At 48.3% G+C, this 56,858-nt stretch carries 59 protein-coding genes and 1 tRNA gene (2 of these 60 running past the window's edge); 33 read left to right on the top strand and 27 right to left on the bottom strand.

Going from position 1 to position 56,858, the window contains the following annotated elements; translation table 11 throughout:
* The 9 genes in view from A1s21148_RS03420 to A1s21148_RS03455 are tightly spaced (at most 43 nt apart) and all read left to right on the top strand, a layout consistent with a single transcriptional unit that may run on beyond the window.
* Positions 1-97, top strand: partial view of a single-stranded DNA-binding protein gene (locus A1s21148_RS03420; protein WP_095671075.1) — the 3' portion only. 236 nt of this gene lie to the left of the window's left edge; 97 of the gene's 333 nt are visible here — the last part of the coding sequence; its start codon lies beyond the left edge, outside the window; it ends in the stop codon at positions 95-97.
* 43 nt (positions 98-140) lie between these two features.
* Positions 141-488, top strand: a complete 348-nt coding sequence (locus A1s21148_RS03425; RefSeq protein WP_095671076.1) for a hypothetical protein — start codon at positions 141-143, stop codon at positions 486-488.
* The gene (locus tag A1s21148_RS07515) at positions 488-655 is read left to right on the top strand and encodes a hypothetical protein (protein WP_190276913.1); all 168 of its coding nucleotides are present in this window, start codon (positions 488-490) and stop codon (positions 653-655) included. Before A1s21148_RS03425 ends, A1s21148_RS07515 begins: the two co-directional genes overlap by 1 nt.
* A gap of 35 nt (positions 656-690) precedes the next feature.
* Positions 691-1,479, top strand: coding sequence for a TlyA family RNA methyltransferase (locus A1s21148_RS03430; RefSeq protein WP_095671077.1), 789 nt, complete (start codon positions 691-693; stop codon positions 1,477-1,479).
* Complete coding sequence (locus A1s21148_RS03435) at positions 1,479-2,333, top strand: NAD kinase (RefSeq protein WP_095671078.1); 855 nt, start codon at positions 1,479-1,481, stop codon at positions 2,331-2,333. Before A1s21148_RS03430 ends, A1s21148_RS03435 begins: the two co-directional genes overlap by 1 nt.
* The gene (gene recN, locus A1s21148_RS03440; RefSeq protein ID WP_095671079.1) at positions 2,326-4,059 is read left to right on the top strand and encodes a DNA repair protein RecN; all 1,734 of its coding nucleotides are present in this window, start codon (positions 2,326-2,328) and stop codon (positions 4,057-4,059) included. Before A1s21148_RS03435 ends, recN begins: the two co-directional genes overlap by 8 nt.
* 17 nt (positions 4,060-4,076) lie before the next feature.
* Positions 4,077-5,711 (top strand): CTP synthase, encoded by a 1,635-nt coding sequence (locus tag A1s21148_RS03445; RefSeq protein WP_095671080.1) that lies wholly within the window; start codon positions 4,077-4,079, stop codon positions 5,709-5,711.
* A gap of 2 nt (positions 5,712-5,713) precedes the next feature.
* Positions 5,714-6,802, top strand: coding sequence for an alanine dehydrogenase (ald, locus tag A1s21148_RS03450; protein WP_095671081.1), 1,089 nt, complete (start codon positions 5,714-5,716; stop codon positions 6,800-6,802).
* Positions 6,792-7,715, top strand: coding sequence for a site-specific tyrosine recombinase XerD (locus A1s21148_RS03455; protein WP_095671082.1), 924 nt, complete (start codon positions 6,792-6,794; stop codon positions 7,713-7,715). The genes ald and A1s21148_RS03455 overlap by 11 nt, the downstream gene beginning before the upstream one ends.
* On the opposite strand, the gene A1s21148_RS03460 is transcribed toward A1s21148_RS03455, so the two are convergent.
* Together A1s21148_RS03460 and A1s21148_RS03465 are read right to left on the bottom strand one after the other, a co-directional pair.
* Positions 7,712-8,122, bottom strand: coding sequence for a hypothetical protein (locus A1s21148_RS03460; RefSeq protein WP_095671083.1), 411 nt, complete (start codon positions 8,120-8,122; stop codon positions 7,712-7,714). The genes A1s21148_RS03455 and A1s21148_RS03460 overlap by 4 nt on opposite strands.
* Positions 8,119-9,003 (bottom strand): ParA family protein, encoded by an 885-nt coding sequence (locus tag A1s21148_RS03465; RefSeq protein ID WP_095671084.1) that lies wholly within the window; start codon positions 9,001-9,003, stop codon positions 8,119-8,121. Before A1s21148_RS03465 ends, A1s21148_RS03460 begins: the two co-directional genes overlap by 4 nt.
* A 119-nt stretch (positions 9,004-9,122) precedes the next feature.
* Here A1s21148_RS03465 and A1s21148_RS03470 point away from each other — a divergent pair, with 119 nt between their 5' ends.
* From A1s21148_RS03470 to gcvP, 13 genes are all read left to right on the top strand, one after another.
* Positions 9,123-10,031, top strand: coding sequence for a segregation and condensation protein A (locus A1s21148_RS03470; RefSeq protein WP_095671807.1), 909 nt, complete (start codon positions 9,123-9,125; stop codon positions 10,029-10,031).
* Positions 10,024-10,575, top strand: coding sequence for an SMC-Scp complex subunit ScpB (gene scpB, locus A1s21148_RS03475; protein ID WP_095671085.1), 552 nt, complete (start codon positions 10,024-10,026; stop codon positions 10,573-10,575). Before A1s21148_RS03470 ends, scpB begins: the two co-directional genes overlap by 8 nt.
* A gap of 149 nt (positions 10,576-10,724) precedes the next feature.
* Complete coding sequence (locus A1s21148_RS03480) at positions 10,725-11,438, top strand: pseudouridine synthase (RefSeq protein WP_095671808.1); 714 nt, start codon at positions 10,725-10,727, stop codon at positions 11,436-11,438.
* Positions 11,439-11,719: 281 nt separating this feature from the next.
* Positions 11,720-12,085: a chorismate mutase gene (gene aroH, locus A1s21148_RS03485; protein WP_095671086.1), complete on the top strand. Its 366-nt coding sequence runs from the start codon at positions 11,720-11,722 to the stop codon at positions 12,083-12,085.
* A 12-nt stretch (positions 12,086-12,097) separates the two neighbouring features.
* Positions 12,098-13,180: a prephenate dehydrogenase gene (locus tag A1s21148_RS03490; RefSeq protein ID WP_095671087.1), complete on the top strand. Its 1,083-nt coding sequence runs from the start codon at positions 12,098-12,100 to the stop codon at positions 13,178-13,180.
* Between the two features lie 76 nt (positions 13,181-13,256).
* Positions 13,257-15,209 carry a ribosome biogenesis GTPase Der gene (der, locus tag A1s21148_RS03495; RefSeq protein WP_095671088.1) on the top strand — a complete coding sequence of 651 codons (1,953 nt, stop codon included), beginning with the start codon at positions 13,257-13,259 and terminating at the stop codon, positions 15,207-15,209.
* Entirely contained in the window at positions 15,209-15,781 is a 573-nt protein-coding gene (locus tag A1s21148_RS03500; RefSeq protein WP_223299431.1) for a CDP-alcohol phosphatidyltransferase family protein, read from the top strand. Before der ends, A1s21148_RS03500 begins: the two co-directional genes overlap by 1 nt.
* Positions 15,782-15,810: 29 nt before the next feature.
* Positions 15,811-16,185 carry a glycine cleavage system protein GcvH gene (gcvH, locus tag A1s21148_RS03505; protein ID WP_095671089.1) on the top strand — a complete coding sequence of 125 codons (375 nt, stop codon included), beginning with the start codon at positions 15,811-15,813 and terminating at the stop codon, positions 16,183-16,185.
* A gap of 112 nt (positions 16,186-16,297) precedes the next feature.
* Complete coding sequence (locus tag A1s21148_RS03510; RefSeq protein ID WP_095671090.1) at positions 16,298-16,759, top strand: FHA domain-containing protein; 462 nt, start codon at positions 16,298-16,300, stop codon at positions 16,757-16,759.
* Positions 16,760-16,819: 60 nt separating this feature from the next.
* A complete protein-coding gene (ftsR, locus tag A1s21148_RS03515; RefSeq protein ID WP_095671091.1) occupies positions 16,820-17,539 on the top strand; it encodes a transcriptional regulator FtsR in 720 nt (239 codons plus the stop codon).
* Positions 17,540-17,568: 29 nt separating this feature from the next.
* A complete protein-coding gene (locus tag A1s21148_RS03520; RefSeq protein ID WP_095671810.1) occupies positions 17,569-18,099 on the top strand; it encodes a bifunctional nuclease family protein in 531 nt (176 codons plus the stop codon).
* Positions 18,100-18,227: 128 nt separating this feature from the next.
* Positions 18,228-18,749: a MerR family transcriptional regulator gene (locus tag A1s21148_RS03525; protein WP_095671092.1), complete on the top strand. Its 522-nt coding sequence runs from the start codon at positions 18,228-18,230 to the stop codon at positions 18,747-18,749.
* Positions 18,750-18,879: 130 nt separating this feature from the next.
* Positions 18,880-21,687: an aminomethyl-transferring glycine dehydrogenase gene (gene gcvP, locus A1s21148_RS03530; protein WP_420022009.1), complete on the top strand. Its 2,808-nt coding sequence runs from the start codon at positions 18,880-18,882 to the stop codon at positions 21,685-21,687.
* A gap of 38 nt (positions 21,688-21,725) precedes the next feature.
* Here the strand turns inward: gcvP and A1s21148_RS03535 are convergent, their stop codons facing one another.
* The 10 genes from A1s21148_RS03535 to A1s21148_RS03580 are packed head-to-tail and all read right to left on the bottom strand — an operon-like array spanning position 21,726 to position 31,803.
* Positions 21,726-22,481 carry a polyprenol monophosphomannose synthase gene (locus A1s21148_RS03535; protein ID WP_095671094.1) on the bottom strand — a complete coding sequence of 252 codons (756 nt, stop codon included), beginning with the start codon at positions 22,479-22,481 and terminating at the stop codon, positions 21,726-21,728.
* Complete coding sequence (gene lnt, locus A1s21148_RS03540) at positions 22,478-23,863, bottom strand: apolipoprotein N-acyltransferase (RefSeq protein ID WP_095671095.1); 1,386 nt, start codon at positions 23,861-23,863, stop codon at positions 22,478-22,480. Before lnt ends, A1s21148_RS03535 begins: the two co-directional genes overlap by 4 nt.
* The gene (locus A1s21148_RS03545; RefSeq protein ID WP_095671096.1) at positions 23,857-24,759 is read right to left on the bottom strand and encodes a 5'-3' exonuclease; all 903 of its coding nucleotides are present in this window, start codon (positions 24,757-24,759) and stop codon (positions 23,857-23,859) included. The genes lnt and A1s21148_RS03545 overlap by 7 nt, the downstream gene beginning before the upstream one ends.
* Positions 24,756-27,164, bottom strand: coding sequence for a DEAD/DEAH box helicase (locus A1s21148_RS03550; RefSeq protein ID WP_095671097.1), 2,409 nt, complete (start codon positions 27,162-27,164; stop codon positions 24,756-24,758). The genes A1s21148_RS03545 and A1s21148_RS03550 overlap by 4 nt, the downstream gene beginning before the upstream one ends.
* Entirely contained in the window at positions 27,128-28,003 is an 876-nt protein-coding gene (locus A1s21148_RS03555) for a diacylglycerol/lipid kinase family protein (RefSeq protein WP_095671098.1), read from the bottom strand. The genes A1s21148_RS03550 and A1s21148_RS03555 overlap by 37 nt, the downstream gene beginning before the upstream one ends.
* A 3-nt stretch (positions 28,004-28,006) precedes the next feature.
* The gene (tatC, locus tag A1s21148_RS03560) at positions 28,007-28,783 is read right to left on the bottom strand and encodes a twin-arginine translocase subunit TatC (RefSeq protein WP_223299434.1); all 777 of its coding nucleotides are present in this window, start codon (positions 28,781-28,783) and stop codon (positions 28,007-28,009) included.
* Positions 28,784-28,816: 33 nt separating this feature from the next.
* The gene (gene tatA / locus A1s21148_RS03565) at positions 28,817-29,014 is read right to left on the bottom strand and encodes a Sec-independent protein translocase subunit TatA (RefSeq protein ID WP_223299435.1); all 198 of its coding nucleotides are present in this window, start codon (positions 29,012-29,014) and stop codon (positions 28,817-28,819) included.
* Between the two features lie 24 nt (positions 29,015-29,038).
* Positions 29,039-29,992: a helix-turn-helix transcriptional regulator gene (locus A1s21148_RS03570; RefSeq protein ID WP_095671099.1), complete on the bottom strand. Its 954-nt coding sequence runs from the start codon at positions 29,990-29,992 to the stop codon at positions 29,039-29,041.
* A complete protein-coding gene (locus tag A1s21148_RS03575) occupies positions 29,985-30,935 on the bottom strand; it encodes a helix-turn-helix transcriptional regulator (RefSeq protein ID WP_095671100.1) in 951 nt (316 codons plus the stop codon). The genes A1s21148_RS03570 and A1s21148_RS03575 overlap by 8 nt, the downstream gene beginning before the upstream one ends.
* Positions 30,919-31,803 carry a tRNA (adenine-N1)-methyltransferase gene (locus A1s21148_RS03580; RefSeq protein WP_095671101.1) on the bottom strand — a complete coding sequence of 295 codons (885 nt, stop codon included), beginning with the start codon at positions 31,801-31,803 and terminating at the stop codon, positions 30,919-30,921. Before A1s21148_RS03580 ends, A1s21148_RS03575 begins: the two co-directional genes overlap by 17 nt.
* A gap of 49 nt (positions 31,804-31,852) precedes the next feature.
* On the opposite strand from A1s21148_RS03580, the gene A1s21148_RS03585 reads away from it, so the two are divergent.
* Positions 31,853-32,608, top strand: coding sequence for a RecB family exonuclease (locus A1s21148_RS03585; protein ID WP_095671102.1), 756 nt, complete (start codon positions 31,853-31,855; stop codon positions 32,606-32,608).
* On the opposite strand, the gene A1s21148_RS03590 is transcribed toward A1s21148_RS03585, so the two are convergent.
* Both A1s21148_RS03590 and metH read right to left on the bottom strand, forming a co-directional pair.
* A complete protein-coding gene (locus A1s21148_RS03590; protein ID WP_095671103.1) occupies positions 32,583-33,254 on the bottom strand; it encodes an HAD family hydrolase in 672 nt (223 codons plus the stop codon). The genes A1s21148_RS03585 and A1s21148_RS03590 overlap by 26 nt on opposite strands.
* Positions 33,251-36,757, bottom strand: coding sequence for a methionine synthase (metH, locus tag A1s21148_RS03595; protein WP_095671104.1), 3,507 nt, complete (start codon positions 36,755-36,757; stop codon positions 33,251-33,253). The genes A1s21148_RS03590 and metH overlap by 4 nt, the downstream gene beginning before the upstream one ends.
* A gap of 29 nt (positions 36,758-36,786) precedes the next feature.
* Here metH and A1s21148_RS03600 point away from each other — a divergent pair, with 29 nt between their 5' ends.
* Positions 36,787-37,671, top strand: coding sequence for a PAC2 family protein (locus tag A1s21148_RS03600; RefSeq protein ID WP_223299436.1), 885 nt, complete (start codon positions 36,787-36,789; stop codon positions 37,669-37,671).
* Here the strand turns inward: A1s21148_RS03600 and mshC are convergent.
* The 4 genes from mshC to A1s21148_RS03620 are packed head-to-tail and all read right to left on the bottom strand — an operon-like array spanning position 37,668 to position 40,893.
* Complete coding sequence (gene mshC / locus A1s21148_RS03605) at positions 37,668-38,909, bottom strand: cysteine--1-D-myo-inosityl 2-amino-2-deoxy-alpha-D-glucopyranoside ligase (RefSeq protein WP_095671105.1); 1,242 nt, start codon at positions 38,907-38,909, stop codon at positions 37,668-37,670. The two genes, A1s21148_RS03600 and mshC, sit on opposite strands and share 4 nt — an antisense overlap.
* Positions 38,910-38,918: 9 nt before the next feature.
* On the bottom strand, positions 38,919-39,647 hold the full coding sequence (locus A1s21148_RS03610) for an SCO1664 family protein (protein WP_095671106.1): 729 nt from the start codon (positions 39,645-39,647) through the stop codon (positions 38,919-38,921).
* Positions 39,644-40,192 carry a DUF3090 family protein gene (locus A1s21148_RS03615; protein WP_095671107.1) on the bottom strand — a complete coding sequence of 183 codons (549 nt, stop codon included), beginning with the start codon at positions 40,190-40,192 and terminating at the stop codon, positions 39,644-39,646. The genes A1s21148_RS03610 and A1s21148_RS03615 overlap by 4 nt, the downstream gene beginning before the upstream one ends.
* Positions 40,189-40,893 (bottom strand): MSMEG_4193 family putative phosphomutase, encoded by a 705-nt coding sequence (locus tag A1s21148_RS03620; RefSeq protein ID WP_095671108.1) that lies wholly within the window; start codon positions 40,891-40,893, stop codon positions 40,189-40,191. The genes A1s21148_RS03615 and A1s21148_RS03620 overlap by 4 nt, the downstream gene beginning before the upstream one ends.
* A 50-nt stretch (positions 40,894-40,943) precedes the next feature.
* On the opposite strand from A1s21148_RS03620, the gene A1s21148_RS03625 reads away from it, so the two are divergent.
* The gene (locus A1s21148_RS03625) at positions 40,944-41,894 is read left to right on the top strand and encodes an aldo/keto reductase (RefSeq protein WP_095671109.1); all 951 of its coding nucleotides are present in this window, start codon (positions 40,944-40,946) and stop codon (positions 41,892-41,894) included.
* On the opposite strand, the gene A1s21148_RS03630 is transcribed toward A1s21148_RS03625, so the two are convergent.
* Positions 41,880-43,187 (bottom strand): M20/M25/M40 family metallo-hydrolase, encoded by a 1,308-nt coding sequence (locus A1s21148_RS03630; RefSeq protein WP_095671110.1) that lies wholly within the window; start codon positions 43,185-43,187, stop codon positions 41,880-41,882. The genes A1s21148_RS03625 and A1s21148_RS03630 overlap by 15 nt on opposite strands.
* A gap of 84 nt (positions 43,188-43,271) precedes the next feature.
* Between A1s21148_RS03630 and A1s21148_RS03635 the strand changes: the two genes are divergently transcribed.
* From A1s21148_RS03635 to A1s21148_RS03655, 5 genes are all read left to right on the top strand, one after another.
* A tRNA-Leu gene (locus A1s21148_RS03635) sits at positions 43,272-43,355 on the top strand.
* 27 nt (positions 43,356-43,382) lie between these two features.
* Positions 43,383-43,910, top strand: coding sequence for an adenine phosphoribosyltransferase (locus A1s21148_RS03640; protein WP_095671814.1), 528 nt, complete (start codon positions 43,383-43,385; stop codon positions 43,908-43,910).
* Complete coding sequence (locus A1s21148_RS03645) at positions 43,907-45,778, top strand: acyltransferase family protein (protein WP_095671111.1); 1,872 nt, start codon at positions 43,907-43,909, stop codon at positions 45,776-45,778. Before A1s21148_RS03640 ends, A1s21148_RS03645 begins: the two co-directional genes overlap by 4 nt.
* 45 nt (positions 45,779-45,823) lie before the next feature.
* On the top strand, positions 45,824-46,474 hold the full coding sequence (locus tag A1s21148_RS03650) for a thymidine kinase (protein WP_095671112.1): 651 nt from the start codon (positions 45,824-45,826) through the stop codon (positions 46,472-46,474).
* A 36-nt stretch (positions 46,475-46,510) separates the two neighbouring features.
* Positions 46,511-47,551, top strand: coding sequence for an NAD(P)-dependent alcohol dehydrogenase (locus A1s21148_RS03655; RefSeq protein ID WP_095671113.1), 1,041 nt, complete (start codon positions 46,511-46,513; stop codon positions 47,549-47,551).
* Between the two features lie 19 nt (positions 47,552-47,570).
* Here A1s21148_RS03655 and A1s21148_RS03660 read toward each other — a convergent pair whose 3' ends face one another.
* The gene (locus A1s21148_RS03660) at positions 47,571-48,305 is read right to left on the bottom strand and encodes a DUF554 domain-containing protein (protein WP_095671114.1); all 735 of its coding nucleotides are present in this window, start codon (positions 48,303-48,305) and stop codon (positions 47,571-47,573) included.
* A gap of 50 nt (positions 48,306-48,355) precedes the next feature.
* Here A1s21148_RS03660 and yczE point away from each other — a divergent pair, with 50 nt between their 5' ends.
* Positions 48,356-49,027 carry a membrane protein YczE gene (gene yczE, locus A1s21148_RS03665; RefSeq protein ID WP_095671115.1) on the top strand — a complete coding sequence of 224 codons (672 nt, stop codon included), beginning with the start codon at positions 48,356-48,358 and terminating at the stop codon, positions 49,025-49,027.
* Positions 49,028-49,127: 100 nt separating this feature from the next.
* Positions 49,128-50,564, top strand: coding sequence for an NCS2 family permease (locus A1s21148_RS03670; protein ID WP_095671116.1), 1,437 nt, complete (start codon positions 49,128-49,130; stop codon positions 50,562-50,564).
* 56 nt (positions 50,565-50,620) lie between these two features.
* On the opposite strand, the gene A1s21148_RS03675 is transcribed toward A1s21148_RS03670, so the two are convergent.
* On the bottom strand, positions 50,621-51,268 hold the full coding sequence (locus tag A1s21148_RS03675; protein WP_095671117.1) for a uracil-DNA glycosylase: 648 nt from the start codon (positions 51,266-51,268) through the stop codon (positions 50,621-50,623).
* Complete coding sequence (locus A1s21148_RS03680; RefSeq protein WP_095671118.1) at positions 51,265-52,062, bottom strand: ABC transporter ATP-binding protein; 798 nt, start codon at positions 52,060-52,062, stop codon at positions 51,265-51,267. Before A1s21148_RS03680 ends, A1s21148_RS03675 begins: the two co-directional genes overlap by 4 nt.
* Before the next feature lie 83 nt (positions 52,063-52,145).
* Here A1s21148_RS03680 and serB point away from each other — a divergent pair, with 83 nt between their 5' ends.
* Positions 52,146-53,345 carry a phosphoserine phosphatase SerB gene (gene serB, locus A1s21148_RS03685; protein ID WP_095671119.1) on the top strand — a complete coding sequence of 400 codons (1,200 nt, stop codon included), beginning with the start codon at positions 52,146-52,148 and terminating at the stop codon, positions 53,343-53,345.
* Position 53,346: 1 nt separating this feature from the next.
* Here the strand turns inward: serB and hisG are convergent, their stop codons facing one another.
* The 5 genes in view from hisG to fmt are tightly spaced (at most 13 nt apart) and all read right to left on the bottom strand, a layout consistent with a single transcriptional unit that may run on beyond the window.
* Positions 53,347-54,192, bottom strand: coding sequence for an ATP phosphoribosyltransferase (gene hisG / locus A1s21148_RS03690; protein WP_095671120.1), 846 nt, complete (start codon positions 54,190-54,192; stop codon positions 53,347-53,349).
* A gap of 13 nt (positions 54,193-54,205) precedes the next feature.
* On the bottom strand, positions 54,206-54,469 hold the full coding sequence (locus A1s21148_RS03695) for a phosphoribosyl-ATP diphosphatase (RefSeq protein WP_095671121.1): 264 nt from the start codon (positions 54,467-54,469) through the stop codon (positions 54,206-54,208).
* A gap of 12 nt (positions 54,470-54,481) precedes the next feature.
* Entirely contained in the window at positions 54,482-55,144 is a 663-nt protein-coding gene (locus A1s21148_RS03700) for a ribulose-phosphate 3-epimerase (protein ID WP_095671122.1), read from the bottom strand.
* A 9-nt stretch (positions 55,145-55,153) separates the two neighbouring features.
* Positions 55,154-56,524 carry an RsmB/NOP family class I SAM-dependent RNA methyltransferase gene (locus A1s21148_RS03705; RefSeq protein ID WP_095671123.1) on the bottom strand — a complete coding sequence of 457 codons (1,371 nt, stop codon included), beginning with the start codon at positions 56,522-56,524 and terminating at the stop codon, positions 55,154-55,156.
* Positions 56,521-56,858, bottom strand: the end of a protein-coding gene (gene fmt, locus A1s21148_RS03710; RefSeq protein WP_095671124.1) for a methionyl-tRNA formyltransferase. The gene runs 571 nt beyond the window's last position; the window shows 338 of its 909 coding nt (coding positions 572-909); the start codon falls outside the window, past its right edge; the stop codon is at positions 56,521-56,523. The genes A1s21148_RS03705 and fmt overlap by 4 nt, the downstream gene beginning before the upstream one ends.

The raw sequence follows: 56,858 nt of genomic DNA on the forward strand, positions 1-56,858 counted from the left end.
AGAGATTTCTGGCAGCATCCATCGCCGCTTCTGGCAGTCCCCAGGTGGACTGGCTTCACGATGGCAGGTCGAAGCGATCGAGATCTCTCGTCTTTAGGGCGTAAAAGGCCTACTTCTGGCTTATTGGATAGGCTAAGGACATGGCTAAATCCTCGAACGATCTCTTTGCAACTCTTCGTACATACGTCTCCAAGGTAACTGAAGGAGAGAAATCTCCGGCAGAAGTTGCTGCCGCTCTAAATGGTTGGGCGCGCGAGAGCGCAGATGCCCTTAAGTCAAAGATCCATGAAGAAGTCGAAGCTAGCGTTGCCAAGATGGGATTTGTAAAGCGGGAAGAGTTCGATCGCTTAGCGGCTCAGGTTGCTGCAATGAATGGTGGAACTCCGGCTAAGAAGGCTTCTGCAAAGAAGGCTGCGCCCAAGAAGTCGGCGACGAAGAAATCTGCTGTTAAGAAGAGCGCTGCAAAGAAGAAGGCGGTTAAGAAGTAATGTCAAATGAATTTAATAGTTCAGAAGAGTCCGCTCCTTCACTAGTAGAAGAGGTGAAGATCGAGCTCAGCGAGATCGACAACTCCGACCTAACTGAACACGCTGCTCGTTTTGATGCGCTCCATGGCAAGTTGCAAGAAGCGCTTAACTCAATCGATGGCCTCTAAAGGCTAAATCGAATTAGATTTAGAAAGTAAATGAGATGAAGACTCGCTTAGATGCTGAACTAGTTCGTCGCGAACTAGCGCGCTCACGCGAGCATGCGGCCGATCTAATCGAATCTCGCTCTGTCTTAGTCGGCGGGATCCCAGCAACAAAGCCAGCAACACAAGTAGATGCCGAAACTTCGATAACAATTCAAGGCGACCGAGATGATTTTGTTTCTCGTGGCGGACATAAATTAGCGGGGGCTTTAGAAGTTTTTAAGGACGTTGTTGTTGAAGGAAAGAATTGTCTCGATGCGGGTGCATCCACTGGTGGTTTCACCGATGTACTTCTACGCCAAGGCGCAAAGCTGGTCGTTGCAGTAGATGTTGGCTACGGGCAATTGGCTTGGGAGCTTCGCCAAGATCCACGTGTGAAGATCCTGGATCGCACAAATATTCGCCATTTAACGGGAGATATTGTCGGTGAGGAAATCGATCTAGTTGTTGCAGATCTCTCATTTATCTCACTTTCCTTAGTTCTTCCTGCACTAGCTGCAGTTTCGAAACCGAACGCTGATTTCGTTTTAATGGTTAAGCCACAATTTGAAGTTGGCCGGGAAAAGTTAGGTGCGGGCGGCGTTGTACGCGACCCTGAACTTCGTAAGGCTGCCGTGCTAGATGTCGCTGAGTCCGCTTATGACGTTGGCCTTGGCACGATGGGAATTGCCGCTTCGCCACTTCCAGGCCCTGCCGGAAATGTCGAGTACTTCTTATGGCTAAGACGTGGTGCGCCAGCAATCGATGAAGCATCTGTTTCACAAGCGATAGCGATGGGACCTGCCTAATGTCACGTCACGCAATATTTGTCGTCAACGCATCGCGCGCAGAAGCAGTTGCTGCAACAAAAGAGATCTCACAAATCCTTCTTAAAGATGGCTTCACACTTTCAACTCCATCAGAAATTTCGATCCTTGGAATTTCGCAACATCCAGCTGAAGATCTTCCAAAGGCTGAAGTTGTTCTAGTTCTCGGGGGAGATGGCACGATCCTTCGTGGTTCAGAAATCGCGCGCCGCCAAGATATTCCAATTCTTGGCATCAACCTTGGCCATGTTGGATTTATGGCAGAGGTTGAAAAACCTGCGCTCTCTGAGATTGCGGCAAGCGTTATTGCAAAAGATTATGTAACTGAAAACCGTATGGTTTTAAAGTATTCGGTAGAACGAGCCGGAAAAGTTGTAGATACTGGCTGGGCGCTCAACGAAGTGACCGTAGAACGTAATGGAACAACGATGGTTGAACTCTTTGTGCAGATCGATGGACGCCCGCTCTCTCGCTGGGGCTGCGATGGACTCATCTGCTCAACGCCAACTGGTTCAACTGCGTATGCATTTAGCGCAGGCGGTCCGGTTCTCTGGCCCGAAATTGATGCGCTCGTACTTCTACCGATCTCCGCACATGCCTTATTTTCACGTCCCATGGTCGTCTCACCAAAATCTGAAATCATCGTAGATATCGAATCGAGCGATGCTCTTCTATCATCGGATTCACTACGTAAATTTCCGCTCCAATTGTCGGATCGCATCTTGATTACTCGTGATTCATCGGTAATCAAGCTTTCACATATCAAACCAACGCTTTTCACTGATCGATTGGTGGCTAAATTCAAACTTCCCGTTGAAGGTTGGCGCGGTGAGTGATCGTTCTCATCTAGAGGAAATCTCAATTCGTTCGATCGGCGTTATCGATCAATCATCTCTTGAATTAAGCCCCGGTTTAAATGTATTAACGGGCGAAACTGGTGCGGGAAAGACGATGATTCTGACCGCTCTTCAACTTGTTCTAGGTGGCAAGAGCGATAGCTCTTTAGTGCGCCATGGCAGCGAAAGATTGTTGGCGTCGGCACGTTTCTCGGTCAATAAAGCTATCGCCGAAATCGCAATTGAATCCGGCGCTGATGTTGAAGATGGAACCTTGATTTTAACTCGTACCGTAAATGCAGATGGCAAAAGTAAAGCGGTTGCTGGCGGTGCAAACGTTCCCGCAGCAACTTTGGCGTTACTTGCCGATCATCTAGTTGAGATCCATGGACAGGCCGCTAATCATCAGATCGTTAAGCCAGCAAGACAACGCGAACTCCTTGATCGTTTTATTGGTGGTGATTTATCTAAAGCGTTGCAGCAATATCAAGAAAATTTCAATGGCTTTAACGAATTAAAGGCCCGAATCAAAGCGATGCGCGAGAGCGTTAGTAAGCGTGATTCTCAGATCGCTGAGTTGCAAGAGTTTTCATCTGCCTGGATAAAGTTGAAGGCGGTTCGTGGCGAAGTGGCATCTACCAATGATCAGATCTCTCGACTTTCAAGCGTTGAAGATTTGCGAGTTGCGGCAGATGGTGCAACCCAGGCCATTGCTAATGAAGAGGAGGGCTCTCTTACTTCACTGGGCGCTGCGCGGAGATTCCTTGATTTGGCAAAAGGTAAAGATGGAAAGTTAGATGAGATTGCTGGTCGCATTTCGGAAGGTTTCTTCTTAATTGATGATGCAGCGCGTGATCTTGCTTCGTATCTGACATCTCTTGAAGCAGATCCTGGTCAACTCGATACTTTGCAGTCTCGTAAAGCTGAACTTGCAGCCTTCCTAAAGAAGTGGGGCTCTTCAGCCGAACCCGACGAAGATTTAGTGCAATTAGCCGCTAAGGCAAAGAACGCAAAGATAGAGATAGACGATCTAACGGGTGGCGATGAACGTATCGCGGAGTTAGATAAGGAACTTGGCGATATCAAGAAGAAACTTTTATCGGCGGCAGAGAAGTTGACACAAGTTCGCGCTGCGGGGGCTACCAAACTTTCGCTAGCAGTCTCCGAAGAAATTCATCAACTTTCGATGCCACACACTCAATATTCAGTTTCAGTTAACTCACCAGATTACAAAGGCGCACTCAAGGAATCTGATTTCACGCTACTTGGTTGTGACGAAGTATCGATGCAGATTCAAGGCCATAAAGATGGTCCGCTAATTGCACTGGGCAAGGGCGCAAGCGGTGGCGAAATGTCACGCATTATGTTGGCCCTAGAAGTTGTCCTTGCTGCAACGCATCCAGTTGGCACATATATCTTTGATGAAGTCGATGCAGGCGTTGGCGGTAAAGCGGCGATCGAAGTTGGTCGCAGACTTGCAGCACTTGCAAAGCACACCCAAGTTATCGTGGTTACACATCTGCCTCAGGTTGCAGCATGGGCCGATAGCCACTTCGTTGTTAAGAAGAGTAGCGATGGAACTGTTACAGCCTCAGATGTTCAGGCTTTAGATGCCGCATCCCGCGTTGAAGAGATAGCAAGAATGCTCGCAGGTCTTGAAGAGTCGACAAGTGCACGCGAACACGCCGCCGAGCTTCTGGCGATGCGGGGCCAAGCCCGAAAGTAGTGATAAGTTTGTCTTCCATGGGCCAAGCGCATGTGACTAAACATATTTTCGTAACCGGTGGAGTAGCTTCAAGTCTCGGTAAAGGGCTCACCGCCTCAAGTCTTGGCAGGCTATTAGTTGCCCGCGGTATCCGCGTAACGATGCAGAAGCTCGATCCATACCTAAACGTTGATCCCGGCACAATGAATCCATTCCAGCACGGTGAGGTCTTCGTTACCGATGATGGCGCTGAAACAGATCTCGATATTGGCCACTACGAACGTTTTCTAGATCGCAACTTGCAGGGCTCAGCAAATGTAACAACAGGTCAGATCTACTCACGCGTTATTGCGCGTGAGCGACGTGGTGAATACCTAGGTGAGACGGTTCAAGTAATTCCTCATATCACCAATGAGATTAAAGAACGAATGCACGCCATGTCATCTCCTGATGTAGATGTTGTTATCACTGAAATCGGTGGAACAGTAGGAGATATCGAATCCCAGCCATTCTTAGAAGCAGCACGTCAAATGCGTCAAGAAATTGGCCGCGATAACGTCTTCTACTTACATATCTCACTTGTGCCTTATATCGGTCCATCAGGTGAGTTAAAGACGAAACCAACTCAACACTCAGTTGCTGCACTACGCAGTATCGGTATCGCACCCGATGCAGTGGTGCTGCGCTCCGATCGTGAAATTCCAATCAGCATAAAGAAGAAGATCTCGCTGATGTGTGACGTCGATATAGAAGCGGTCGTCGCGGCTGTAGATGCACCATCTATCTATGACATTCCAAAGGTGCTCTTCTCTGAAGGGTTAGATGCCTATGTGGTTCGTCGATTATCACTAGGGGGGCACGATGTTGTTTGGGGCGAATGGGATGACTTGCTTGAAAAAGTTCATCATCCAAAGCATCAAGTAAAAGTTGCTCTCGTTGGAAAATACATCGATCTGCCTGATGCTTATCTCTCTGTTTCCGAAGCGCTGCGCGCTGGTGGTTTTGCCAATAACGCAAAGATTTCAATAATTTGGATACCTAGCGATGACTGTGAAACACCAGAAGGTGCGAAGAACGCCCTTGGCGAAGTAGACGCGATCTGCGTTCCTGGAGGTTTCGGTGTACGTGGAATCGAAGGCAAGTTAGGCGCGCTTAAATTTGCTCGCGAAAACAAGATTCCAACTCTCGGACTCTGCTTAGGTTTGCAGTGCATGGTCATCGAAGCAGCGCGCAATTTAGCTGGAATTAAAGATGCTAACTCTGCAGAATTTTCTCCTGAATCTGGCACACATGTCATTGCAACTATGGATGAGCAGAAAGAGATAGTTTCTGGTCAAGCAGATATGGGTGGCACGATGCGACTTGGTCTCTACACTGCAACGTTAAAGCCAGGTTCGATCGTGGCTAAAACTTATGGCACAGAAGAGATTTCCGAACGCCATCGCCATCGTTATGAAGTAAATAATCAATATCGAGATCAGATTTCTAGTGCTGGCCTTACTTTCTCAGGAATGTATAAGGAACGCGACCTAGTGGAGTTTGTAGAACTTCCTTCTGAGGTACATCCTTACTACGTGGGAACTCAAGCCCACCCTGAGTTGCGCTCTAGACCTACGCGTCCTCATCCGCTATTTATTGGTCTAATTGCGGCAGCGATTAAATCGAGAGGCTAAAGATGTTAGTTGGCGTTCCTAAAGAGATTAAGGTCCACGAATCTAGGGTCGCTCTAACTCCCGAAGGCGTTTTTGAATTCACTCGCGGTGGCCACGAAGTAGTTGTTGAAAAAGGCGCCGGAGTTGGATCTTCAATTAGCGATGCGGATTTCGTTGCAGCGGGTGCGCGCATCGAGGCAGATGTTGAAAAAATCTGGAGCGAATCAGATTTAATTCTGAAGGTAAAAGAGCCGATAGAGGTTGAATATCCAAGACTTCGTTCAGGTCAGATCCTCTTTACCTACCTTCACTTAGCAGCGAGCAAGCCTTGCACCGACGCGTTGTTGAAGAGTGGCACTACCGCTATCGCTTATGAAACTGTGGAAGTTAATGGAACGTTGCCGTTGCTTGCTCCGATGAGCGAAGTTGCTGGACGTCTATCTGTTCAAGTTGGGGCGTATGCCTTGCAGAAACCGAACGGTGGACGTGGCGTTCTATTAGGCGGTGTTCCCGGAGTTGCCCCCGGAAAAGTTGTGGTTATCGGCGGGGGAGTAGCAGGGTTAAATGCTGCAGTTATTGCGATGGGCATGGGAGCAGATGTAACTGTTCTAGATCGCTCGCTGCCACGGCTTGCCTATGTCGATTCGCTCTATAACGGACGAATTAAGACGCTTGCTTCAACTATGCATGCAATCGATCGTGAGATCAAGAACGCTGATCTAGTTGTTGGAGCAGTGCTAGTGCATGGCGCGAAGGCGCCGAAACTAGTGACTAATGCCCAGGTGGCACAGATGAAACCTGGTTCTGTATTAGTTGATATCGCCATAGATCAAGGTGGTTGCTTCGAAGATTCCAAACCAACGACTCATGCTGAACCAACTTTTAACGTTCACGGGTCAGTCTTTTACTGCGTGGCAAATATGCCAGGTGCTGTTCCAGTTGCTTCAACATATGCGCTAACAAATGCGACGCTGCCTTACGCGCTAGCGATTGCAAATAAGGGTTGGGAGCGAGCAATTGAGGAAGATCCAGCACTCGATCGTGGTCTAAATGTTCATGCCGGAAAGATTCGCTATAACGCAGTAGCCCTGGCTCACGGTTATGAAGTTTGATAACGCGCTCCAATCCTTTCTCGATCACTTAACTATTGAACGTGGTTTATCGAGTAACTCAATCTCGGCATACAGAAGAGATCTCGCTAAATTCTCCGATTTTCTTGACAAAGAAAAGTTGGATTTTGAACGCTTGAGTGAAGATGAAATTATCAGTTTCGAAGTTTGGCTTAAGGGTTTAGGAATGGCAGTTACTAGCATCAATCGCAATATCTCGGCGTTGAAGAGTTTCTACAAATATCTAGCGCAAGAGTTTTCAACGAATAATCCTGTTAGCGCAGTGTTAAGTTCAAAAGTTCCGCGCCGCCTACCTAAGGCGCTGACGATCAAGGAGATAACCTCTCTAATTGATTCGACAAAGCGTGAAGGTGATCCAATTTCGCTTCGTGACCACGCAATTATTGAACTCCTCTATGGCACGGGAGCACGTGTAAGTGAGATCGTCGGAATCGATATCAACGATTTTGCACAGAGTGATGTCGAAGGCAATCCAATAACAACTCTAAAGTTGAGAGGTAAAGGATCAAAAGAGCGGATTGTGCCCCTTGGAAGTTTTGCAAAGAACGCTCTTCATGAGTACTTAGTCCGTATTAGACCGAACCTATTAAGCAAAAGTAAATCAGCCAAGGCTGAGACCGCGCTTTTCTTAAATCAACGGGGGAGCCGCCTATCTCGGCAGAGCGCCTGGCAGATGATCTCGGATGCTGCAGATTCAACTGGGCTCTCCGGAAAAGTTTCACCGCACGTCTTTAGACATTCCTACGCCACACACTTGTTAGATGGTGGCGCTGATATTCGCGTGGTGCAAGAGCTACTGGGACATGCATCTGTAACTACAACGCAGATTTATACCCTGATCACGATAGATAAAGTGCGCGAAGCTTATGCAACCGCGCACCCTCGCGCTAATTAAATTCCGCGGAGTCTACGAGCAAGAATTGATTGATCGCCTTTAGCTTCGAGATCAGCAACGATAACTGCGATTGATTCGCGGACAATGCGACCACGATCTACTGCTAAACCAAGGTCTCCGCGCAGTGTAAGGCGCGCTTGATCGAGATCAAAGAGTTCATCTGGAGAAAGATAAACAGTAATTTTCTCATCATGCTTTTCGCGACCAGATGGTGAACGATCAACTGTTGTAACGCGACGACGTGGCGTTGAACGAACGCCCTTCTTTGTCTTCGGATTTGTTGGGGCAACGCCAATAGCCTTGCTGACTTCTTGGGCTTCTTCAACAACTTGGCGTACTGCGCTAAGTGCTGGAGTATTTGCGCGGAAGAGTTCATCTGCTCCAGGCAAGCTTGCTCTACGGGTCATCGTGCGCCTCCTCGGGCAATTAGTTCACGGGCTAATCTGCGATAAGAAGCAGCGCCCCCTGATGATGATGCATAACTAGTAATTGGTTCACCGGCAACAGTTGTTTCAGAGAAGCGAATTGTCTTAGCGATGATTGTTTCAAAGACATCTTCGGGATACTTCTCTAAAATTGCAGTTAAAACTTCGCGGTTGTGAAGCGTCTTCTTCTCGTACATTGTCGCAAGGATTCCGAGGAGATTTAGATCAGGGTTAAGGAAGCTCTTAACCTTCTCGATGTTTCCCTTGAGTTCAATAAATCCGTGTAGTGCGAAGTATTCGCATTGCAGCGGAACGATAACTTCATCTGATGCAACAAGTGCATTGATCGTTAACTGGCCCATCGTAGGTTGGCAGTCGATCAAGATAACGTCGTAACGATCCTTCAAGCGGCCAAGAGCGCGCTTCAAATACTGTTGCCCGCCAATTTCAGCACCAAGCGTTGTTTCAGCAGTACCCAAATCGCGGTTAGCAGGAAGGAAATCTAGATTTGCAACAGATGATTTAAGAACGATCTCATCGATATTCGCATCCGGTGTCATCAACGCGTAATAAACAGTGTTCTCTAGTGGAAGTGCGTGTGCATTTACTCCAAGACCTAGCGATAAACCACCTTGTGGGTCGAAGTCAACGAGAAGAACTCGCCGACCAAGTTCTGCAATGGCTGCACCGAGATTGATAGTTGTAGTTGTCTTACCTACGCCGCCCTTTTGATTAAAGATCGAGATGATCTTGGCTGGCTGGCCCTCAACTGGTGCTGGTGGAACACGGAAATTCTGGGGTTCGCGCCCGAGAAGTGTGGCGGTAGTTGCCACATCATCATCAAATGTCGATTTAGCGTTCAAGCGAGAAACCTCTTTCTGTTGGCGCGACTCTACGCTCCATGCGCAGATTTGAGCAAGTAAAGAAGTAAGGTTCGCAGGTGGATATCGAGATAAGCCCTGCAGATGTAAAAGCAGCGGATATAAGCGGGGGCTCTGACGTATCGATTGAGAGTTCCCCGTTTAATGTCCACCTAGATAACTTCGATGGCCCCTTCGACCTCTTGCTCCAGCTCATCTCGCGCCACAAGATGGATATCACCGAGGTCTCGCTGAGTATCGTTACCGATGAATTTATCTCCTTTATCCGGGCCCTTGAGGCCTCCGGTGAAGGCTGGCGTTTGGACCAGGCCACAGAGTTCCTGGTAATCGCAGCGACCCTGCTTGATCTAAAGGCGGCTCGCCTCTTGCCTAGCGGTGAGATTGAGGATGAAGAAGACCTTGCCTTGCTCGAGGCCCGCGACATCCTCTTCGCCCGCCTGCTCCAATACCGCGCCTTTAAGGAGATCGCAGCGACCTTCGCCGCGCGCATTGAAGCCGCCGATAAGTCATTTGCCCGCGTTGTAGCCCTGGATCCCGCCCTTTCGGCGCTTCTGCCTGAGGTCTTGATCGGGGTAGGCGCACCGCGCTTTGCCGCGATCGCTGAGCGTGTACTCACGCCTAAAACCCCACCAGTGGTTGCCGTAGAACACCTCCACACCAGCCTGGTGAGCGTGGCTGAGGAGTCCAAGTTGGTTGTTGAGGCCCTTCGCAAGTCCCGCACTCTAAGTTTCCGAAACCTCTGCTCAGATGCTGACTCGACCCTAGTCATCGTCGCCAGGTTCCTAGCCCTGCTCGACCTCTATCGTCAGGGAGCGCTCCGTTTTGAGCAGGTTATTGCCCTCGGTGAGCTCCAGATCAGCTGGACGGGCTCAGATGAGGGCGAGGTCGCCGCCTCAGATGAGTTCGATATCCCGGTCTCTCTGCTCGATGACGAAGCCAGCGATCAACCAGAGGACGAAACCCCAGATTTAAGCGTAGTAAATGAGACAGAAGGTGGAGAAAATGTCTAATCCCGAACTCGAGCGTTCCATTGAGGCGATCCTGATGGTCGTAGATGAGCCGGTTACCGAGCTAACTCTGGCTTCAGTTCTAGAACGTACCGTCGACGAAGTAGTCGAGGCGCTCGAACACCTAACTGGTTCATACGAGGGTCGTGGCTTCTCCCTGAAGGCGATCAACGGGGGATGGCGCTTCTATAGCCACCCAGAATGTTCGGCCGTGGTGGAGAAGTTTGTTCTCGATGGCCAGCAGAACCGCCTTACTCAGGCAGCGCTCGAAACCCTTGCTGTCATCGCCTACCGCCAGCCTGTATCTCGCGCCCGCGTCTCAGCCATTCGCGGTGTAAATGTTGAAGCGGTAATGAAGACCTTGGTGACCCGTGGGCTGGTCGAGGAGGCAGGGCTAGAGCCTGAGACTGGGGCGATCTTGTATAAGACCACAAGCTACTTCTTGGAAAGACTTGGACTTAACTCACTCGGTGATTTACCTGCACTGGCTCCTTATCTGCCGGATCTCGATCGCCTTGATGAGATCTTGGAATCACTCACCGACTAAGCTGCTTTTACGCTCAGGCTGGCCTTTGCTTTGACCCCTGTACCTGCTTTGGCGTAGACTCACGTCTCAACTTCCCCTTGATGGTCTAGCAGTTGAAGGCCATCTTTCTGGGGGAGCGCCCCTAATGACTGTCGAGAATGGATAGCCAAATGGCCGAAATGCGCCTGAATAAAATAATCGCCGACGCTGGAATCACGAGCCGTCGCGGAGCCGATGAGTTAATCATGGATGGTCGAGTAAGCGTGGACGGATTCATCTGTCGTGAGCTCGGAGCTAAGTTCGACCCACAAATGGTAAAAGTCATGGTTGATGGTGAGACAATTACAAGATCTCTGACTAAGTCTTATCTTGTACTTCATAAACCAAAAGGTGTTCTGTCTACGATGTTCGACCCGGAAGGTCGCCCCTCATTAGCCGACTTTATTGACCTCAGAAAAGAGCGCCTTTTCCACGTTGGACGCCTTGATAAGGACTCTGAAGGGTTAATCCTGCTTACCAATGACGGGGATTTAACCTTTAGAGCTACCCACCCATCTTTTGGGCTGGAAAAGACTTACATTATTGAATTTGATGGAAAGCTCCCGGTTGGGACCGAGAAGACCCTTTTGAAGGGGATCGAACTTGAGGATGGAATTGGCCGAGTTCTCTCATTTAAGCAGCTGAGCCCCCAATGGCTAGAAGTCACAATCCACGAAGGCAGATACCACATCATCCGCCGGCTAATGGAGGCAGTCGATGTCACCGTCCTGCGATTGATCCGAACCAACTTCGGACCTATCTCCTTGGGAGATACCCCTGAAGGAAGATGGCGAGATCTAAATGCGGGCGAATTGGCAAACCTACAAAAGGCTTTAGATCTTTAAGGTTTTATCTATATTCTGCCTACAAAGATATAAAACCATTTATCTATATTAATGCTCGAGTCCTCTTTTTTAACTATTTATCGATATTTTAATGCGGATTTGGGCGTATTCTAATCCCTTAATAACCATTTATCGATATTGATGAAATCCGGTGGTGCAGCTAGCGCGAGGATCTTCCCGAAGAGCGCGAGAACGAATATCGTAAAAGCAGTTACTAGATATATCGATAAAACGCGATATATATAACGACCTGATGAACTTTCTGCGGGTACTATTGGTCAATGTCTACGGTTAGAGCGATACGCGGAGCGGTTCAGGCAGAGGCCAATACCGCCGAGGCGATAGACGCTGCCACCAAGGAACTCTTGACAGAGATGCTCAGCGCCAACACCCTTACCGCCGAAGACTTCATCTCGGTGATCTTCACGGTTAGCCCTGACCTAAATGCAGCTTTTCCAGCAAGCACAGCTCGTGAGCTTGGATTTACCGATGTCCCGCTCATCTGTGCGGTCGAAATTGGGGTTCCAGGCTCGCTCGAGCGCACCATCCGCATAATGGCTCACGTTGAAAGTGGGCTAAAAAAGTCAGAAATCAACCATATCTACCTAGGCGGAGCAAAGGTTTTACGCCGAGATATAGCTCAGTAGGGCGCTCTTCTGATGGCAACTAACGAAGGTAAAGCCTTTTCCTCAATCCGGATTATCGGGTCCGGTCTAATCGGAACTTCGATCGGCTTGGCTCTAGCTGCCCGCGGAGTTCAAGTAGAGATGCTCGACCTGGATCAAAAGGCCCAGAAATTAGCCCAAGATCTGATCGCCTCAGAGATATCAGGAGCGCCAGAGGTAATCCTCTTCGCAATCCCTGCCAGCGCACTCGCTGAGACCTTCGAACGAGAATTTGCACTCAACCCAGGATCTAAATTTATAGATATTGCTAGCGTTAAAACTAAACCTCAAGTTGAAGTATCAAGAATCAGCGGTGGTTCATCGCGCTTCCTTGCCACCCACCCTATGGCTGGTCGTGAAATTGGGGGAGCAGCTAGTGCTCGCGCCGATTTATTCGAAGGTCGCACCTGGATCTACTGCCCTACCTATGCAGATGGAGCGCAGGTTGACTCAGATGTCCTGGAGACCGGTCTCTGGTTGATCAAGTCTTTAGGGGCTACGCCAATATCGATGTCTGCCTCCCGCCATGATTCTGCGGTGGCACTTGTTTCGCATCTGCCACAGATCGTCGCCTCTCTTTTGGCCGCCCAACTCAAGGGGGCTAAGAGCGAAGATTTAGATCTTGCAGGCGCTGGTCTTCGCGATACAACGCGGATCGCTGCCTCGGATCCAGAGCTATGGCAAGAAATCATCTCCAGCAACGCGCAAGAGATTTTGCCGCTATTAATAAATCTACAAAACGATCTTGGATCCCTCATTGAATCGCTCGATGATCCTGCGAAAGTTGGTTCATTTATCGCAGCTGGTAACGAAGGTCGCTCAATGATCCCAGGCAAACATGGTGGAAAGGCTCGCGAATACACACAATTGCCAGTGGTTATTGAAGATAAACCAGGACAACTTGCAGCGTTATTTGATGAGTGCGCAAAAGCTTCGGTAAACGTTGAAGATTTAACAATCGAACACTCACCTGGTCAGTTCACGGGCTTAATAACTCTTGCTCTATCGGCTAGTGATGCTGCCATCTTGCAGAAACATCTCGAAGAGTCGGGATGGAACGTTCACGCTCCAAGATAGACTAGTGGTTAGTAACTATCACTATTAATTTTCAATGCAGTACACCGCGCAGGGCAATGATGGGATGTAAGTAGAAATGATCGTTGTAGCCATCGATGGACCAAGCGGTGCGGGAAAGTCCAGCACATCAAAACTTGTTGCACAACGAGCAGGGTGGAATTATTTAGATACTGGCGCTTTGTACCGTGCGGTCGCATGGTTAGCGCTAAGAGAAAAGATTAGCTCTGCAGAAGATATTCTCGCTGCGCTTGACGATAACACAATTCACTTCATCGCAGATCCAAAAGACCCAAAGGTTTTTGTTGGTGATGTAGATGTGTCAACAGATATTAGAAGTGAGAAAGTCACTGAGAGAGTAAGTGCAATTAGCGCACTGCCAGAAATTCGCGCCGCACTTTTATCTTTGCAGCGCAGATTGATAAATAGCGCAGAGCGCGGAATCGTTGTTGAAGGCCGCGATATCGGAACCGTTGTTGCACCAGATGCACCGTTGAAGATTTATCTACAAGCAGATATCGCCGCTCGCGCCGCAAGAAGGTCTAGCGAAATAGCCGCACCGGTTGCCAGCGTCTCGGAATCACTAAACCAACGCGATGAAATTGATTCGAATCGCGCGGTATCTCCTTTAGCTAAAGCATCTGACGCAGTTTTAATTGACTCTACAGAACTGGATTTAGAAGAAACGGTAGAACGCGTCTGGGAGTTATTGAAAGAACGTTCCCTGCTCGGTCTTCCAATCGTTGCGATCCTAGGACGGCCTAACGTTGGTAAATCAACTTTGATCAACCGTTTTATTGGACGTCGTGAAGCGATTGTTGAAGATACCCCTGGTGTTACACGCGATCGCGTTCAGTACGAATGCGAATGGGGCGGACGACGTTTCATAATTATGGATACTGGCGGATGGGAATCAAAGCCCGATGGAATTTCGGTGCAAGTTAGCGCGTCTGCTGAACTTGCGATGCAAGAAGCAGACGTTCTTGCATTCGTAGTTGATGCACATGTGGGCGCACTCGACGAAGATGACATTCTGGTTCAAGAACTTCGCAAAGTTAAGAAACCGATGGTTCTTATCGCAAACAAAGTAGATAGCGATGTAGATGAGGCAGATGCACACGCGCTCTGGAACCTCGGTCTTGGTGAACCTCGATTTGTATCTGCACTTCATGGTCGTGGTAGTGGAGATCTGCTTGATTACATCGTGCGCGAGATGCCCGAAGTTGGCGGCGCGCAAACTCAGGATGGCTATCGCAAAATCGCTCTGATTGGTCGACCAAATGTTGGTAAATCAAGTTTGTTAAATGCGCTTGCGGGAGAAAATCGTTCGATCGTTGATGATGTCGCCGGAACAACTCGTGATCCAGTAGATGAGTTAATTGAATTCGGGGGATCGATCTGGCGCTTTATCGATACTGCAGGTTTGCGCAAGCGCGCTAACCAAGCCAGCGGCACTGACTATTACGCAACGCTTCGCACCCAGAGCGCTCTAGAACGATGTGAATGTGCGGTAGTTGTTCTAGATGCTTCGCTGCCGATTTCTGAGCAGGATCTACGCGTCATCACCATGGTTGAAGAAGCCGGCAAAGCGATGGTGATCGTGATGAATAAGTGGGATCTCGTCGATGAAGATCGTCGCGATCAATTAGATAAAGAGATCGATCGCCACCTTGATCAAGTCGAATGGGCACAGCGAGTAAATGTTGCCGCCAAGACCGGTTGGCACCGTGATCGTTTAGCTCCAGCTCTTCGCACCGCGATCGATAGTTGGGAACGTCGCGTTCCAACCGCAAAACTCAACTCATTCTTAGGCGCCCTCATCGGTGCGACTCCGCCGCCAGTTCGCGGTGGAAAGCAACCAAAGATTTACTACGCAACCCAAGCGGGTATCGCGCCACCGAAGTTCGTTATCTTCTCCAGCGGATGGATCGAGCCTTCTTATCGCCGCTTTATCGAGCGTCGCCTGCGTGAAGAGTTCGGCTTCCCAGGCACGCCAGTGATGGTCGCGATTCGAGTAAAAGAGCGCGATTAATGACGATTATGAAGAAGCTTTCCCTAGTCACCGTTCCGAATGCGCTCACCTTTCTACGCGCCCTCGGGATTCCGCTCTTTATCTACCTTGCTATCTCACTTGAGGCAGATGGTTGGGCGATTCTGACCCTGGCTATCGGGGGAGCAACCGACTACTTCGACGGCAAGATCGCCCGTGCTTGGGGCCAGGAATCCCGTTTCGGAGAATTAGCAGATCCCGCAATTGATCGTTTATATATCGTTGCAACTCTCATCGTTCTCTACCTGCGCGATGCGATTCCGTTGTGGGTGATCGTTGTTCTAGTTGTACGTGACTTGGTCCTGGCGGTTGCAACTTTGGCGCTGACTGCAAAGTCTCTACCTCCGCTTAAGGTCACTTACCTCGGAAAAGCGGCAACCTTTAACCTGCTCTATGCATTTCCATTTCTCTTACTCGCGCTAAATCCAAATTGGTATGGAACTCTCGCCTACATCTTCGGTTGGAGCTTTGCGATCTGGGGGATTGTTCTCTACCTCTTTACGGGCGTTACTTATCTCGGCTCTGCGGTTACATCTCTTCGTAAATCGCGATAGTTTTCTCCCATCAATCAGGGGGAGTTCTAGTGTCATCTATTCCAGATAACTTGCAATACACAAAAGAGCACGAATGGGTTCTGGCTACCGGAAATACATTCCGTATGGGAATTACTGATTACGCTCAAGGTGCGCTCGGTGACATCGTCTATGTGCAGCTGCCGAAGGTTGGCGAAAGCGTTGTTGCGGATAAAGTTTGCGGTGAAGTTGAATCTACTAAGAGCGTCTCTGAAATCTTCGCTCCCGTTTCAGGAAAGATCGTTGCGATCAACGAAGCGCTCAATACCGCGCCAGAGACGATCAACTCAGATCCTTACGGTGCAGGTTGGTTGGCCGAGATTGAAGTAGCGGCCCTTCCGGCCGGCTTACTCTCTGCCGATGATTATCGTCAAATCACCGCATAGAAATCGGGAATTTTTCGTACTTTTTACCGCTTGATTTCTTTCTTTTCTCACCCTAAGGTCAGCCTCAGGTTGAAGTTGAACCTCAAGGAAAGCCAAGTGAAGGGGGAGCGATATGAATAAACCAGATAGCAACGGCGAACTCACCAGTACCCTCCACCTCGGACTCCGCTCGGTCGTAGATGGTTCCCCGGAGAGCGCTCTCAACGCCCTTCTCTCATCTGCCAGCGATGCAGACCGCTTAGCAATTACAGCAATCATCGAAGGTCCAGCAGACCGAGCGATGGTCGTCATCCATCGCGGTCCGTCAAAGGGCGCGAGATTTCTAATCGATAGCGGTGAAGTTGCAATTGGTCGGTCAGTTGATTCACCGATCTTCTTAGACGATGTAACGGTCTCAAGAAGGCATGCGGTTATTGTTAAAGATGAACAGAAATTCAGCATCAAAGATCAAGGAAGCCTCAACGGAACATATCTAAACAATCAGTCAGTTCTTAACTCACTCTTAACTACAGGTGATGAGATTCAGATCGGTAAATTTCATATGCTCTTCGTAGCGCCAAAGAAAAGTAAGTAATTAGTAAAAAACAGATTTAAGAATTTATCAACCGCTTAACTAGCAGTAGGGGAGATTAACGTGAGCGTTCCAGCACGCGCGTATTTGAGTATCGGGGAAGTCCTTACAAAGCTCCGTGGAGATTTTCCGGATATAACGATCTCTAAGATCCGTTTCCTTGAATCAGAAGGGTTGATTGAACCCCAGAGAACGCCTTCGGGATACCGCAAATTCACCGCCGCTGACCTTGATCGCTTGCGTTACGTACTCCTGTTACAGCGCGATCAGTACCTACCGCTACGCGTTATAAAAGAGAATTTAGAAGCCCTTGACCGTGGACTAGATCCTGCTCCTGCTGGAGGAGTTGCATCCCCTCGTCCAACTCTTACAACCGTTGATAACTCAGCATCACCTGAATCATTCGGTGCATCTTCTGACCTACGTCTTTCTCGTGAAGAGTTGCTTAAGGCAAGCGGCCTAGTTGATGATCAATTAGTAGAACTCGAGTCATACGGATTCATCGCGCTACGCGGTCGTCATTACGATGCTGACGCACTATCTGTTGCCAAGGCGGTAGCTGAGATGGCTGGTTTCGGTATCGAAGCGCGCCACCTGCGTTCATTCAAATCTGCCGCAGATCGCGAGATCGGTTTAATCGAACAAGTGATCACTCCGATTAACCGCCAAAAGTCTTCGGACTCAAAGGCGCGCGCTGAAGAAGTTCAGAAGCAGATCGCCTCACTTTCAATTCGTTTACATGCCGGGCTAGTTCGCGCCGGTCTTAATCGCCCTCGCCAGTAATTGTTCGGGGCAGGTAAGGCGAACTCATGTTGGTAAATATGGAGGTTGTTGGCGTTCGCATTGAGATGCCCTCTAATCAACCGATCGTTTTATTGAAAGAGATCGAAGGTTCACGTTTCCTGCCGATCTGGGTCGGAGCTGTTGAAGCAACTGCGATCGCTTTTGCTCAACAAGGAATGGCGGCACAACGCCCGCTGACCCACGATCTGATCGCCAACCTTCTAGAAGTCGCAGATCTAACGATGACCGCAGTTCACATCACCGAATTAAAGGATGGGATCTTCTACGCCGAGATTCAGATCCGCGATAGCCAGTCCGCACTTCTGAAGGTTTCAGCTAGACCGTCGGATGCGATCGCGATCGCACTTCGTACCAAGAGCAATATCGTGGCCGACTCTGACCTTCTGGATCTGGTCGGCATTGATATCCCAGAACGCCTCTTGGAAGTCGAGGGCGTGGAAGATATAACTGGAGCCAAGGAAGGTGCGGCGACCGACCTTGATCTCGAGCGATTCCGTGAATTCCTCGACCAGATCAACCCGGAGGACTTTGCAGGGTAGGGGTCAGAAGTCTCACCCTCTACTTGAGGTTTGCCTCGTGTCGGTCGTTGTTTACAGCTCTCTTCGCTCGTAGCCTTAGCCCAGAAGAGAAACCCATCCAAGCTTCCCCGAGCAGAATCGAGAACGACGTGACCTCCCCAGTTACGCACGATGGCCAGAATGAAATCGGATACCGCGGTGCAACAGCATGTTCAGCCGCTGGAATTTCGTATCGCCAATTAGATTATTGGGCACGTACCGGTTTGCTTGAACCAAGTGTTCGCACTGCAAGTGGTTCTGGAACAGCGCGACTCTACGGTTTCCGCGACATTCTCGTTTTAAAGATCGTTAAGCGTTTATTGGATGCAGGAGTATCTCTACAAAATATTCGAACTGCCGTAAATCATTTGCGCAGTCGCGGAGTTACAGAGTTAGAAAGCATTACCTTGATGAGCGATGGCGCATCGATCTATGAATGCGCTAGTCCAGATGAAATCATCGACTTGCTGCAAGGCGGTCAAGGCGTTTTCGGTATCGCAGTGGGTAAGGTTTGGCATGAGGTTGAGGGTTCATTGGCATCGCTGCAAGGCGAGTTCAATGGCGAGATCGTTACAGCAGGTGGTGAAAGTAACGACGAGCTCTCATTACGTCGAAAGGCGAAAGGCGCCTAAAAGACATATTCTTCCCCAATATGTTCCCATCTAGATAGTTGGAAACTTAATCGGGGGAGTTGCTTTGACTTTAGAACATGGCGCATTTGTTGATCGCCACATAGGTCCAACCCACGCAAATGAAGTTGCGATGCTTGAGCAACTTGGTTTTAAATCACTCGATACATTCATTTCTGCTGTCGTGCCTTCTGCAATTGCGATGAAAGAACCGCTGGAGAAGTATCTGCCTAGTGCGGTTACTGAAGTCGAAGCGATCAAGCTACTTCGCCAGATGGCTTCCGAGAACCAAGTCTTTACTTCACTTATCGGCACCGGTTATTACGGAACGGTTACTCCTGCGGTTATTAAACGAAACGTTTTAGAGAATCCCGCCTGGTATACGGCTTACACACCGTACCAACCTGAAATTTCCCAAGGACGCTTGGAAGCGCTATTTGCTTTTCAAACAGTTGTCTGCGATCTCACCGGTTTAACTATTGCTAACGCATCAATGCTCGATGAAGGTACTGCAGCAGCTGAGGCTATGACGCTGGCCCGCCGCAATTTCAAGGGCTCGGACGATGCGATATTTGTAATCGATTCATCACTTCATCCACAGAGCAAAGCCGTTGTCATTACTCGCGCTAAGCCACTGGGTATCAAAGTTGTTGAAGTAGATATCAAGTCCGCTGCTGATATTTCTGGCATCGAATACTTCGGTGTTCTTGTTCAGTACCCAAACACTTTTGGCGAGATAAACGATTATTCTGATTTAGCGGAAGAAATTCATAGTAAAGACGCCTACTTAATTGCAGCAACAGATCTCTTAGCTTTGACCTTACTGAAGGCTCCGGGGGAGTGGGGCGCAGATGTCGCAATCGGTAGCGCACAACGCTTCGGTGTCCCTATGGGATTCGGCGGACCACATGCTGGTTTCATGTCAGTGCGGACAGGTTTAGAACGTTCACTGCCCGGTCGCTTAATCGGCCAGAGCGTCGATGTTCATGGAAATCCCGCATTTCGTTTAGCGTTGCAGACTCGCGAACAACATATCCGCCGCGATAAAGCCACTAGCAATATTTGTACTGCTCAAGTACTGCTTGCGAATATGAGCGCCTTCTACGCAATGTGGCACGGCCCAGTTGGTCTAAAGAAGATCGCCAACCGCGTTCACGGACTTACACATATATTCGCAACTGCACTTACTTCAAAGGGCTTCAAGATTGCTAATGAAAGCTACTTTGACACGTTAACGATCAACGTTGAATCTGCAGACAAGTTGATGAAGAGCGCCGAAGAGTTAAAGATCAATCTGCGTAAGATTTCGCAGACCCAAGTCGGTATCTCATTCGATGAAACAACCACGGTTGATCTCTTAAACCAATTAGCAAAGATCTTTGGTATCTCAATTGATCTTTCAGTGCAGGGGAGTGGTCTTCCAAAGTTCGCGGTAAGAGAGAGTTCGTACCTGGCGCATCCAGTCTTTAATACCTATCACTCCGAAACTTCAATGATGCGTTACCTGCGCATGCTCTCTGATCGCGACCTTGCGCTTGATCGCACAATGATTCCGCTTGGATCTTGCACGATGAAGTTAAATGCGGCAACCGAGATGGAAGCGGTAACTTGGCCTGAATTCTCGGCGCTGCATCCATTCTCACCTGCTAACCAGAGCGCAGGATCGCGCCGAATGATTAAGGAGCTCTCTGATTGGTTGGTTGCAATCACCGGGTATGACGCAGTTTCTCTGCAACCAAATGCTGGTAGCCAAGGGGAGTTTGCTGGCTTGCTCGCAATCCGCAATTACCATGATTCACGCGGTGACAAACATCGCACCATCTGCTTGATTCCATCGAGTGCTCACGGCACAAATGCCGCAAGTGCTGTAATGGCGGGTATGCAGGTTGTCGTTGTCTCTTGTGATGAACTCGGAAACGTTTCAGTTGCAGATATCAAAGAGAAGATCGCAGAACACGGTGCCAATCTCGCTGCCCTGATGGTGACTTACCCATCTACGCATGGAGTATTTGAGTCTGCGATCGGTGAAATCTGCGAGTTGGTACATGCAGCAGGCGGTCAGGTCTACGTTGATGGTGCAAATTTGAATGCGTTAGTTGGTCTTGCGCAACCTGGAAAGTTTGGCGCAGATGTTTCGCACTTAAATCTCCATAAAACATTTTGTATTCCGCATGGCGGTGGGGGACCGGGAGTAGGTCCAGTAATCGCACGTGCGCACTTAGCGCCATTCTTGCCAAACCATCCACTTGATGAAACAGCTGGCCCTGTAACAGGGCCAGGTCCAATTTCGGCAGCGCCATTTGGTTCAGCAAGTATCTTGCCGATCTCTTGGAGTTACATCCGAATGATGGGGGGAGCAGGGTTAACTCATGCCACCCAAGTTGCGATCTTGTCTGCCAACTACATGGCAAAGAAATTAGCTCCTTACTTTCCAATTTTGTATACCGCTGAAAGCGGGTTAATTGCTCACGAGTGCATCTTGGATCTCCGTGAAATCACCAAGGTGAGTGGTGTAACTGTCGATGACATCGCAAAGCGTTTAATGGATTTCGGTTTCCATGCGCCAACGATGAGCTTCCCAGTTCCTGGAACTCTGATGATCGAACCAACTGAATCCGAAGATGTGCGAGAGATGGATCGCTTTATCAACGCCATGGTTGAGATCCACCGAGAGATTTCCGAGATAACTGTTGGGGCTATTGCAGTTGAAGATTCAGCGCTACGCCATGCACCTCATACAGCTGGCGCAGTCGTAAATAGCCAGTGGGATCGTCGTTATTCACGCGAAATGGGAGCCTTTCCAGCGCCCGCTAGCGGCCTTATAAGCGGTGAACTGATCGGAACTGCCGGTAAGTATTGGCCTAGCGTTGGTCGTATCGATGGCGCTTACGGTGATCGCAACCTTGTCTGCTCATGCGCACCGATCGAGTCGTACGCCTAATTAGCGCCTAAATTCCGCGGGGTAGAGCTAATTTAGTATTACTTAACATAATGTAACTTATCGGCGTTAGGTCTAAGTATGCGTGAGATGCCCCAGCGGGTCGTCTGCAGCAACGCCTCAACAACTATTGCCTGCGACATCTTAGAAACGCCATTTATCCGTTCTACAAAGGTAATTGGAACTTCAATTTCTTTCGCACCAGCAAGATGGGCAGCAAGTGCCATTTCGATTTGGTAGCAATAACCAGTTGCCTGCATATCGCTAAGTTTTAAAGTTTTGAGTAGATCAACGCTGTAAACCCGGAAACCACCAGTTAAGTCATTAAGCGGGATTCCAAGGGCCAATTTGGCATATGCAGTGCCAGCTCGCGATAGATATTGACGCCGCTTTGGCCAATTAACAACCGATCCGCCAGGTATCCATCTAGTGCCAAGAACAATCAATTTTCCAGGAGTTATTGCACCGATCATCTTCTCTAGATCGACAACTCGGTGTGATCCATCAGCATCCATAGTTATTACATGGGTGTAACTCGAATCAGCGAGGACTTGTAGAAAACCGGCGCGATAAGCAGCGCCTAATCCGCCTTTACCGGGTCTGCGAAGTATCGATACCCAGGGAAGATGCAATTTATCGACAATTTTTGCAGTGCCATCTGGCGAATTATCATCGATAACAATGACATCAAAATTCCTCGCCTTATTTAAGCGAAAACCAGCCAGCTGATCTAGAAGTTCAACAATTGAAACTGCTTCGTTGTAGGTTGGAATCAGAAGTGCAATCTTGATAGTCATCGCGAGACCTTTCTGCGAATTCCTATTGCGAAGATAAGAGAAGCAAATAGTACGAGAAGGGGAGCCACTGCCCCTAGACGATCAGATAAGGTCTGATATATCGAAATTTTAAGATCTCCAGAGATCGAAGTTGAAATGTTTTCAGTTGTTTGGGATGTCACAGCGCCATTATTATCGATAAATGCAGAGATACCAACGGTAGAAACGCTGAGAATCTCGCGAGAATGCTCAACTGCGCGGATTCTAGTAATTGCTAGTTGCTGTGCGCTTTCGGCGGTATTTGCAAAGGTCGCGCTATTTGTTTGAACAATAATTGCACCAGACTGATTCGCGCTCTCGCGAACCAAACCATCGTGGATGATTTCATAGCAAATGATCGGTGCTACTTGATATCCGCCAATTTCATGCGAAACAAAGCCCTGACCAGGTTTAAAATCGTTTACCGACTTGGCATATGGAGAAACAATTTCAGCGATTCGGCGCAGCGGCATGTACTCACCAAAAGGGGTCAAGTAGCGCTTGATATAAGTTGATTGCACCGCTCCGGACTTGTCATACATCACTGAAGCATTAGCTGGCGATCCTTGTTCTGTAAGAACCACTCCTGCAATCAGCGGGGTATCTATCTCTTTAACCACCGTTTTAATGTCCGCGAGAACTTCGGGATAGTTTCGCGGATCAATGTCAATGGCATTTTCTGGCCAAACAACTGCATCGTACTTTTGATTCACAAGTTTACGCGTTGTGTCGCGATGTAGGTAGAAGACGGCTTTCGCCCTCGAATTGAATTCAAGCCCAACTGAAGGTGTATTTCCTTGAATCGCAATTAACGAAATCTTTTCTGGCGCAGTTGGATTATTCGGTAAGAAGTTAACGATTAGGAAACCAACTGCGACAAGAGTGAGTGCCCGAACTTTAAGGCGGGTTAAGGCCAGCGCAGAAAGTAAGGTCGAAAAGCTAAGTAGCAGTACTCCCCCAATCGAAACTAATGGAAGGAGCGGTGATTCAACTTGGCTGAAGGCAATTCTGGTCCAGGCAAATCCACCAAATGGAAAGCGCGCCCGCAACTCTTCGCAGATCAAAAAGGTGAGGAGAACCCAACGAAGCGAACTTGTTCTGCGGTAAACCCATCCAACTGGAAGATAGAAAGAAGCTTGCAGCAAAGTGAGCAAGAGCCAAGGTAGTGCTCCGACGTACTTACTACTCCAATGCAGAACTATGCCGTTAAGAATCGCTCCGAAGACGAATGAGGCTAGGACTGGTCTTTTACTCTTCGACAGCCCTCTAAAGAAAAGCGCGTATCCAACGAGCGCGAGATACCAAAGGCCTATTGGCTCAAACGCCGCACTTACTAAGAGTGCAGAAAATAAGAAGTTCACCATTTGAGTGCAGTGATCAACCGATCAACGCTTGCGCCAAGTCCGTAGCGTTCCTTGATCTCATAAATCTTTGAAAGATCAGCTGGTTTCTGCGGCATCGAGATATCGAGTTTTGGAAGGGCGACATCTCTTGCGCAGTTGACCAAAGTAGGTGCGATCTTTAAATAATCTGCGCCTTCAATTATCTTCTTAGCAAGGGCTGGCTTTAAAGATGGGTGCGCGTCACGAGCTCCTTGCTGGGCTTCATCGACGTCTGCAAAGTTGTTTGCAATCAGCGCTGCGCCTTTCTCACCAATCCCCTTAACACCAGGAAGTCCGTCTGAAGGATCGCCTCTAAACATCGCAAATAGGGCGTAACGATCACCGGGAATCGCATACTTGCGAGATATCCACGCTTTATCGACTAGATCGTGCTGAGATAAACCCTTTGCTAGATAAACAACCTTTACATCACGTTTGTCATCGACCAACTGAAAGAGATCTCGATCTCCAGTAACAATTCGAGTTGGGCCAGGTTCTTTAACCGCAAAGGTCGCCATAACATCATCGGCCTCATAGTCATCTACACCGACCATCGGAATTCCAAATTCATCAAGAAGATCTAGCAAGATCGGAATCTGAGGTGTCAATAAATCTGGTTCTTCTTCGCCTTCGCCATCTTCCTCCAGGCGGTTAGCTTTGTAATCAGGGAAAATATCTACTCGCCATGAGGGGCGCCAATCCCCCTCGATGCAAGCCACAATACGATTTGGTGAATACATGCCAATAAGGCGTGCCGTCATATCCAGGTAGCCGCGTATTGCATTCACAGGCGTTCCATCGGGTGCGAGCAAGGTATCTGGCATTCCATAGTAAGCGCGATACCAGAGAGAAGCGCTATCAAGCAGCATTAAAGTCATAGGTCATCCACCATATATGAAACTACGCCGCGATCTAAACGCTTGATCGCCTCTCGACAAACTGGACGTAACTTCTCGCTGGCACCGGCGATCTGCATCAGTAGATCCATCAACTGCTTAGCTGAACGAACAAAATCTCCGACCGACATATCCGAACCCTTTAGAACGTTGGTTAACGAATTGCCCTGTGCCCAACGATAAGAGATATAGGCAAAACCGAAATCGGGTTCCTTCTGAGTTTTTACATCAAACTCGTTCTCGATATCTTCAAGTTTGGCCCAAAGTTTGGTGATCTCAACAAGTGCGTTAGTGACGTTTTGATGTGGCATTTTTGGTGCGTATTCATCGCGAGATCTTGATTGAAAGATCATGCATGAGACAACGGATAAAAGTTCCGGAGCAGATAACTCATCGAGAATTCCATTACGAATAGTTTCGGTTAAAAGAAGATCTGATTCTGCGTAAATCTTGGCGAGGATCTTGCCTTGCGGAAGTGGCTTCTCCCCCTCGATATATCCGAGATGGGTCAATACATCACAAATGCGGTCAAAAGTTTTTGCGATAACGTGGGTACGGTTCTCGACTCTTCCACGTAAGCCTTCGGATTCACGGTGCAAGCGTTCAGCGCGCTCAGCAAAGCGGGCGTGGGTTTCGCGATCGTTACATGAATGGCAGGGATGTGATCGCGTGCTGCGGCGCAGGCCGTCAATCTCATTCTCCATATGCTGACGCTGGCGATTATCAAAAGTTTTACGGCCATCACGTTTGGAGAGCAGCTTCTCTAACTCTTTAATCTCACTTCGCAATCTGGCATAACTTTCGAAGTCACCTAAGTGGCATTCGGCGCTAGCCATTAACTCAAGTCGCGCAGTTTCATTCTTCTTAATTTGCTTTACCAAGCCAACTACAGCGCGATCGGCTTGGAACTGCGCAAACGAAGATTCCAAACTTCCGTGGGCTCGCTCTCGACCAAATCGTGCGATTAGATTTATCGCCATGTTGTAGGTTGGAGTAAATGAAGAACGAAGCGGATAAGTTCTTGTAGATGCCAAGCTCGCCGCCATCGCTGAATCCACCGTTGGTGACCATTGCACAACAGCATTTCCCTCAATATCGATACCGCGTCTACCTGCACGTCCAGTTAACTGGGTGTACTCCCCCGGCGTAATCGGAACGTGGGCTTCACCATTCCACTTAGTTAACTTATCTAGGACTACAGTTCGTGCCGGCATGTTGATACCTAGAGCAAGGGTTTCGGTGGCAAAGACTGCCTTAACAAGTCCGCGTTGAAAGAGATCTTCGATCGCATTTTTAAATGAGGGAAGTAAACCGGCATGGTGCGCGGCTATGCCACGCTCCAGAGCAGTGATCCATTCGCGATACCCAAGCACCTCTAGATCTTCTTCAGGCAAGTTAGCGGTGTAGCGCTCGGCAGTTTTGAGAATCTGGGCGCGTTCTTCGGTATTGGTTAACTTAATTCCAGCGGCCAAACATTGCTTAACTGCCGCATCACATCCCATACGCGAGAAGATAAAAGTAATTGCGGGTAACAAGTTTTCGCGCTGTAGCTTTTCAATAATCTCTGGGCGGGATAAACGCGATTCGGATGCTCCCCATTGCTCGCGTCGATGACGCGGAATCTTTACCTTTCGCATCGCCTCGCGTTCGGCAGCCAAGATCTCGGGGTTAACTTTGCCAGGGCTTGAGAACAAGTCGATCAGAGATGAGTTGATTAAAATATGTTGATAGAGCGGAATCGGGCGATGCTCGCTCAAGATCACATGGGTTTCACCACGTACTTCCCCGAGCCATTCACCGAACTCTTCAGCGTTAGAAACCGTTGCAGATAGTGAGATAACCTGAACAGATTCCATCAGGTGAATCAGAACCTCTTCCCAAACAGCACCACGGAACTTATCCGCCAGATAATGAACCTCATCCATAACAACTGAACCTAAATTGGTCAGCGTTGAAGAGCCGGCATAGAGCATGTTCCGCAGAACTTCTGTGGTCATAACCAAGATATCTGCTTCGGAATTAATATTGGTATCGCCAGTTAAGAGACCAACGCGATCTTCACCGAACCGATCTACAAACTCTTGAAATTTCTGATTTGATAGCGCTTTAATCGGAGTGGTGTAGAAACACTTCTTGCCGTTACGCAGTGCAAGGGATGCCGCGAACTCTCCAACGACCGTCTTTCCTGCACCTGTTGGAGCAGCAACTAAAACGCCATGTCCGCTTTCGACCGCGTGACAGGCTTGGATCTGGAAATCATCAAATGGGAACTTTGATTCGGCTAGAAAATCTTCAGTTACAGCGTGCTTACTTCGACTCTTTGCAGCGGCGAATTTTTCAGCAGGCGTACTCACGGGGTCCACGATAGTCCAGCACCTGCCATACATTCCGCACGAACTGGCAAACCTCCGATTCGCTCACCATCGGCATACGCAACGGCAGCAGAAGTGATGGAGACACGTGCACTGCGATAAATGCGCACTTGAGGGTGTCCGATATGAGCGCCCTTAAATACCTTTGGAAAGACCTTGATAAATTCCAATTTGCTCACGGGATGCAGAATCATCACATCAAAGAGTCCATCGGTCATCGATGCATCAGGGCAGACTTGCATGCCTCCCCCGTAACTCTTGCCATTTGCAACGGCGATAAGCATCGCCTCAACTTGAAGTAACTGGGTATCCAATTCAATTGTGTAAGAAATCGGCGCAAATCTTGGTAACTCCATCGCTATCGCGAAGTTGTATTTCATCGGTCCTTTAGGCCAACTCATGGTGTTGGCTCGCTCGTTTACCACTGAATCGAAACCTGTTGAGAGTATTGCGCCAAACCATTCCGAATCAACCATTCCAAGATCAATTGCAGTCGGTTGCGTTGTTGTCACAAAATCTAATTGCTTAGTAATCGAGTCAAGGCTCCAACCCATGGCTCGAACCAAATCATTGCCAGTTCCTGCCGGAATCACTGAAAATGGGATCTTTCTTGGGGCAACCAATTGGATGACGAGATGCGCCAGGCCATCACCGCCAACTGCAATCACGCCCTGACATGGTTGACCTTCGGCTAGATCAAGAAAGTTAGCTAAGTTCTCTTTTAGTTTATTCGCTGATGTAGCCGTGATAATCGTGTATTCAACTCCGTGCTTTGCGAAGTAACCGGCAACTTCTCTACCGAGAATGGCGCCTTTGCCTCCCCCAGATACAGGGTTGATAACGATCGCCCACACGATTTAATCCAGTGGAATTTCTTTTTTAGCTCGCCGCTTGTCATTCCAAAGCGCGAATACGCCCGAAAGCAGGTACAGAATAATTAGTGGAATAGCTAGAAGAATCATCGATAGTGGGTCGGCACTTGGTGAGAACCCCGCAACAAAGAGAACAATGCAGAAGACCCAAATGCGCCAAGGTCTGAGAATTGTCACGCCACTTAAGAAGCCAATCAAGTTAAAGGTAACTAGGAAGACAGGAAGTTCAAAGGCTAAGCCAAAGACTAATATTGTTCGCATTACAAAATCTAGATAATCATCGAATTTAACCAAGTTGTTAAGTGCATCTGGCGTGAAGCCGAATAGAACCTTGATCGCCAAAGGAAGAATTGCGTAGCCAAGGAAAGTTCCGGCAGCGAAGAATGGAGTAGCGGCGACGAAGAAGAAGACTGAGTTGCGCTTTTCTTTTCGGTGAAGTGCCGGTGCTATAAAGGCCCATAGTTGATATAGCCAATATGGCGCCGCGATGATCAGCCCGGTAAGTAGCGCGACTTTAATCTGAAGGTTCAATGGACCCAGTACGCCACTGATGTAGAGAGAACCGCAGGTGTCAGATCCAGTTCTTTGAGCTAGGGCTAAATCGCAAACTGGTTCTGCTAACTTCGCGATAATCTCGTTATAGAAGAACCAGCCAATTAACGCGGCGAGCAAGATTGCCGAAACCGAACGAACAATTCTCTTTCTAAACTCGCGTAGATGATCCAACAAAGGCATGCGAGCCGCTTTTGCTCCAGCCATCATGAGAGTAGGACGCGGGCCTAATTACTTACTGAATTACTTAGTTGATGAATCGTCGTCGTTCTTCTTTTCATCCCCATCGTTCTTCATCTCGCTCTTAAAGATGCGAAGTGATTGACCAAGGGAGCGCGCTGAATCAGGCAGGCGCTTTGCACCGAAGAGAACGATAAAGACCAATAGGACAAGAAGGAGATGACTTGGTTGCGCTAAATTCATAGGTACAAGATATCCCATTAGCGCCAGTATGCGCAGGTGCGCCTAGGACGAGAAGCGCTCGTTCTTATAAAGTTCCAAGGTCGCTTGCGACTTTTGACCCACAGCCTTGGCTAGCTCTGCCGGCTCTGTAATCTCTGTATTGGCCAACGTACTCATGAAATTTCTCACCAACCAATCTCGGCTAAATGAGGTGACCTCAACAGCCACTGCCTTGCCTGAATCAACGCTCGGAGCGGTCGCAAGCGCTGTCTCTAACCGGAATCTCTCAAAGGTGGTTCGCAATCGAGAGTTAACTTTGCATTTGGCTCGGAATAACTCTTCGCTCTCGCTCTTAGCATCTGAAATCATCTGACTTGAATCCAAGAGCCTTGCTTGCTTCACATTATCTAGGCGGAATGTACGAAATCCTAAAGCCTTACTGCAGTAAGCAAGGAGAACTTCGATCCCTTTATCCTCACCCAACTCTAGTGGCGTTACCGCCCTAGTAGAAACTTCATCACGAATTAGAGAGTGATATTCAATCTCGAGATCTTTACGCTCTTTTATCGCTCTTAGAATTACCGCACGGCGTGCGCTATCTACAGTTGGTGATGCCTGCGCGATATCACCTATGAGGGATTTAATTTTAATTTGCAACGAAGCAATTGCAGCGATTAGATCAACCCGATCTTTTGAGATCGACTCTCTTAGAAAATCTAACCCGATTGCAACCACAACCAACTCATCTTTGGTGAGTAAGCGAACCTTCTGAAGTATTTCAGCGTTACGAATTGATACATAACCGGATTCAAAGGAGAGGTCTATTAGCTCAAGTGGTGTGTATCCAGGAAGCCCGCACATCCAAAGGGTGTTCAAATCATCAAGCAACTCTTCTGTTGATATGGAGAACTCTTTCGCTAGATCCTTAACTGATATTCCCTGATGGGTAGTTATGTAGGGAACTAAATCCAATAGACGAGCGGTTTTAGCGATCGGTGAGGATGGTTGCTTAGCCATAGCGCTTTACCCCGAGTTCCAATCTCTTGACAATTTCAGCCCTGACATCGCCCGGTTCGAGGACGATTGCATCATCTGCGTACCAGAGTACCTCTTCAATAAATCTCTCTCGATCTCGATAGCTCAATTCGACTAAATCCCAGCCAGCAATTGAGCTCTTGGCGAGTGCGGACTTCGATCTCGAACGTAGCGCTAACGCTCTACCGTTTCGCAAAAAGATCGTCGCGGTACGAATCTCATCTGCGTTACTGCCTTGGCTGGATAGATCAAAACTCTCTTCCACCTCGAAAGATCCTGACTTACCTTCAGGTGCGATATCTCCTGAAATGCGATCGAGTCGGAAGCTTCTTACTCCTAACTTTTCGAGATCTAGGCCATATAGATACCAATGGCCATAGCGAGAAGTGACCGCGTAAGGAGCGATTTTCCGTTCCTGTTCCGTTAGCTCTTCGCTGAGGTATTTAAAGGAGATCTTCTGACGAGATGTAATAGCACTGATCGCAACTTGTAAATTCTTATCTCGAATATTTGCATGAGGTGCGAGATCAGGAATTGATTCGATATCCGACTCGATGCCGATAGCGTGCAATTTTCTTAGCGCAGTAAGCGCAGATCCATCTAGCGCCGCTCCTCGCCATGCTTCTGCGGCTAGAGAAAGAAGTGAGATCTCCTGGCTAGTAACTTCACCTAATTGGAATTGGTAACTGTCTGGCTTGATTCGATAGCCAGCCTCATCTTCAAATAGTGGATCGAACGAGCCAACTTCAATTTCAATTCCGAGATTTCGAAGATCATCTTTATCGCGCTCAAACATCCGCTCTTTGCTTTCTGCATTGCCTTCATATCCATCAACTGTGCGAAAGATTTCAGATTTCGTTATATATCTTTTCGTTGCCAGGAGCGCGATTGTTAAATTTACTAAACGCTCAGTCTTCCGCGACACCGTAAGACCCCTTCGCAGGACGACGACGACGAGCCAGGACCTCAACGCCTGGAGCCATGCGGCGAGAGAAGATCAAGAATCCGGTGTGACCGATCATTCTCTGCTGCGGACGAACTGCTAAACCTTCATGGTGCCAACCACGAACCATGCTTTCAAAACTTTCTGGCTCAGTGAAGTGGCCATCTTCTTTCAGCGCCTCCGCTGTAGCCGAGAGCTGTGTGGTTGTTGCGACATAAGCCATAAAGACTCCCCCAGGGCGCAGAACTTTCGCTGCCATATCGACGCACTCCCAAGGAGCAAGCATGTCTAGAATCACGCGATCAAACTCGTGGTCGAACTCTTGTTCTTGGACTGAACCGATTGCAAGTGACCAGTTTGCAGGTCGACCGCCAAAGTAATTTTCAATATTGGATGTTGCGTTAGCGGCAAACTCTTCGCGACGTTCGACAGAGTGCACAGAGCCCGATGGACCTACTGCGCGTAGCAGCGAGAGCGTCAGCGCACCACTTCCCACACCTGCTTCAAGTACCCGCGCTCCTGGAAAAATATCTGCGAATCCAACAATTAAGGCAGCATCTTTTGGATAAACAATCGTTGCGCCACGTGGCATAGATAGAACGTAATCAGTGAGCAATGGAATAAAAGCAGTGAACTTTAACCCCGCACTAGTGCTAACAACTGAACCTTCGGGAAGACCAATTAAATCGTCATGAACGATCCACCCTTTGTGGGTGTGCCACTCTTTACCGGGAGTGATCGTGATGCTGTAAATCTTTCCCTTTTGATCGGTGAGTTGCACTCGATCGCCAGCGACAAAACGTCCACGATTGGCGCCTAGATCGGCGTTATTCTCATTAAGGCTAGACACGGGAGCATCTTAGGCGCAAAGCGCGTGCGAACGGGTATCTTCCTTCATTATGAGCCAATTGAGACTTTCGCCTAGCCGCATCAGCGACTTTAATAATTGTCCACAGCTCTATAAATATCGCACGATTGACCTACTGCCAGAGCCACCGAGTATTGATGCCGAACGTGGAACGCTGATTCATACCGTTCTGGAAGATCTCTTTGAAATCCCGGCGCCAGATCGAACAATCTCAAACGCTGCACAAATGTTGCCGGAGAAGTGGCAGACACAGATTGAAGAAAAGCCTGCAATAAAAGAGTTGGTTCTAGATTCCGCAGCATGGTTTAAAAGAGCTGAAGAGCTATTGGGAAACTACTTTACTTTGGAGAATCCAACTCTCTTTGAACCAACTTACCGAGAGCTACATCTAGAGATGGATCTATCCCCCGAACTTTATCTACATGGGTACGTCGATCGTTTAGATGTTGCGCCAACCGGTGAAGTTCGCATCGTTGACTACAAAACCGGAAAATCGCCGAAACCTGGCTGGGAAGATAAGGCTTTCTTCCAACTTCGAGTTTACGCGCTTCTGTATTGGAAGAACCACGGCGTAATTCCGAAGCTTTTACAACTGATCTACATGGGCGATACTCGATTGATAAAGAGCACACCCACTGAAAAGGATCTAATTAAGACCGAACAGATACTCTTTGATGTTGCTGCAGATATCTTGCGCGCGATTGAACGAAATGAATTCAGGCCGCGCCCAACAAAGCTATGTGATTGGTGCTTCTTTAAGGCTATCTGCCCAGCTCACGTTGGTTAACTTCTGCCCACTTCTCTAAATCTGCAAAAGTTATATCCTCAAATGAAGCAATGACTTTCAATCGAGGCTGTTCCTGCACTTCTACATAGTGTGGGACCGCCACGACAAACGCTCCACTTGCGACAGCCGCCGTTATGCCAGTTGTAGAGTCTTCAAAGATAAGCGATTGCTCAATATCGACGCCAAGAAGTTTGGCTGCATGCAGATAAGGATCAGGAAAAGGTTTAGTTCGTTCGATATCACCAGCACCTACCGTTACATCAAAGTACTTCTCGCTCATGCCGCGAAGAACTCCATCTACGATCGGGCGTGGACTAGCTGAAACTAAACCTTGTTTCGTGCCCGAACCGTGTATCGCTTTAGATAGTGCTAGCGCACCTGGCATCAATGGAACTTTTCTGGAGAGACGATCGGTCATCTCGGCGATAATGATCGCCTCTAACTCTGTTGGCGATTTACGTCCCTCAAGACAATTAGACATATATTCCGCGACACGACGAAGTGGTCCGCCGAGGCAGTGCAGTTGATCTTCCGGCTTCCAGTCATAACCATTTTCACGCATCATTAGCGTTTCGGCTTCATGCCACTGTGGCTCGGAATCTAGGAAGAGTCCGTCCATATCAAAGAAGATTGCTTGGAAACTCAATTTGCGTTGAAGTATTTCGCCTCAGGATGATGAACGATGATCGCAGATGTACTCTGTTCAGGATGTAACTGGAACTCTTCAGAGAGCTCTACGCCAATGCGTCCTGGTTCTAGCAACTCGCATAGTTCAACTTGTTGTTCGATGTTTGGGCAGGCTGGATAACCGAATGAGTATCTAGATCCGCGGTAACCCTGATCCAAAATTCCTTGCAGATCTGGTGCATCATCTCCGCGGACATGGAACTCTTCACGAATTCGTGCGTGCCAATGCTCAGCTAGCGCTTCTGTTAACTGAACTGATAAGCCGTGTAGCTCTAAATATTCGCGGTAGTTGTTCGCAGCAAAGAGTTCATTTGCCGCTTTACTGATCTCGCTACCCATCGTGACCACGTGAAATGCGACAACATCGGTCTTACCTGAATCTTTAGCGGCGAAAAAGTCACTCAAACAGAGTCTGCGATCGCGTGATTGACGTGGGAACGAGAAGCGGGTGCGTTCTTTTCCTTTATCAGGGCCTTCGTGATGCAAGATAACTAGATCATTGCCATCGCTAACACATGGGAAGTAGCCGTAAACAACGGCGGCATTTAACCAACCTTTAGATTGCACCTGATTTAGAAGTGCGCGAAGACGAGGACGCCCTTCATTTTCAACCATCGTTTCATATTCACCGCGGGCACCCTTTAAGCCCCACTGACCAACGAACAAAGCTCGTTCATCAAGCATTTCAACATAATCCGCTAAAGGAACACCCTTAATGATTCGAGAACCAAAAAATGGAGCGGCCGGAATATCGATATCGATCGCGACATCGCTTCGCTTGTTATCAATTACTAAATCTTCATCTTTCTTAGGACGTAGCGGAACTTTACGTTCTCTTAGCGCCGGCAAGGTAGCCCCTGGAACTCCGCGCTTAACTGCCATAATCGAATCCATCAAGCGAAGTCCTTCAAATGCATCACGTGCATAACGAACTTCTCCGGGAAACATCCCAGCAAGATCTTGCTCTACGAAAGCGCGAGTCAACGCTGCTCCCCCAAGCACAACCGGCCACTTTTCAGCAAGCCCACGATTAGTTAACTCTTCGAGGTTTTCTTTCATGATTACCGTTGATTTAACCAGCAACCCACTCATACCAATGGCATCGACGTTAGATTCTTGCGCAGCATCAATAATCTGATTGATTGTCTGCTTAATTCCGATATTTACCACGGTATATCCGTTGTTGCTCAGAATAATATCTACCAGGTTCTTGCCGATATCGTGAACATCGCCCTTGACGGTAGCCAGCAGCATTGTGCCGCGACCTTCGTCATCGGTCTTCTCCATATGCGGCTCAAGATAAGCAACTGCCGTCTTCATTACTTCAGCGCTCTGAAGTACGAAAGGAAGCTGCATCTCGCCTTTACCGAAGAGTTCGCCTACTACCTTCATTCCTTCGAGGAGATAATCGTTAATGATGGTGAGTGGCTTAATTCCTTCAGTCATCGCAGTATCGAGATCATCGCTTAAGCCAACTTTTTCACCATCGATAATGCGACGCTGCAAACGTTCAGTAAGTGGCAAAGCGGCTAATTCCGAGGCTCGAACATTTCGAGAAGCTGCTAGTTCAACGCCTTCAAAGAGTTGTAGAAATTCAGTCAACGGGTCATATATACATGTCTCACCGTCGTACTTGCGGCGGTCATAAACTAAATCGAGGGCTACTTCCTTTTGCCGCTCTTCAATACGGGCAAGAGGCGTGATCTTTGAGGGATGGACGATCGCCGAATCAAGGCCTGCCGCTACACACTCATGTAAAAATACCGAGTTAAGAACAACGCGCGCTGCTGGATTTAAGCCAAATGAAACATTTGATACACCTAATGTTGTTTGAACATCTGGATACTCAGCCTTGAGCTGACGAATCGCCTCCAGCGTTTCGATACCGTCGCGCCGGGTTTCCTCTTGGCCGGTGGCGATAGGAAATGTCAGGGCATCGATCAAAATATCGCCGGTCTTCATCTGCCAATTGGTAGTCAGCTCTTCAATCAGTCGACGCGCAACTCGTAACTTCCATTCCGCTGTACGCGCTTGACCTTCTTCATCGATAGTCAGTGCAACAACTGATGCGCCGTGTTCTTTAACCAAGGGCATTATTCGAGCGAAGCGAGATGTGGGACCGTCACCATCTTCGTAGTTAACTGAGTTGATAACGCAGCGACCACCGAGTGCTTCTAGTCCAGCTTTGATCACATTAGGTTCGGTCGAATCAAGAACAATCGGCAAAGTAGACGCAGTAGCAAAACGTGATGCGATCTCGTACATATCTTTAGCGCCATCGCGACCGACGTAATCCACTGAAAGATCGAGCATATGCGCTCCGTCGCGGATCTGATCGCGGGCGATTTCTACGCACTTCTCCCAATCTTCGGCAACAAGTGCATCACGAAAAGCGCGAGAACCATTGGCGTTGGTCTTCTCACCGATCGCTAGATAAGTATTGTCTTGGCGAAATGGAACGTATTGGTAAAGCGATGAAGCACCCGGATCGAGCGCCGCTCCGCGATCTTTAAATGGCTTGCTCGACATTTTCTCGACAACTGCCATAAGGTGTTCCGGTGTAGTTCCACAGCATCCACCAATTAGGCCGATGCCATAATCGCCCACAAATGTTTCGAGGGCATCGGCTAACTCTTTAGGCCCAAGTGGATATTCCGCGCCCTTTGCACCGAGTATTGGCAAGCCAGCATTTGGCATAACTGAAATGGCACAGTTTGCAAACTTTGAAAGGTAACGCAGGTGCTCAGACATTTCTGCAGGACCCGTCGCACAATTCAGCCCAATTAGATCAATCTCTAGCGGCTCTAGCGCATTTAGCGCTGCGCCAATCTCGGAGCCCAACAACATCGTGCCAGTTGTTTCAACAGTTACCTGTGCAATCAGTACTACATCGAAATCGACTTCCTCTATCGCTTGGCGACAACCATTTACGGCGGCTTTGGCCTGCAACAAATCTTGAGTCGTTTCAACTAAGAGCGCATCTGATTTTGCATCAAGCAGACCCTTTGCCGCTGTGTAATAAGCATCCTTCAACTTTTGATATGTCGCGTGTCCGAGCGAAGGCAACTTCGTTCCGGGTCCAAGTGAGCCAAGCACGAAACGTGGCTTCTCTTTCGTGCTCGCGGCATCTGCTGCCTCGCGAGCGATCTTGCCACCGGCAAAAGCCAGTTCGTAAATTCGATCTTCAATTCCGTACTCGGCTAAATTCGCCCAGTTCGCACCGAAAGTGTTGGTTTCAATTGCATCAACGCCCACGGCTAAATATTTGTCGTGAACTCCGCGAACAACATCTGGCCGCGAGACGTTAAGAATCTCGTTGCAACCTTCATGGCCTTGGAAATCCTCCAGCGTTGGATCGGCCTCTTGCAACATCGTGCCCATCGCCCCATCGGCGATTACCGTGCGCGATGCCAGGGCTTGGCGGAGTAATCCCGCGGGTCTCTGGCGATTAGGGCTCGTCACTTGGCAGAGGTTACCGTAAGGTGATCAATGTGGAGATTCATAAGATACCTGCGCTGCGCTCACCAATCATGGTTATCGCATTCTCTGGTTGGAACGATGCCGCAGAAGCGGCAACTGGCGCCGTCTCTCATCTCTTAGGTATCTGGAGTGAAATCGCTGATGTAGATAATCCAAAGGCGACCGATTTGATTCCAGAGCTAATCGCGGATGTAGATTCTGAAGATTATTACGATTTCCAAGTAAATCGACCAATGATCGAAATAGATGGTTCCCTTGTTAGATCTCTAATCTGGCCCGGAACCCAAGTCTTTGGTCTTTCTACACCGCAGTTTGCCAATGACTTTGTAATTGTTCGCGGCGTTGAACCTTCGATGAAATGGCGCACATTTACGCATCAACTATTAGATCTCGCCGATGATTTAGAAGTATCAACGATTATTACCTTGGGATCGATGCTCGCTGATGCGCCACATAGTCGCCCAATTACTGTTACGGGATCAGGTGCACATCCTGAGATTGCCAAGCGTTTAGGAATAGAAGTAAGTCGTTATGAAGGACCAACCGGAATTCTCGGTGTCATCCAAGATGCATGTCTGCGACGTGGAATCGATGCGATTTCACTCTGGGCTGCGGTTCCTCACTATGCGAGTAGCTCACCATCTCCGAAGGCAACTCTCGCATTGATAAACGCTTTAGAGGATTTTTTAGAGATCGAATTCCCATTGGGTGAGTTAAATGATCACGCCCAAGAATGGGAGAAGGAAGTTGATGAGTTAACGCAGGAAGATAGTGAGATCGGAGATTACGTTAAAGCGTTGGAAGAGAGTAAAGATAGCGCCGCCTTCTCTGATGTCTCTGGCGATGAAATTGCCCGTGAACTAGAGAAATTCTTAAGGCGACAAGAAGGCAGTTAGAAAGCGATACCGAGCAGGGTATCAATCGCGCGCGATAGTTCTCCCGGGCTTCCGCCAATATTTCCAGCGTCAGTATCTGCCAGCCAATTTCGCAGAGCTTTGATAGCGGTTGGAGTATCGAGATCATTTGAGAGCGCCGCAATAATTTCATTGATAGTGGCATCTGTTGGTGCAACTTCCATACGCGAGAGCGCAATACGTAGTTGCTTCATAAACTCCTCGGCGTTAACTAGATCTGTATCCGTCCACATATGGTCGCTGCGATAGTGATGGCTTAACAAAGCCAAGCGAATCGCCATCGCATCGCGACCTTCTTTGAGCAAATTAGAGACCAGAACAAGGTTTCCCTTAGATTTACTCATCTTTTCGCCATCGAGTCCGATCATTCCGGCGTGAACATAATGCGTTGCAAACTCGCGTCCGTTGATCATCTTCGACTGCGCAGCAGACATTTCATGATGTGGAAAAATCAAATCGCTTCCACCACCTTGGATATCTATCGAGGTTGCATCGTCTTCTGCAATATCTAAATAATTGAGCGCGATTGCACAGCATTCGATATGCCATCCTGGACGTCCACTGCCGAATTCGCTTTCCCAACCTGGTTCATTGGGGCGTTGAGCGAGCCAGAGAAGAGCATCAAGTGGATCTTTCTTGCCAGGCTTTAGCGGATCTCCCCCACGTTGCTCGAATATCTCGAGCATCTCTGGTTGAGATAAATTTGAACGAAGACCAAAGTCGGAATCACTTCTAACTTCAAAGTAGAGGTCTTGGTCTACCTTATAGACCGTACCCTTTTCTTGGAGCGTCTTAATTGCGCTTATTACTTCAGGAATCGCTTCAACAGCTCCAATGTAATGAGCTGGTGGAATCACATGCAGTGCGACCATATCCGACTTGAAGAGCTCAATCTGTGAGTGAGCCAGTTCTTTCCAGTCGATGCCATCGCGGGCGGCTCGCTCTAAAAGCGGATCATCGATATCAGTGATGTTCTCTACGAAATTTACTTCTGCACCGGTTGCTCGGAGATAACGGTTCACTAGATCAAAGGTTAAGTAAGTATTGGCATGGCCAAGATGCGTTGCATCGTAAGGAGTTATTCCACAGACATAGATTCGATAGATGCTCTTTCGCGCAAGTGGCTTGACCGAACTAGTTGCTGTGTCGTGGAGCGAGAGATCCGCTAAAGGAAAGCGCGCATCAAGTGGCGGGATATATAGATCTGACCAAGCCTTCATTCGCTCATCCTAGAACGGTGGCCAAGGAACTGCTGGCCAATCTGGGTTAGGTTCCGGAAAACACTTCTCAGCAAGGGCTCTATCGATCCGATCAACAGTTGCATCCAACTCTTCTTCTTCAATCAAACCCAGAACAACATCTCGCTTCTCAGTTGCAATCAACATTCTTGCTAATTGTAAAAGTTCTAGCTCGGCCGGAGAGAAAGGCTGCTTCGCCCACTGCCACAAAACAGTCCGCAATTTATCTTCAGTGTGAAAGGTAACGCCGTGATCGCATCCATAGACCGCGCCTTCTGACGTAGGAATCAAATGACCAATTTTTCGATCTGTGTTGTTAGTTATCAAATCAAGTAGAGCGATATTGCGAAGTTCTGGGTTATCTTCCTTAAAGAACTCCATTAAATCTACGTTCTCATCAATATCTATCCAAAGTTGAACCATTCCAGTTCCGTAAGGACCATCACGTAGAACTGTCGGTGGCACAAGATGTAAACCTAACCAATGGCTGACTAAAAAAGTCAAATATTCACGATTAGCTAAGGTGCCATCGGGGAAATCCCAAAGCGGACGTTCACCTGCAATTGGTTTGTAGATACAAATTAAAGTTCTTTCCTTAACTTCACATGAGGCGTACAAAGTTGCATTGGATGCATCAACCAATCTGCCGGTCACTGATATCTCACCGTGGCTAAGATCTCGCAGATATTCTTCAATTTCCTGAGCTCCGAGAAAACTCATCTTCGGTATCCATTTGCACGGGGACAGAGATGGCCACTCGGATCAATTGGGCCACCGCAGAATGGACAAGGTGCACGACCGGCGCCAACGACTGCGATGGCGCGTTTTGCAAAACTTTCGGCATAACCCAGCGGAATCAAAACCCGCAATATGTCCTGGCTATCTGATAACTCCATCAACAATTCTTCATCTTCAGGAGATTGGCTATCTGCGATCGCTTGAAGATCTATCTCAATCATCTTGCGATCTGACAGGTAAGCCAGACCGATAACTCCAACGCGAAACTCTTCATCGATAGGCGTCTCGAGCGGTTGATCATCACGACCTGCACGCTCAAAGACTGTTAACGGCTCTGATGATCTAACTTCTCGAAGAATCTGTTGAGTTCTCTCAGCAAGTGCAGCCACTTGCGCCTTTTCTAGCGAAACCGAAATCAACCGTGATCCTGCTCGCGCTTGAAGAAAGAAAGTGCGCTCCCCCGGTACGCCTACTGTTCCAGCGACAAAACGCTCTGCCGGATCAAAGAGGAAGATCTGACCGCTCATCCCTTACCTTTGCGCCCAGATCCTCCACCAAGTAGCGCTGACACACCCTTCTTCTTGGAACTCTCTTCTCTTAAGAAGGAAGTGATTGGAGATGTAGTGCTATTTAAAGTCAGAACTCGATAATCAACACCGTTAAAATCAAGAACGGTTATCGATGCGGGATCAATGACGATCTTTTGAAAATGATCTAAATGGGTACCTAATACGCTGGCAATAATCGATTTAATTACATCACCATGACTCACTAGAAGCTTCGCACCTCTACCTGAAGTATTTGCTGCTCCATTTAAAGCGCGCATCGCTCGGGCTTGGACATCTAAAAGTCCTTCACCGCCCGGAAAGTACATCGCGCTTGGAGTATTTTGCACAACTTTCCAAGCCTTATCTTTGGAAAGAACAGATAACTTTCTACCAGTCCACTTTCCATAATCCACTTCCACGAGATCGCTCTCAACTTCAATTAACGATTTAACCCCACTGCTCTTCGACAGTTGCGTCAATAGTGGTTCAATCGTTTGCGCACAGCGCTCCATAGGGCTAACTCTGATTAAGGAAAAATCAACGCCTTTTAATCTCTTCGCAACATTCAACGATTCTTTTCTCCCGCGATCAGAGAGATCTACACCAGGTGCTCTTCCGGCAAGGATTGCTTTGGCATTGGCTGTGGAATGTGCATGCCTCAATAAAACTATCCGTGTCATGTTAGAAGGTTATCCGCAAAATTCATTTGCGTCTTGCTAGGGTGGCCGCCATGGAACTTCGTCGCGCTGGCCGATCAGGTCTTTCGCTATCGCGCCTTGCCTTAGGCACGATGACCTGGGGGCGAGATACCGATACCCATGAAGCAGCCGACCAAGCCCGCGCCTTTATAGATGCTGGCGGAAATTACTTTGACTCAGCTAGTCACTACGGCGATGGAGATGCTGAGCGGGTAATTGGTGGATTAATCGGAACGCTCTTCAAACGAGAAGATGTCGTTATCTCAACTAAGGCAGGTTCTTCATACATAGACGGTTCTTTAGTAACCGACAATACGCGCACCTCTTTAATGAGTTCACTCGATAAATCACTCACTCGACTAGGTACAAGTTATGTAGATATCTGGATGATTCAAAGTTGGGATGATGCTGCGCAATTAGAAGATGCGCTATCGGCTCTTGATTGGGCATATACCTCTGGTCGCGCCAGATATGTAGGAATTTCAAACTTCAACGGTTGGCAGAGCGCACGAGCTATCTCGTTACAGGAAGCCAATAGCAGCAAGGCACCTATCGCCGTTATGCAGAATGAATTTTCACTTCTAAATCGAAGAGTGGAAGAAGATTCGTTGCAATGCTCTCGCAATCTGGAATCCGGATTTATCGCATGGTCTCCGCTAGGTCGCGGTGTTCTAACCGGTAAATATCGCAACGGAATTCCTGCCGATTCTCGCGCTGCTACACCGCACTTCGCGCCCTTTATTGAACCTTACTTAAATGATCGTTCACGTCGCATAGTTGAAGCTGTCTCTGTTGCTGCTCAAGGTCTCGGCTATTCACCACTAGAGGTCGCCTTAGCTTGGGTACGTGATTTTCCCGGTGTTACTAGTTCAGTCGTAGGTGCTCGTACCGCAGCTCAATTGCAGGGGATATTGGCTAGTGAAGAGATTGAACTTCCTGAAGTTGTACGTAACGCGTTAAACGAAGTTTCAGCAACTCTCTAAAAAGTCGTTAAGTACTCGTACTCCAAAGCGCAGGCCATCAATTGGAACTCGCTCATCTACTCCATGGAATAAAGACATAAAGTCGAGATCTGCTGGAAGGCGCAGTGGAGAAAAACCGTAACCAACAATTCCAATTTCAGAGAGCGCTTTGTTATCCGTGCCACCGCTCATCAGATAAGGAACGGGAATTCCTTCTGGATCATGGGCGAGAATTGCAGCCTTCATCGCATCGACAAGCGGTGCATCAAAGTCAACTTCTAAAGCAATATCGTGAGAGATAGTTTCGATTAAAATATCAGGACCAACAATCGCTCTAACAGTCTCATTTAGCTCAGCTTCATAACCTGGTAGGAAACGTCCATCAATAACCGCACTTGCCGTTCCTGGAATTACATTTGCCTTATAGCCTGCTTCCAACATCGTTGGATTTGCAGTGTTCTGCAACGTTGCTCCAATCATTCGCGCAGTTGAACCAATCTCCTTCAAAAGCGGCCGTAGATCCTTCTCGTCATATGCTTTTCCAGTCACGCGCGCAACTTCTTTAAACAAATCTTTTACCGTCTTGGTGTAACGCTGTGGCCATTCGTAGCGACCAATTTTGGCGACTGCTTCAGTTAGCGTCGTTAACGCATTTTCATCGTTCATCATCGAGCCATGGCCTGCGCGACCTTGCGCGGTTAACTTCATCCAGTGAATACCCTTTTGTGCTGCTTCAATAAAGTAGAGACGCTTGCCATCGGCAACGGTTACGGAGAAACCACCAACTTCTGAAATCGCTTCTGAACAACCAGCGAATACTTCAGGGTGATTTGCCGTCATCCAACGAGAACCAAAGGTCATTCCTGCTTCTTCATCTGCGAAGAAGGCGAGAACAATGTCGCGTTCTGGAACATAACCGCGCTGCGCCCAATCTCGCACGATGGCCAAGATCATTGCATCCAAATTCTTCATATCAACTGCGCCACGACCCCAGATACATCCATCTTTAATCTCGCCGGCGAAAGGATCCACTGACCATTCAGCAGCGTTAGCCGGCACGACATCGATATGTCCGTGGACAACGAGACCTGGTTTATCTGGGTTGCTCCCTTTAATTCGTGCGATTACGTTGCATCGCTTGGGCGCAGATTCATAAATTTTCGCTTCGATTCCAACTTCCGCGAGTGAGGCAACAATGTAGTTAGCAACCGCTTCTTCGTCGCCGCGTCCTTCACCAAAGTTCACACTAGGAATTCGGATTAAATCTTGGCAGATACGAATTGCTTCATCTTCAAAATTTCTTATCTCGCTCATGCCGTCATTCTCCCCCACAATCGCTCGAAAAAGGACCTGCTTTTGCGTGGTTGCTTCAGCGTTGCTATCGTTTGCAGCGCACTGGTCCGGGTGGCGGAATTGGCAGACGCGCTAGCTTGAGGTGTTAGTGCCCGCAAGGGCTTGAGGGTTCAACTCCCTTCCCGGACACGTTTAATGTGGTGGAATTGGATCGTTATGAAGTTAGCAGACGCCCTCTCCCTGATCAGAGATATTCCAGATTACCCAAAACCTGGCATCCTCTTTAAAGATATAACGCCGCTACTGGCCGATCCAACTGCTTACTCAACTGTAATCAAAGCCTTCGCGTCTCAGATCGACGACGTAGATGTAATTGCTGGCATTGAAGCTCGTGGTTTTATCTTTGCCGCAGCGATTGCCTTAGAGAAAAGCGCTGGTTTCGTGCCCTTTAGAAAGAGTGGAAAACTCCCCTTTGAAACTATCGGCGCGAAATACGGTCTGGAATATGGCGAAGATGAGATAGAAGTTCATATCGATGCATTTGCCAATGGAAAAACGGTAGTGATTATTGACGACGTCCTAGCAACAGGCGGAACGATCGCTGCCGCGCTCGAACTCGCTGAACGCACTGGGGCGGTCGTTAAATCCGTTCAGGTTCTATTTGAAATTTCTGGACTCGGTGGCCGGGAGTTAATCGCCAAGCGTTTTCCCAAGATCGAGATTAAATCGTTGGTAACTTCTTGAGTTCTAAAGTTCGCATCCACCAGATCCAAGCGCTGCGTGCCGTCGCTGCAACGCTGGTTGTTCTCTTCCATGCAAAGTTAGCACCCGGTGGGTTCATTGGCGTAGATATCTTCTATGTGATCTCTGGATATCTAATAACTGGCATCATCATTAAAGAGATAAAGCTAATTGGCGCCTTTAACTACCGAAACTTCTTTTTGCGGCGAGCCAAGCGGTTACTGCCTGCCTCAATAAGCGTTCTGATACTTACCGCATTCGGGGCCTGGCTTTTTCTTCCACAAACTATTCGATCATCTCTGGGTCAGGATATCTTCGCCGCTTCGATCTATATTTCCAATTACCTTTTTGCTTGGTGGCAGAACGATTATCAGAATCTAAACGCGACGCCATCGCCAGTAATTCACTACTGGTCGCTCGCCGTAGAGGAGCAGTTCTATCTACTCTGGCCACTGATAATTTTCACACTCTGGAAGATTGGTCGCCAACGCTTAGTCTTTCGCGGCGTTCTCGGTATCACCATCCTCTCTTTTCTATTCTCGCTCTTCCTAACTAACGCAGCACCGATCTGGGCTTTCTACAGTCTTCCAACTCGCGCTTGGGAACTCGGCGTTGGTGCTCTACTACTCTTCATTCCGAAAGAGCTTCTTGAAAAGAAATCTGTTTCTCGAACGCTGATTGTTTGGTTATCTGCGCTAACACTTCTCTATGGCGTAATTCGATTCAGTGACAACACGCCGTTCCCAGGTACTGCAGCTCTGTATCCGGTTTTGGCTACTGCGCTACTGATTGCTTTCATACATTCGTGGCCACCAATACTCAATGATTTTTCACGCCTGCGCTTTGTTCAATGGTTAGGTGAAATCTCCTATCCTTTCTATCTCTGGCACTGGCCTCTATTAGTAATTCCTACTACTCGCTTCGGTCGCCCTTTAACCCTGCTTGAGAGATTTCTCTTAATTGCCCTAACCGCTCTAGCTGCCGATTTAACTCATAGATTTATTGAAAAACCATTCTCAAGAAGGAAATTATCAAATCGCCAGACTACAAAGTTCGCATTAGCGGCAACTCTCTCCGGCGTTATGGTGGCAAGTGCAATATTGCTCACCACAAAAGATGACATCTCTCTCCCGAATGGTCGCTCCGTATCAATAGCGGCGGTCATGCAGAAGCCTAAGATTTATGACGATGGATGTCATGCAAATTATGGCAACAAAAACTCTCCAGAATGTCTCTACGGAGATGTTAATTCGAAGCGGAAGATCGTTCTCTATGGCGATTCTCATGCAGCGCAATGGTTTCCGGCCCTGGAAAAAATCGCAATCGATGAGGGGTTTGCGCTAATCAGTCTCACCAAATCCGCCTGTACTGCCGTTGAAGTAGATCGTGTTAATTCAGGTGCTTTTAAAAACTCCGACTGCAACGCTTGGCGCGAGAACTCTATAAAGCGAATAAAGGATTTAAAGCCCGAAGCGGTTATCATGAGCGGATTCCAGCACTTCGCGTTTCCAGAGCGTTACTCATCGCGTGATGCCTGGTGGTATGAAGGACAGCGTTCTCTCTATGCCAAGGTTTTGAATAGCTCTCCAAATTTGATTTATATCTCCGATACGCCCAAGCCACAGCGAGATATCCCTAGTTGCTTAGCAACAGCGAAGGACGATGAATGTGATGCCAATGAGAAATCTGATCCGCGAGTAGCAGGTGGGTTTATCGCGTTGGATCCAACTCCATGGCTCTGTACAGATTCCTGCCCGGCAATTGTCGATGGGATCGTGGCCTATCGTGACGCCTCACATATAAGCGTTGATATGAGCGCGGTGCTTTCCGATAATCTTCGTGAATTCTTGAGGAGCAATGGCGTCATATGAAGTCACTCTCGCCAATTTCCTTGATTAGATGCAAAGATGCACCCCGTGGCTGAACTCATCTATTACTGCGGAACGATGGATAGTGGTAAATCCACGCTTGCACTGCAGACCGCCCACAACCATAAGAGCCGCGGACGTTCGGGTTTAATTTTCACAAGTAAAGATCGCGCCGGTTCTGGAGTTATCTCATCTCGTCTTGGCTTACAGAGCGCTGCGATTGAAGTTGATCCAGATCTGGATCTTCACAAGTTAGTTGTGGAACGTCTCTCTCTTGGAGATCGCATTGATTACATAATCTGCGATGAGGCCCAGTTCTATCAGGCAGAACAGATCGAACAACTTGCAAAGATCGTAGATGGTTTAGGGATTGATGTCTTCGCCTTTGGTATCTTGGCAGACTTTCGCACGAAATTGTTTCCTGGATCGGCTCGATTGGTAGAACTTGCTGATCGAGTAAATACACTTCAAGTTGAGGCTCTTTGCTGGTGTGGTTCAAGAGCAACTCACAATGCCAGAACTCTCGGCGGAGTAATGGTTACCGAAGGTGAACAAGTCGTTGTCGGAGATGTTGCACCAGGTGCAGAAATTGCCTACGAAGTCTTGTGTCGACGCCACCACATGCGTCGCGTTACTGCGCGTGCATCTCGAGCAGGACATACTTCTCCATTACCTTTACCATTTACAGAGAACGAATAAAGAGCGCTAACTAGTCAATCAATCAGGGAGAGAAAAATGAAAGTACGTGGATACGCTGCAATGAGCGCTAAGGCCCCGCTTGCTCCTTGGGAGTTTAAGCGTCGCGATCTTGGCGCACACGATGTCGCCCTAGATATTAAGTACTCCGGCATCTGTCATTCAGATATCCATCAAGCGCGTGAAGAATGGGGCCCAGCAATTTTCCCTATGGTTCCGGGCCACGAGATCGCGGGTGTCGTGACAAGTATTGGCTCTGCAGTATCCAAATTTAAAGTTGGAGATCTAATCGGCGTTGGCGTATTCGTTGACTCATGTCGCGTATGCGAGCCTTGCAAAAACGGAACGCAGCAATACTGCATCGAAGGAATGACTGGTACTTACAACCAATTAGAACGTGATGGAAAGACTCCTGCAATGGGAGGCTATGCAAATGTAATGGTCATTAATGAAGATTACGCTGTCACTATTCCTGCAAATCTTTCTCTAGATGGTGTGGCTCCCCTGCTCTGTGCTGGAATTACTTTGTATTCGCCAATTAAACATTGGAAGGCTGGCCCTGGTAAGAAAGTTGCAGTTATGGGACTTGGCGGACTTGGTCACATGGGAGTCAAGTTTGCAGCTGCGATGGGAGCTGAAGTAACTGTCTTTTCGCATTCTCCTTCGAAGGAAGCAGATGCAAAGGCAATGGGCGCACATCGCTTTGTTTCAACAAAGTCTGAAGGTTTCCATAACAAGTACAGCAAGCACTTTGACTTAATCTTGAACACAGTCAGCGCTGAACTAGATATCAATATCTATCTCTCAATGCTCGGTGTCGACGGAACCCTCGTGGTTATTGGACTTCCTGGAAAGCCGTACTCGGTTGACGCCGGTTCGCTACTCCCAGCACGCCGTTCACTATCTGGATCAATGATCGGTGGCATCCCCGAGATGCAAGAGATGCTTGATTTCTGCGGAAAACATAACATTGTCAGTGACGTCGAGGTCATTAAGGCTGATTACATCAATGAGGCATACGAACGTACCGTCGCGAGCGATGTTAAATATCGCTTCGTTATTGATGCAACAACTTTCTAAACATCCTTAGAAATAATCCCTATAGGAAGTTGTTAAGAACAAGAACAAAGATTGGCGCAATAAAGAGCGCCGGAAGCAAGTTGCCCACAGCAATATCTTTGATCTTGAGAAGTCGTAGACCGATGCATACCAACATCACTCCGCCTGTAATTGTCATGGCATCAACCTGATAACCCTCAAGAATGCTTCCTAGACCGAGTCCGATTACTGTCCAAATACCTTGATAGATGGCTACTGGGATCACAGCGGCTGCTACGCCCCAGCCCAAACTTGCTGCAAAAGCCATTGCCGCAAAAAAGTCGAGACTGGATTTGAGAAGTAACTGATCAATACCGGTAGACATTCCATCGCTAATTGAACCGAGTATCGCAAGCGGTCCTATCGCAAATAACAGCGCTGCTGAAACGAACCCTTCAATAAAGGTGCTCTCTTTGTGGGCACCGAATTTAACACGAAGGGCTTCACCCAATCCTTCGAGTCGGGATTCGAGTGAAAGTGCGGAACCGATTGCGCCACCGATTAGAAGTGAACCCAGAATTGCTAAGAGAGTCCAACCTTTAGGAATTGAATTGATGTAGCGATCACTCCACATTGGAGCTAACGCACTAACCGCGCCAAGAATTGTGATGAGCCCAAGTACTTCGGTTATGAGAATTCTTGTACGGGCCAACATGCGAGCACCCACTAGTACTCCGAGCGCCGCTCCCCCAACTATCGTTGTTACATTTATCAAAGTGCCAAGGCCAACGAACATTCTGTAAGGATACGGCCTTTAAAGTCATTTAATTGCGTTAAACTCTCGAAATGAGTTTTATGAATCGGTTCTCTGCATTCCTCAAGCCGCATAAAACCGTACCAATAACCCCTTGGCGTGCGAATTCTCGTTGGGATCTCTCACTTTCCCGCGTCGCGATTCTCTTCTTTGGGCTAGCTATCTTTGGTTTGGGAGATGCGCTCGTCGTTCAATCAAATCTAGGTAATGCCCCCTGGACTGTATTTGCACAAGGCCTTAGCTTAAAGACCGGGCTATCACTTGGATGGGCAACCTTTGTGACCGGTTGTTTTGTTTTACTTATCTGGATTCCACTTCGCGAACGACCAGGTTTTGGAACGCTTTCCAATATCGTGATTATCTCTGCTGCGATCGAATTCGGTGTTTCAGTATTTCCATTACAGGAAACGTTATTCGGTGGGCTTGCATCTGCACTGATTGGTATCGCGCTAGTTGGTCTAGGTTCTGCTCTCTATATAACTTGTGGCCTTGGTCCCGGCCCGCGCGATGGCGCAATGACAGGACTTCATCAACGTACAGGTGTTCGCGTGGGACGCGTACGTATGGGAATTGAAGTAACTGTTTTGATCGTGGGTGCTCTATTAGGCGGCCAAATTGGCCTCGGTACCGCGCTCTTTGCCCTCTTGATAGGCCAATCCGTTGCTATTTCCTTCGGCATAGTCGCGCGTCTAACCTCAAAGTAACCGCTCTTTTAGGTTTAAATCCTCTTATCCCTCGGTCTGTGAGCCGTCATTTCACACGGGGTCGCAAACACCCCCGTTAACAAAATTAGAAAGGTTCGTCATGCTCGATAGCTATTTCAAAATATCGGAACGTGGCTCAACTGTAGCTCGGGAAGTACGTGGCGGCATCGTCACCTTCTTCACAATGGCATACATAGTCGCTCTCAATCCACTAATCATCGGTCTTGCAAAAGATGCTGATGGAAAATATATCGGCGGTGGAGATGCTCCTAATCTCGCTCTAGTTGCCGCGATGACCGCTTTGATGGCGGGAGTTCTAACGATTCTGATGGGCGTGGTTGGAAATTACCCACTCGCACTTGCTACAGGCTTAGGCCTTAACACCTTCGTTGCAGTTGGTATTGCATCCCAAATGACTTGGGCTGATGCGATGGGACTTGTTGTAATCGAAGGCATCATCATCACCATCTTGGTACTTACTGGTTTTAGAACCGCAGTATTTAAAGCGGTACCTGCGCAATTAAAGATAGCAATCTCAGTTGGTATTGGTTTATTTATCGCACTTATCGGTCTTGTTGATGCCGGATTCGTTCGTCGAACAGGCGCAGGACCAGTTCCAGTGACTCTTGGCGATGGCGGAACGTTAGTTGGCTGGCCAGTCATCATCTTCGCACTCGGACTATTCCTAACTATCGCTCTGATGGTTAAGAAGGTGAAGGGCGCGATTCTCATCGGAATCATCGTCGCAACTATTGCCGCGGTCATTGTTGAGACAACTCTCAAAATTGGACCGCTGTTTAACGGCGCTACCGGTGAAGTAAATCCAAAAGGATGGAACTTAAACGTTCCTGCAGTACCTGAAAAGATCGCCGCAACCCCAGATTTCAGCCTCTTCGGAGATTTCAATCTCCTGGGCTCATTCGATCGCCTTCCTTTGGTCACAGTCATTCTCTTGATCTTCACCTTATTGCTCTCAGACTTCTTCGACACTGTCGGAACAGTTACAGCGATCGGACATGAAGCAGGTTTGATCGACAAGGACGGAAACGTTCCTAATAACGATCGCATTCTTCTTGTCGACTCATTGGCTGCAGTTGCAGGTGGCGCTGGAAGCATCTCTTCCAATACCAGCTACATTGAATCTGCATCAGGTGTTGGCGAAGGTGCACGAACTGGTCTGGCATCTGTCGTAACGGGAGTCTGCTTCCTGCTTACTACATTCCTGGCTCCGCTCGTTGCGATCATTCCTTACGAGGCTGCTACTCCTGCACTAATCATCGTTGGTTTCTTGATGATGACTCAGATCAAAGCCATTGATTGGGAAGATTACGGAATCGCAATTCCAGCGTTTCTCACAATCATCTTGATGCCATTTACCTACAACATCTCAGTTGGTATCGGTGCTGGCTTTGTAACTCACGTCGTTATTCGCTATATCCAAGGCCGTCGCAAGGAAGTACATCCACTACTTCTCTTGGTCTCTGGCCTCTTTATGATCTACTTCTTATCTTCACCAATTAATACCTGGGTTGGATAAGCAAGTAATTAGTTAGTAGAAAGCCCCTGGTTCTTGTTGACCGGGGGCTTTCTTTATTAAATTGACCAGTCGATGGGATCGCGCCCCTTAGCAACCAATATTTTATTTGCCCTACTAAATGGTTTAGAGCCAAAAAAGCCGCGGTAGGCCGACAGCGGACTGGGATGAACGCTAATAATGCAATCTGATTTAGGAAAAAGGTCTTTGACCTCTTGCGCGTTAGCGCCCCACAGAATTGCAATGACACCTTGTTGGGCGAGAATAGAGACAACTTGATCCGTAAATTCTCTCCAACCTAGATCTTTATGTGAATTGCTTTCGCCTTCCGCACATGTGAGGCTTCGATTTAAAAGAATAACTCCCCGTTTGCACCAAGAAGATAGATCTCCAGAGGTTGGATGAGACACACCTAAGTCATCGACCAACTCTCGATAAATATTTTTTAGTGAAGCGGGCAACTTTCCGTCACTTCGCGCCGTTGAGAAAGCAAGGCCCATCGCATCAACCGCACTTGGGTAAGGATCTTGACCAAGAATTAAAACTCTTGCCTGTGCCGGATCAAAACTTAAGGACTTCATAACATTTTCATGTGCCGGAAGATAGGCCTCTGCCTGAAGCATACTTTCAATCTCATCTAGGAGATCTAGTGAGCCCTTAAGCAGTTCGCGCCAGCCGGGATGTAACTGATCCTTAAAACTAGTCATCTACTTCTAGCGAAAAAGCGTGAACCATCTGTTGTTACATCGATACTGATTCCGAATACAGCGCTCATATGCTCTGATGTAATTACTTCGGCTATCGGACCTGAGATCGCAATCACGCCATCTTTGATAATCAGCGCATGCGTTGTTCCGGCTGGAATCTCTTCAATGTGATGAGTAACAATGATGCTAGATGGCGCTAACGGATCTAATGAGAACTCTGAGAAGCGGCGTAACAGATCCTCGCGACCCCCGAGATCAAGACCGGCAGTAGGTTCGTCTAGAAGGAGAAGCTCGGGATCGGCCATAAGTGCGCGAGCGATCTGAACTCGCTTCTTCTCGCCATCACTTAAGGTGTAGTAGCGACGATCAGCAAACTCGCGAACTCCAAAGGTCGTTAACAGCGCCACCGCTCGTGACTCATCCCAGAGATCATAAACTTCATTCCATCTGCCAATCACTGCATAGGCGGCAGTTAGAACGACATCGCGAACGAATTCATCATCTGGAATATCTTCAGCAAGAAGTGAAGCACAGATTCCGATTCGGGTTCGGAGTTCTGAGAGATCTACCTTCCCCATTTGTTTATCGAGAATTGAAACCGTTCCTGACGTTGGAAATATTCGCGTAGCCAGAATATTGAGAAGTGTCGATTTACCTGCGCCATTTGGTCCGAGAATGACCCAGCGTTCACCGCTTTGGATTCGGAAATCTATCGGTCCGAGAATACGTTTAGCGCCGCGGGTAACGCTGACACCTTGCATAGCAAGGACAACTTGGCTCGGTGCGGCGTTCATAGATGAAAAAGATAGCGGTAAAGGTGATGAATCACTTGCAATTGCGCCATGCGCTGATGTGATTCACGATAATCTTCTCCATTATGGAGTCAAAAAACGGTGTTTCTGAGCAACAGTTCACCGGCCTTATCTTGGTCTCCGGCGTTGATAGCCCAGGTATAACCGAAGCGCTCTTCGAAGCGCTCTCTCCATTCGCCGTAACAATTCTCGATATTCAGCAAGTCGTCATCCGTGGTCGTTTGATTTTGACGGTTTTAATCTCGCTTTCACCCGCGCATGCAAAATCTATTGAGGAAGACCTTGAAGAGTGCGCCACTAAGTTGGGCGTAGATATCGCAACCGCATTTGAAAGTAGCGACCAGAAGACAATTGCGCCTAAGAAGTCTCTTCTTCATGTAGTTGTACTTTCTCAATCACTAAAGCCTGCTGCGATAAATGCCATCGCCGCAGTGATTTCTGAAGACGGCGGAAATATTGAACGCATCAACCGCACCGCAAGTTATCCCGTGACCGCTATTGAGTTGACGGTATCTGGCGCCGATTTAGCAACGCTGCGAAGCGCCCTTGCCACAACTGGAAGCGAACTTGGAGTTGATATCGCAGTCTCCCCCGGTGGTCTCATGCGTTTTGCTACCAAGTTGGTCGTAATGGATGTTGATTCAACGCTTATTCAACAAGAAGTGATTGAACTTCTTGGTGCTAAAGCGGGCGTGCAGAGCGAGATCGCAAAAATCACCGAGTCGGCTATGAGAGGTGAACTCGACTTTGAGGCGAGCCTTCGTGCGCGTGTTGCCTTATTGAAAGGTCTTCCTTCCAGCGTTCTAGTAGATGTTCAATCTGAAATAACTCTGACTCCAGGTGCGCGCACATTGGTTAGAACTCTGAAGAAACTCGGTCACCATATCGCCCTAGTCTCAGGTGGTTTTGAACCTGTTATCGCGCCTCTAGCAAATGAATTAGGTATCGACCATATGCGTGCCAATAATCTTGAGATTGCAGATGGGAAGTTAACCGGAGAACTTGTTGGACCAGTTATTGATCGCGCAGGCAAAGCTACCGCTCTGCGTGATTTCGCTGCAGAACATAACGTTGACTTAGATCAAACAATTGCAATCGGTGATGGAGCAAACGATCTAGATATGATCGCTATCGCAGGCATGGGAATTGCATTTAATGCCAAACCTGCCGTTAAGGCCGCTGCCGACAGTTCCGTGTCAGCCCCATATCTAGACTCTGTTCTCTATCTAATGGGAATCTCTCGCGAAGAGGTTGAAGAGGCTTAATTTAAAGTCGGCAGGCGTGAATATCTGTTACCAAGATGCCACGTGCGCCCAGGGACCAGAGTTCATCCATCAGACGATTTGTATCTTTGCGAAGCACCATCGCTCGTACCGCTACCCAATCCTCTTTCTGCAAAGGTGAGATTGTTGGAGATTCAAGCCCTGGTGTAATTGCACAAGCTTTATCAACGCTTACCTTCGGAATGTCATAGTCAAGTAGAACGTATTCGCGAGCTGTTACCACGCCCTGTAAACGGCGCTGTAGAACTTCTAGTCCGGCTGGCACAGCTGTACCGCCGCGAGTGATTAATACTGCTTCACTAACCAAGATCGCATCACCGAATATTGCAAGCCCCGCTTGGCGAAGTGTGTTGCCTGTACTGACAACATCAGCGATTACATCGGCTACGCCTAGACGCACGCTGCTTTCAACTGCGCCATCTAAGCGAACAACTTCCGCCTTGATCGATTTCTGTGAGAGAAAGTTCTGGACTAAGCCTGGATAAGCGGTGGCAATTCTCTTTCCGTTGAGATCTGAAATGGATAGTTTCTCCGCTGCAGGACCTGCGAATCTAAATGTTGATCCACCAAAACCCAACGCCAGAACTTCGGTCGCAGCCGCCCCGGAATCAATGAGTAAATCACGTCCGGTAACGCCGGCTTCAAGTTCTCCAGACCCAACATACAAGGCAATATCTCGCGGACGTAGGTAATAAAACTCGACGTTATTCTCGGTATCAACCAACACTAGATCACGGGAATCGCTTCTCTGGCGATAGCCCGCCTCTTTGAGAATCTCGATAGACGAATCCGCGAGTGAGCCCTTATTTGGAATTGCAATCTTTAACATTTACTACCAATCTCTAGAGGAACTTGTAGATATCTGCTGGTTGCAAACCGCGCGCTAACATCAAAACTTGTAAATGGTAGATAAGTTGGCTGATCTCCTCGGCCAGAGCTTCATCGCTCTCGTGCTCTGCAGCAAGCCAGACTTCGCCCGCCTCTTCGAGAATCTTCTTTCCGATTGAGTGAACTCCCGCATCGATCGCAGAAACTGTTCCTGAACCTGGTTCGCGGCTCGTCAATTTAGCGGTGAGCTCATCAAACAATTGATCAAAAGATTTCATTGTCAGAGTTTACTAGACGGCGCTTGCGCGATGACGGAGCATTTCAACCATGACCGAAGGTTCAGGAGAGTTAAAGACCGCAGATCCGGCGACAAAGGTATCTGCGCCGGCCTCACGTGCGATAGCGATGGTATCGATCGAGATACCACCATCGACTTGCAGCCAGATTGGTCGATCTCCTATCGATTTACGGGTTAGGCGCACCTTCTCCATCATCTCTGACATGAACTTCTGGCCACCAAATCCAGGCTCTACCGTCATGATCAAAAACATATCTACTAGATCAGAGAATTCTAAGTAGTTTTCAATTGGAGTTCCGGGTTTCACTGCAAGGCCAGCCCTTGCACCATGTGATCTGATACCTCGCAAAGTCTTATTGATATCCAGCGCTGCTTCAGCATGGATTGTGACGCTTCCCGAACCAGCTATTGCATACTCAATCGCTAAGGTGTCAACGTCCTCCACCATTAAATGAGCATCAATGAGGGTAGGTGACGCAGAGATAATCGCTTGCGCCTCTGCCAAGTTCCACGTTTGATTTGGCACGAAACGATTATCCATAATATCGAGATGGATTAGATCCGAAACTTCGGCGATCTTGGCAATCTCGCTAACAATATTTTCGCGATCTGCGCTGAGAATACTTGGCGTGATTCGAATATGTTGACCGCTCATAGAAATACCTTATTTGCCTTTCTTACGAAATGCCGCCATAAACATGGAGTCGCTCTGATGTCTGTGGGTCCATAAGGAGAGCGACTTACCGCGCATCGCGCCGTTTAGTCCATCTGGAAGAAACGGCGACAAATCAATCTGTTCTAACTCAGGATGGGCTTTCAAAATATCAGCAACCGCGACAGTGGTTTCGGCGAAGTGCGGAGAGCAGGTTGCGTAGGCAAAGAGTCCACCATCTGCCAACACTGATACTGCGCTATCGGATAACTCACGTTGTAGCGCTGTTAGTGCACGTAGATCAGTAACGGTTCTTCGCCAACGAACTTCGGGGCGACGGCGTAGTGCGCCAAGCCCAGTGCAAGGAACGTCGGCAAGAATGGCATCGAAGAGTTCACCGTGTGATGCGATTTCGCGCCCATCGCCTACCCAAACTCTTGCGCTTCCAACTACTTGTCTAACTAACTCTGCTCTCGGCTGACTTACTTCGTTCGCGGTAAAGTCCTTACCTTTTTCTTGTGCGATTGCCGAAAGTAGTGCGGCTTTTCCACCAGGGCCGGCACATAAATCCAACCAGCGTTGTGATGAGGCCGCAGCGTTGGAAAAGATTTGCGCAACAAGTTGCGAGCCTTCATCCTGCACGCCAGCTCTACGGCGTCTCACTGGCTCCAAAGTATTCGGAATTCCATCGAATTTGATTCCATATTGTGAATACTCAGTAGGAACTCCGCCGAGATCAACCAACTCTTCTTGCGATGAACGCCCCGGCCACCAAACTAAAGTTGGCGATGCCGGAATATTGTTGGCAATTAACGCAGATTCAACTTCAGAGAAATCCTTTAGTAGGTCAAAGTAGGCCGACACTATCCATTCCGGGTGCGAATGGATAATCGCTAAACGTTCGACATCATCCTTGATCTGATTTACCGGCTCCATCCACTGATCTAGCGTTTGCGCGCTCATCTTGCGCAACATCGCATTAACGAAGGAAGCCTTCGACTCCCCCAAAACTTTACGGGCGAGTTCTACTGTCTCAGAGACTGCTGCGTGAGTGGCGACTCGCATCTCAAAGAGTTGATGTGCGCCAAGACGGATTACATCTACGATGCCGCTGTCTACTTCGTTCCATGGTCTATCTGAAATCTGCGCGGCGATGTAATCATGGCGACCTTGCATGCGCAGAGTTCCGTAGAGAAGCTCTGTCGCAAAGCCTTTATCTCGCTGCTCAAATTTAGAATCAGTTAGCGCACTTGGAAGCAATAAATTTGAATATCCTCCGCGCTGGTTAACTTCTTGCAGGATATCGAAGACTAATAAGCGAATTGGGTTCGGTTTAGGCGACTTAAAGGTGTTGCGGCGAGCTGGCGTCGCCTTATCGCTCATATAAATCGCTCGTGTTGCTCGATGCGGGCACCGTTGATCCAAGAGATAGCATCCATGCTCGCTTTACCTGCCGGTTTCACTGAGAGGATCTTTAGCGAACCTTCCGCAGTGGATACAAATAACTCTTTTCCAACCAAGAGGATTTCTCCAGGTTGACCCGTTTTCTCATCACTAACATCAGCAGATTCAATTTTGAGCGCTTCGTCGCGGAAAGTTGTCCATGCTCCAGGTGCCGGATAGAAGGCGCGAATCTTTCGCTCAATTTGCATTGCTGGATGGTTCCAATCAATACGGCCTTCATCCTTGGATAACTTGTCGGCGCGCGATGCACCAT

This window comes from Candidatus Planktophila lacus (assembly GCF_002287925.1).
GTDB classification, from domain to species: Bacteria; Actinomycetota; Actinomycetes; order Nanopelagicales; family Nanopelagicaceae; genus Planktophila; species Planktophila lacus.

What these genes read in the sequence shown, in the direction of transcription:
- A1s21148_RS03425 (WP_095671076.1), top strand. Translation starts at nt 141, where the DNA reads ATGGCTAAATCCTCGAACGATCTCTTTGCAACTCTTCGTACATACGTC.
- A1s21148_RS07515 (WP_190276913.1), top strand. Translation starts at nt 488, where the DNA reads ATGTCAAATGAATTTAATAGTTCAGAAGAGTCCGCTCCTTCACTAGTA.
- A1s21148_RS03430 (WP_095671077.1), top strand. Translation starts at nt 691, where the DNA reads ATGAAGACTCGCTTAGATGCTGAACTAGTTCGTCGCGAACTAGCGCGC.
- A1s21148_RS03435 (WP_095671078.1), top strand. Translation starts at nt 1,479, where the DNA reads ATGTCACGTCACGCAATATTTGTCGTCAACGCATCGCGCGCAGAAGCA.
- A1s21148_RS03445 (WP_095671080.1), top strand. Translation starts at nt 4,077, where the DNA reads ATGGGCCAAGCGCATGTGACTAAACATATTTTCGTAACCGGTGGAGTA.
- ald (WP_095671081.1), top strand. Translation starts at nt 5,714, where the DNA reads ATGTTAGTTGGCGTTCCTAAAGAGATTAAGGTCCACGAATCTAGGGTC.
- A1s21148_RS03455 (WP_095671082.1), top strand. Translation starts at nt 6,792, where the DNA reads ATGAAGTTTGATAACGCGCTCCAATCCTTTCTCGATCACTTAACTATT.
- A1s21148_RS03460 (WP_095671083.1), bottom strand. Translation starts at nt 8,122, where the DNA reads ATGACCCGTAGAGCAAGCTTGCCTGGAGCAGATGAACTCTTCCGCGCA.
- scpB (WP_095671085.1), top strand. Translation starts at nt 10,024, where the DNA reads ATGTCTAATCCCGAACTCGAGCGTTCCATTGAGGCGATCCTGATGGTC.
- A1s21148_RS03480 (WP_095671808.1), top strand. Translation starts at nt 10,725, where the DNA reads ATGGCCGAAATGCGCCTGAATAAAATAATCGCCGACGCTGGAATCACG.
- aroH (WP_095671086.1), top strand. Translation starts at nt 11,720, where the DNA reads ATGTCTACGGTTAGAGCGATACGCGGAGCGGTTCAGGCAGAGGCCAAT.
- A1s21148_RS03490 (WP_095671087.1), top strand. Translation starts at nt 12,098, where the DNA reads ATGGCAACTAACGAAGGTAAAGCCTTTTCCTCAATCCGGATTATCGGG.
- der (WP_095671088.1), top strand. Translation starts at nt 13,257, where the DNA reads ATGATCGTTGTAGCCATCGATGGACCAAGCGGTGCGGGAAAGTCCAGC.
- A1s21148_RS03500 (WP_223299431.1), top strand. Translation starts at nt 15,209, where the DNA reads ATGACGATTATGAAGAAGCTTTCCCTAGTCACCGTTCCGAATGCGCTC.
- A1s21148_RS03510 (WP_095671090.1), top strand. Translation starts at nt 16,298, where the DNA reads ATGAATAAACCAGATAGCAACGGCGAACTCACCAGTACCCTCCACCTC.
- gcvP (WP_420022009.1), top strand. Translation starts at nt 18,880, where the DNA reads ATGCTTGAGCAACTTGGTTTTAAATCACTCGATACATTCATTTCTGCT.
- A1s21148_RS03535 (WP_095671094.1), bottom strand. Translation starts at nt 22,481, where the DNA reads ATGACTATCAAGATTGCACTTCTGATTCCAACCTACAACGAAGCAGTT.
- lnt (WP_095671095.1), bottom strand. Translation starts at nt 23,863, where the DNA reads ATGGTGAACTTCTTATTTTCTGCACTCTTAGTAAGTGCGGCGTTTGAG.
- A1s21148_RS03545 (WP_095671096.1), bottom strand. Translation starts at nt 24,759, where the DNA reads ATGACTTTAATGCTGCTTGATAGCGCTTCTCTCTGGTATCGCGCTTAC.
- A1s21148_RS03550 (WP_095671097.1), bottom strand. Translation starts at nt 27,164, where the DNA reads ATGTATGGCAGGTGCTGGACTATCGTGGACCCCGTGAGTACGCCTGCT.
- tatC (WP_223299434.1), bottom strand. Translation starts at nt 28,783, where the DNA reads ATGATGGCTGGAGCAAAAGCGGCTCGCATGCCTTTGTTGGATCATCTA.
- tatA (WP_223299435.1), bottom strand. Translation starts at nt 29,014, where the DNA reads ATGGGATATCTTGTACCTATGAATTTAGCGCAACCAAGTCATCTCCTT.
- A1s21148_RS03570 (WP_095671099.1), bottom strand. Translation starts at nt 29,992, where the DNA reads ATGGCTAAGCAACCATCCTCACCGATCGCTAAAACCGCTCGTCTATTG.
- A1s21148_RS03585 (WP_095671102.1), top strand. Translation starts at nt 31,853, where the DNA reads ATGAGCCAATTGAGACTTTCGCCTAGCCGCATCAGCGACTTTAATAAT.
- mshC (WP_095671105.1), bottom strand. Translation starts at nt 38,909, where the DNA reads ATGAAGGCTTGGTCAGATCTATATATCCCGCCACTTGATGCGCGCTTT.
- A1s21148_RS03610 (WP_095671106.1), bottom strand. Translation starts at nt 39,647, where the DNA reads ATGAGTTTTCTCGGAGCTCAGGAAATTGAAGAATATCTGCGAGATCTT.
- A1s21148_RS03615 (WP_095671107.1), bottom strand. Translation starts at nt 40,192, where the DNA reads ATGAGCGGTCAGATCTTCCTCTTTGATCCGGCAGAGCGTTTTGTCGCT.
- A1s21148_RS03620 (WP_095671108.1), bottom strand. Translation starts at nt 40,893, where the DNA reads ATGACACGGATAGTTTTATTGAGGCATGCACATTCCACAGCCAATGCC.
- A1s21148_RS03625 (WP_095671109.1), top strand. Translation starts at nt 40,944, where the DNA reads ATGGAACTTCGTCGCGCTGGCCGATCAGGTCTTTCGCTATCGCGCCTT.
- A1s21148_RS03630 (WP_095671110.1), bottom strand. Translation starts at nt 43,187, where the DNA reads ATGAGCGAGATAAGAAATTTTGAAGATGAAGCAATTCGTATCTGCCAA.
- A1s21148_RS03640 (WP_095671814.1), top strand. Translation starts at nt 43,383, where the DNA reads ATGAAGTTAGCAGACGCCCTCTCCCTGATCAGAGATATTCCAGATTAC.
- A1s21148_RS03655 (WP_095671113.1), top strand. Translation starts at nt 46,511, where the DNA reads ATGAAAGTACGTGGATACGCTGCAATGAGCGCTAAGGCCCCGCTTGCT.
- A1s21148_RS03660 (WP_095671114.1), bottom strand. Translation starts at nt 48,305, where the DNA reads ATGTTCGTTGGCCTTGGCACTTTGATAAATGTAACAACGATAGTTGGG.
- yczE (WP_095671115.1), top strand. Translation starts at nt 48,356, where the DNA reads ATGAGTTTTATGAATCGGTTCTCTGCATTCCTCAAGCCGCATAAAACC.
- A1s21148_RS03670 (WP_095671116.1), top strand. Translation starts at nt 49,128, where the DNA reads ATGCTCGATAGCTATTTCAAAATATCGGAACGTGGCTCAACTGTAGCT.
- A1s21148_RS03675 (WP_095671117.1), bottom strand. Translation starts at nt 51,268, where the DNA reads ATGACTAGTTTTAAGGATCAGTTACATCCCGGCTGGCGCGAACTGCTT.
- A1s21148_RS03680 (WP_095671118.1), bottom strand. Translation starts at nt 52,062, where the DNA reads ATGAACGCCGCACCGAGCCAAGTTGTCCTTGCTATGCAAGGTGTCAGC.
- serB (WP_095671119.1), top strand. Translation starts at nt 52,146, where the DNA reads ATGGAGTCAAAAAACGGTGTTTCTGAGCAACAGTTCACCGGCCTTATC.
- hisG (WP_095671120.1), bottom strand. Translation starts at nt 54,192, where the DNA reads ATGTTAAAGATTGCAATTCCAAATAAGGGCTCACTCGCGGATTCGTCT.
- A1s21148_RS03695 (WP_095671121.1), bottom strand. Translation starts at nt 54,469, where the DNA reads ATGAAATCTTTTGATCAATTGTTTGATGAGCTCACCGCTAAATTGACG.
- A1s21148_RS03700 (WP_095671122.1), bottom strand. Translation starts at nt 55,144, where the DNA reads ATGAGCGGTCAACATATTCGAATCACGCCAAGTATTCTCAGCGCAGAT.
- A1s21148_RS03705 (WP_095671123.1), bottom strand. Translation starts at nt 56,524, where the DNA reads ATGAGCGATAAGGCGACGCCAGCTCGCCGCAACACCTTTAAGTCGCCT.